The 57,671-nt window shown below is 52.8% G+C and carries 55 protein-coding genes (1 of these 55 running past the window's edge); 20 read left to right on the forward strand and 35 right to left on the reverse strand.

Features of this window, described 5'->3' with window-relative positions:
- The coding region (locus ABQ298_11620) for a hypothetical protein (GenBank protein MEQ9825022.1) at positions 1–475 on the forward strand (475 nt) is incomplete at its 5' end.
- Between the two features lie 58 nt (positions 476–533).
- Here ABQ298_11620 and ABQ298_11625 read toward each other — a convergent pair.
- On the reverse strand, positions 534–4,466 hold the full coding sequence (locus ABQ298_11625; GenBank protein MEQ9825023.1) for a vitamin B12 dependent-methionine synthase activation domain-containing protein: 3,933 nt from the start codon (positions 4,464–4,466) through the stop codon (positions 534–536).
- Positions 4,467–4,606: 140 nt separating this feature from the next.
- On the opposite strand from ABQ298_11625, the gene ABQ298_11630 reads away from it, so the two are divergent.
- Together ABQ298_11630 and ABQ298_11635 are read left to right on the forward strand one after the other, a co-directional pair.
- A complete protein-coding gene (locus ABQ298_11630) occupies positions 4,607–5,071 on the forward strand; it encodes a hypothetical protein (protein ID MEQ9825024.1) in 465 nt (154 codons plus the stop codon).
- Between the two features lie 352 nt (positions 5,072–5,423).
- Positions 5,424–5,576: a hypothetical protein gene (locus tag ABQ298_11635; GenBank protein ID MEQ9825025.1), complete on the forward strand. Its 153-nt coding sequence runs from the start codon at positions 5,424–5,426 to the stop codon at positions 5,574–5,576.
- A 298-nt stretch (positions 5,577–5,874) separates the two neighbouring features.
- Here the strand turns inward: ABQ298_11635 and rfbD are convergent, their stop codons facing one another.
- From rfbD to ABQ298_11655, 4 genes are all read right to left on the reverse strand, one after another.
- Positions 5,875–6,753 carry a dTDP-4-dehydrorhamnose reductase gene (gene rfbD, locus ABQ298_11640; protein ID MEQ9825026.1) on the reverse strand — a complete coding sequence of 293 codons (879 nt, stop codon included), beginning with the start codon at positions 6,751–6,753 and terminating at the stop codon, positions 5,875–5,877.
- Complete coding sequence (gene rfbC / locus ABQ298_11645; protein MEQ9825027.1) at positions 6,750–7,316, reverse strand: dTDP-4-dehydrorhamnose 3,5-epimerase; 567 nt, start codon at positions 7,314–7,316, stop codon at positions 6,750–6,752. Before rfbC ends, rfbD begins: the two co-directional genes overlap by 4 nt.
- Before the next feature lie 130 nt (positions 7,317–7,446).
- Positions 7,447–8,265 (reverse strand): ABC transporter ATP-binding protein, encoded by an 819-nt coding sequence (locus ABQ298_11650; GenBank protein MEQ9825028.1) that lies wholly within the window; start codon positions 8,263–8,265, stop codon positions 7,447–7,449.
- Positions 8,262–9,113 (reverse strand): ABC transporter ATP-binding protein, encoded by an 852-nt coding sequence (locus ABQ298_11655; protein MEQ9825029.1) that lies wholly within the window; start codon positions 9,111–9,113, stop codon positions 8,262–8,264. Before ABQ298_11655 ends, ABQ298_11650 begins: the two co-directional genes overlap by 4 nt.
- A 144-nt stretch (positions 9,114–9,257) precedes the next feature.
- On the opposite strand from ABQ298_11655, the gene rfbB reads away from it, so the two are divergent.
- The 4 genes from rfbB to ABQ298_11675 all read left to right on the forward strand — a co-directional run bounded on the left by rfbB (position 9,258) and on the right by ABQ298_11675 (position 12,635).
- On the forward strand, positions 9,258–10,328 hold the full coding sequence (rfbB, locus tag ABQ298_11660; GenBank protein ID MEQ9825030.1) for a dTDP-glucose 4,6-dehydratase: 1,071 nt from the start codon (positions 9,258–9,260) through the stop codon (positions 10,326–10,328).
- A gap of 62 nt (positions 10,329–10,390) precedes the next feature.
- Complete coding sequence (locus ABQ298_11665) at positions 10,391–10,741, forward strand: four helix bundle protein (GenBank protein MEQ9825031.1); 351 nt, start codon at positions 10,391–10,393, stop codon at positions 10,739–10,741.
- 57 nt (positions 10,742–10,798) lie between these two features.
- Entirely contained in the window at positions 10,799–11,731 is a 933-nt protein-coding gene (rfbA, locus tag ABQ298_11670) for a glucose-1-phosphate thymidylyltransferase RfbA (protein ID MEQ9825032.1), read from the forward strand.
- Between the two features lie 34 nt (positions 11,732–11,765).
- A complete protein-coding gene (locus tag ABQ298_11675; GenBank protein MEQ9825033.1) occupies positions 11,766–12,635 on the forward strand; it encodes a glycosyltransferase family 2 protein in 870 nt (289 codons plus the stop codon).
- Positions 12,636–12,707: 72 nt separating this feature from the next.
- Here the strand turns inward: ABQ298_11675 and dprA are convergent, their stop codons facing one another.
- The 4 genes from dprA to ABQ298_11695 form a co-directional block, all read right to left on the reverse strand.
- Positions 12,708–13,889 (reverse strand): DNA-processing protein DprA, encoded by a 1,182-nt coding sequence (gene dprA, locus ABQ298_11680; protein ID MEQ9825034.1) that lies wholly within the window; start codon positions 13,887–13,889, stop codon positions 12,708–12,710.
- Positions 13,886–15,418 carry an NAD(P)H-hydrate dehydratase gene (locus ABQ298_11685; GenBank protein MEQ9825035.1) on the reverse strand — a complete coding sequence of 511 codons (1,533 nt, stop codon included), beginning with the start codon at positions 15,416–15,418 and terminating at the stop codon, positions 13,886–13,888. The genes dprA and ABQ298_11685 overlap by 4 nt, the downstream gene beginning before the upstream one ends.
- A gap of 26 nt (positions 15,419–15,444) precedes the next feature.
- Positions 15,445–16,200: a pyridoxine 5'-phosphate synthase gene (locus ABQ298_11690; GenBank protein MEQ9825036.1), complete on the reverse strand. Its 756-nt coding sequence runs from the start codon at positions 16,198–16,200 to the stop codon at positions 15,445–15,447.
- Positions 16,201–16,316: 116 nt separating this feature from the next.
- Positions 16,317–17,066 carry a ribonuclease HII gene (locus ABQ298_11695; protein ID MEQ9825037.1) on the reverse strand — a complete coding sequence of 250 codons (750 nt, stop codon included), beginning with the start codon at positions 17,064–17,066 and terminating at the stop codon, positions 16,317–16,319.
- A gap of 84 nt (positions 17,067–17,150) precedes the next feature.
- On the opposite strand from ABQ298_11695, the gene ABQ298_11700 reads away from it, so the two are divergent.
- Positions 17,151–17,960, forward strand: a complete 810-nt coding sequence (locus tag ABQ298_11700; protein MEQ9825038.1) for an FKBP-type peptidyl-prolyl cis-trans isomerase — start codon at positions 17,151–17,153, stop codon at positions 17,958–17,960.
- Between the two features lie 9 nt (positions 17,961–17,969).
- Here ABQ298_11700 and ABQ298_11705 read toward each other — a convergent pair whose 3' ends face one another.
- Positions 17,970–18,722, reverse strand: coding sequence for a hypothetical protein (locus ABQ298_11705; GenBank protein MEQ9825039.1), 753 nt, complete (start codon positions 18,720–18,722; stop codon positions 17,970–17,972).
- A gap of 37 nt (positions 18,723–18,759) precedes the next feature.
- Complete coding sequence (locus tag ABQ298_11710; GenBank protein MEQ9825040.1) at positions 18,760–19,659, reverse strand: flagellin; 900 nt, start codon at positions 19,657–19,659, stop codon at positions 18,760–18,762.
- Between the two features lie 398 nt (positions 19,660–20,057).
- Here ABQ298_11710 and serA point away from each other — a divergent pair, with 398 nt between their 5' ends.
- From serA to ABQ298_11730, 4 genes are read left to right on the forward strand one after another with little or no spacing between them, the layout of a single operon-like run.
- Positions 20,058–21,662, forward strand: a complete 1,605-nt coding sequence (gene serA / locus ABQ298_11715) for a phosphoglycerate dehydrogenase (protein MEQ9825041.1) — start codon at positions 20,058–20,060, stop codon at positions 21,660–21,662.
- Positions 21,663–21,671: 9 nt separating this feature from the next.
- The gene (gene plsY / locus ABQ298_11720; protein ID MEQ9825042.1) at positions 21,672–22,355 is read left to right on the forward strand and encodes a glycerol-3-phosphate 1-O-acyltransferase PlsY; all 684 of its coding nucleotides are present in this window, start codon (positions 21,672–21,674) and stop codon (positions 22,353–22,355) included.
- Positions 22,352–23,635 (forward strand): homoserine dehydrogenase, encoded by a 1,284-nt coding sequence (locus ABQ298_11725; GenBank protein ID MEQ9825043.1) that lies wholly within the window; start codon positions 22,352–22,354, stop codon positions 23,633–23,635. Before plsY ends, ABQ298_11725 begins: the two co-directional genes overlap by 4 nt.
- Positions 23,636–23,659: 24 nt before the next feature.
- Positions 23,660–24,565 (forward strand): uracil-DNA glycosylase, encoded by a 906-nt coding sequence (locus ABQ298_11730; protein ID MEQ9825044.1) that lies wholly within the window; start codon positions 23,660–23,662, stop codon positions 24,563–24,565.
- Between the two features lie 90 nt (positions 24,566–24,655).
- On the opposite strand, the gene ABQ298_11735 is transcribed toward ABQ298_11730, so the two are convergent.
- From ABQ298_11735 to flgB, 23 genes are all read right to left on the reverse strand, one after another.
- Positions 24,656–25,324, reverse strand: coding sequence for a zinc metallopeptidase (locus ABQ298_11735; GenBank protein MEQ9825045.1), 669 nt, complete (start codon positions 25,322–25,324; stop codon positions 24,656–24,658).
- Between the two features lie 108 nt (positions 25,325–25,432).
- Complete coding sequence (locus ABQ298_11740; GenBank protein MEQ9825046.1) at positions 25,433–25,936, reverse strand: histidine phosphatase family protein; 504 nt, start codon at positions 25,934–25,936, stop codon at positions 25,433–25,435.
- 165 nt (positions 25,937–26,101) lie between these two features.
- Complete coding sequence (locus tag ABQ298_11745) at positions 26,102–27,496, reverse strand: FAD-dependent oxidoreductase (protein MEQ9825047.1); 1,395 nt, start codon at positions 27,494–27,496, stop codon at positions 26,102–26,104.
- A gap of 186 nt (positions 27,497–27,682) precedes the next feature.
- Positions 27,683–29,701: a PAS domain S-box protein gene (locus ABQ298_11750; GenBank protein ID MEQ9825048.1), complete on the reverse strand. Its 2,019-nt coding sequence runs from the start codon at positions 29,699–29,701 to the stop codon at positions 27,683–27,685.
- A 178-nt stretch (positions 29,702–29,879) separates the two neighbouring features.
- Positions 29,880–30,824 carry a DNA glycosylase gene (locus ABQ298_11755; protein MEQ9825049.1) on the reverse strand — a complete coding sequence of 315 codons (945 nt, stop codon included), beginning with the start codon at positions 30,822–30,824 and terminating at the stop codon, positions 29,880–29,882.
- Complete coding sequence (locus tag ABQ298_11760) at positions 30,821–31,369, reverse strand: hypothetical protein (GenBank protein MEQ9825050.1); 549 nt, start codon at positions 31,367–31,369, stop codon at positions 30,821–30,823. Before ABQ298_11760 ends, ABQ298_11755 begins: the two co-directional genes overlap by 4 nt.
- 1 nt (position 31,370) lies before the next feature.
- Positions 31,371–33,395: an ATP-dependent helicase gene (locus ABQ298_11765; protein MEQ9825051.1), complete on the reverse strand. Its 2,025-nt coding sequence runs from the start codon at positions 33,393–33,395 to the stop codon at positions 31,371–31,373.
- A 48-nt stretch (positions 33,396–33,443) separates the two neighbouring features.
- Positions 33,444–33,926, reverse strand: a complete 483-nt coding sequence (locus ABQ298_11770; protein ID MEQ9825052.1) for a flagellar biosynthetic protein FliO — start codon at positions 33,924–33,926, stop codon at positions 33,444–33,446.
- 74 nt (positions 33,927–34,000) lie between these two features.
- Entirely contained in the window at positions 34,001–34,264 is a 264-nt protein-coding gene (fliN, locus tag ABQ298_11775; protein ID MEQ9825053.1) for a flagellar motor switch protein FliN, read from the reverse strand.
- A gap of 55 nt (positions 34,265–34,319) precedes the next feature.
- On the reverse strand, positions 34,320–35,318 hold the full coding sequence (locus tag ABQ298_11780; GenBank protein ID MEQ9825054.1) for a FliM/FliN family flagellar motor switch protein: 999 nt from the start codon (positions 35,316–35,318) through the stop codon (positions 34,320–34,322).
- A 59-nt stretch (positions 35,319–35,377) separates the two neighbouring features.
- On the reverse strand, positions 35,378–35,980 hold the full coding sequence (locus ABQ298_11785) for a flagellar basal body-associated FliL family protein (protein ID MEQ9825055.1): 603 nt from the start codon (positions 35,978–35,980) through the stop codon (positions 35,378–35,380).
- 191 nt (positions 35,981–36,171) lie between these two features.
- A complete protein-coding gene (locus ABQ298_11790; protein MEQ9825056.1) occupies positions 36,172–37,434 on the reverse strand; it encodes a flagellar hook-basal body complex protein in 1,263 nt (420 codons plus the stop codon).
- A 57-nt stretch (positions 37,435–37,491) separates the two neighbouring features.
- Positions 37,492–38,094 carry a flagellar hook capping FlgD N-terminal domain-containing protein gene (locus ABQ298_11795; protein ID MEQ9825057.1) on the reverse strand — a complete coding sequence of 201 codons (603 nt, stop codon included), beginning with the start codon at positions 38,092–38,094 and terminating at the stop codon, positions 37,492–37,494.
- 14 nt (positions 38,095–38,108) lie between these two features.
- The gene (locus ABQ298_11800) at positions 38,109–39,797 is read right to left on the reverse strand and encodes a hypothetical protein (protein ID MEQ9825058.1); all 1,689 of its coding nucleotides are present in this window, start codon (positions 39,795–39,797) and stop codon (positions 38,109–38,111) included.
- A 13-nt stretch (positions 39,798–39,810) separates the two neighbouring features.
- On the reverse strand, positions 39,811–40,401 hold the full coding sequence (locus ABQ298_11805) for a hypothetical protein (protein MEQ9825059.1): 591 nt from the start codon (positions 40,399–40,401) through the stop codon (positions 39,811–39,813).
- Between the two features lie 26 nt (positions 40,402–40,427).
- On the reverse strand, positions 40,428–40,886 hold the full coding sequence (locus ABQ298_11810; GenBank protein ID MEQ9825060.1) for a hypothetical protein: 459 nt from the start codon (positions 40,884–40,886) through the stop codon (positions 40,428–40,430).
- 7 nt (positions 40,887–40,893) lie between these two features.
- Entirely contained in the window at positions 40,894–42,183 is a 1,290-nt protein-coding gene (locus ABQ298_11815) for a FliI/YscN family ATPase (GenBank protein MEQ9825061.1), read from the reverse strand.
- Positions 42,184–42,233: 50 nt separating this feature from the next.
- On the reverse strand, positions 42,234–42,824 hold the full coding sequence (locus ABQ298_11820) for a FliH/SctL family protein (protein MEQ9825062.1): 591 nt from the start codon (positions 42,822–42,824) through the stop codon (positions 42,234–42,236).
- Positions 42,799–43,827, reverse strand: a complete 1,029-nt coding sequence (gene fliG, locus ABQ298_11825; GenBank protein MEQ9825063.1) for a flagellar motor switch protein FliG — start codon at positions 43,825–43,827, stop codon at positions 42,799–42,801. Before fliG ends, ABQ298_11820 begins: the two co-directional genes overlap by 26 nt.
- A gap of 34 nt (positions 43,828–43,861) precedes the next feature.
- A complete protein-coding gene (gene fliF, locus ABQ298_11830) occupies positions 43,862–45,448 on the reverse strand; it encodes a flagellar basal-body MS-ring/collar protein FliF (protein ID MEQ9825064.1) in 1,587 nt (528 codons plus the stop codon).
- 50 nt (positions 45,449–45,498) lie between these two features.
- On the reverse strand, positions 45,499–45,891 hold the full coding sequence (gene fliE / locus ABQ298_11835) for a flagellar hook-basal body complex protein FliE (protein MEQ9825065.1): 393 nt from the start codon (positions 45,889–45,891) through the stop codon (positions 45,499–45,501).
- A gap of 42 nt (positions 45,892–45,933) precedes the next feature.
- On the reverse strand, positions 45,934–46,356 hold the full coding sequence (gene flgC / locus ABQ298_11840) for a flagellar basal body rod protein FlgC (protein ID MEQ9825066.1): 423 nt from the start codon (positions 46,354–46,356) through the stop codon (positions 45,934–45,936).
- A gap of 37 nt (positions 46,357–46,393) precedes the next feature.
- Positions 46,394–46,783, reverse strand: coding sequence for a flagellar basal body rod protein FlgB (flgB, locus tag ABQ298_11845; protein ID MEQ9825067.1), 390 nt, complete (start codon positions 46,781–46,783; stop codon positions 46,394–46,396).
- Between the two features lie 211 nt (positions 46,784–46,994).
- Between flgB and ABQ298_11850 the strand changes: the two genes are divergently transcribed.
- From ABQ298_11850 to ABQ298_11885, 8 genes are all read left to right on the forward strand, one after another.
- Positions 46,995–48,953, forward strand: a complete 1,959-nt coding sequence (locus tag ABQ298_11850) for an ATP-binding protein (protein MEQ9825068.1) — start codon at positions 46,995–46,997, stop codon at positions 48,951–48,953.
- 29 nt (positions 48,954–48,982) lie between these two features.
- Positions 48,983–50,242: a response regulator gene (locus tag ABQ298_11855; protein ID MEQ9825069.1), complete on the forward strand. Its 1,260-nt coding sequence runs from the start codon at positions 48,983–48,985 to the stop codon at positions 50,240–50,242.
- Between the two features lie 525 nt (positions 50,243–50,767).
- Positions 50,768–51,256 carry a hypothetical protein gene (locus ABQ298_11860; protein ID MEQ9825070.1) on the forward strand — a complete coding sequence of 163 codons (489 nt, stop codon included), beginning with the start codon at positions 50,768–50,770 and terminating at the stop codon, positions 51,254–51,256.
- A 76-nt stretch (positions 51,257–51,332) separates the two neighbouring features.
- On the forward strand, positions 51,333–52,283 hold the full coding sequence (gene ribF / locus ABQ298_11865; protein ID MEQ9825071.1) for a riboflavin biosynthesis protein RibF: 951 nt from the start codon (positions 51,333–51,335) through the stop codon (positions 52,281–52,283).
- Positions 52,280–53,152 (forward strand): NAD-dependent epimerase/dehydratase family protein, encoded by an 873-nt coding sequence (locus tag ABQ298_11870; GenBank protein ID MEQ9825072.1) that lies wholly within the window; start codon positions 52,280–52,282, stop codon positions 53,150–53,152. Before ribF ends, ABQ298_11870 begins: the two co-directional genes overlap by 4 nt.
- A gap of 163 nt (positions 53,153–53,315) precedes the next feature.
- Complete coding sequence (locus ABQ298_11875; GenBank protein ID MEQ9825073.1) at positions 53,316–54,578, forward strand: glycosyltransferase family 4 protein; 1,263 nt, start codon at positions 53,316–53,318, stop codon at positions 54,576–54,578.
- Positions 54,575–54,901: a hypothetical protein gene (locus ABQ298_11880; protein ID MEQ9825074.1), complete on the forward strand. Its 327-nt coding sequence runs from the start codon at positions 54,575–54,577 to the stop codon at positions 54,899–54,901. The genes ABQ298_11875 and ABQ298_11880 overlap by 4 nt, the downstream gene beginning before the upstream one ends.
- A complete protein-coding gene (locus ABQ298_11885) occupies positions 54,898–56,316 on the forward strand; it encodes an alpha-amylase family glycosyl hydrolase (protein ID MEQ9825075.1) in 1,419 nt (472 codons plus the stop codon). Before ABQ298_11880 ends, ABQ298_11885 begins: the two co-directional genes overlap by 4 nt.
- Positions 56,317–56,344: 28 nt before the next feature.
- On the opposite strand, the gene ABQ298_11890 is transcribed toward ABQ298_11885, so the two are convergent.
- On the reverse strand, positions 56,345–57,671 hold the 3' portion of the coding sequence (locus tag ABQ298_11890; GenBank protein MEQ9825076.1) for a penicillin acylase family protein. The gene runs 1,061 nt beyond the window's last position; 1,327 of the gene's 2,388 nt are visible here — the last part of the coding sequence; the start codon falls outside the window, past its right edge; it ends in the stop codon at positions 56,345–56,347.

Raw genomic sequence — 57,671 nt, forward strand, 5'->3', positions numbered from 1 at the left:
CAAGGGTTCCGTACCACGGGACTGGCAGGAAGACCCTACCCTCACGGGTCGCTATTCCATCGCACTGCGCAACCGCTATGCTCCTGATCTGCTCATGACCTTCACGGTCTTCCGAAAAAGTGCGTTCGCACTCAGCTATGAAAGGAATGACCTCATTGCGTTTCTGGCGGGTCTGCGCCAACAATACTCTCATCGTCTGAAACTGAATGACATGCCGGCGGATTTCCGGGATTCGGGATTCAACGCACACCTGCTCGGCGGCGAAACGGTTCACTTTGACTACAGCATTGAACCCAGAGAGCAACAGGGACCCACCATTCGGAATCGAATCTATTGGGTGCTGATCGAGGATCACTGGGTCGAAATTGCACTGATTGGGCAGGAAGCACAGGTCGCTCCCGCCATTCCAGCCTTTGAGCGCTTCCTGCGCAATCTGTCGGTGGTTCAGAACGAAGCTGAAGCATTTGGGGAATAGCAAAATCGTGAGATTTTCGGTATTCCCCAATCTACTCCACGGCTCAACAACATCGAGTTTACGGGTTGTAGGCCAGATTGCTCTGTAGCCAGCGCTCCACCTCCTGCACACGCATGCCCTTGCGTTCAGCGTAGTCCTCCACCTGATCTTTCTGGATGCGACCCACCGGGAAATATGACGCATCAGGGTGCGAAAAATACAACCCGGATACCGATGCGGGTGGATTCATGGCAAATGAAGTTGTCAGAGTAACACCGGTGTGTGCCTCCGCATTGAGCAAATCCCAGATCAACTGCTTTTCCGTATGATCGGGTGATGAGGGGTAACCAGCGGCGGGACGAATGCCTTCGTATTTTTCCCGAATCAACCAATCGTTAAACGGGTGCACGGTTCCTTCAGCTGACGGAAAGCGCTCACCAAATTTGACCGACTCCTTCGCTCCGTATCCCCACTGATCACGAATCCATTTGTGGCAGTATTCGGCACTTGCTTCGGCAAAGCGGTCCGCAAGCGACTGAATCAGAATCGAAACATAGTCATCTCCCTTTTTCTTGAAATGGGCCGCATAGTCCTCCACCTCGCGTCCTGCAGTCACCACAAACGCTCCCATGTAGTCAATCAGCTCACTGGAGCGCGGAGCCACATAGTCTGAGAGCGAAAGGTAGGCTGCTCCAGAAGCCTCGTCGCCGATTTTCTCTTTCTGCTGACGCAGGAAGTGCAAGCGCGTGAGCACAGTATCCCGTTCAATATCACCATACAGTTCCACATCATCACCCACTGCATTGGCATGGAAGAGTCCACACACACCCCTGAGATGGATGCGGTCATTCTCGATGAGATCCTTCACCACCCGCAAGGCATCGCGGTAAAGCTCACGGGCCTGTGTTCCCTGCTTGGCGTGCTCGAGCAGTTTGGGAAATTTCCCACGCAGCTGCCATGCATGGAAAAAGGGCGACCAATCGATATAGTCGAGCACTGCTTCCGCATCGATTTGCTCAAGCACCTGAACGCCAGTGCGCTCGGGGACGCGAATAGAAGCAGCATTCCAATCGAGCTGTAGTGACTGGCTTCGCGCCTGTTCCAGAGTGATGTATTTCACCGATTTGTCACCACCCTCTTCAAATCGATTTCGGGCGGCTGCCTGCTGATCGCGCAATTCCTGAAGATACGTTTCCCGGTGATTGGCGCTGAGCAGTCGGTTGCAAACTTCGGTCACCAGTGATGCATCACCCACATGAACAACTGGCCCAGAATAGTTGGGCGCGATCTTGATCGCCGTATGCGCCTTGGACGTGGTAGCTCCACCGATGAGCAGTGGTGTTTTCATGCCCTTTTCCTCCATACTCCTCGCATTGCTGATCATTTCGTCCAGCGACGGAGTAATCAGGCCAGAAAGCCCAATAAAATCTGCCTTCTCTTCTACAGCCCTTTCCAGGATCTTGGGACAATCGACCATCACGCCCAAATCCACCACGCGGTAGCCATTGCAGGCGAGCACCACACCAACGATGTTTTTGCCAATGTCATGCACATCCCCTTTGACCGTTGCGATCACGAAGGTGCCAGCGTCACTGGATTTCTGCTTCTCTGCCTCCATGAACGGCTGTAGATACGCAACTGCCTTCTTCATCACGCGCGCACTCTTCACGACCTGTGGCAGAAACATTTTGCCTTCACCAAACAGAGCGCCGACCACCTTCATGCCATCCATGAGCGGTCCTTCAATCACATCCAACGGTTTCCCATATTTTACACGCGCCTCTTCGGCATCCGCTTCAATGTGCTGGGTGATACCCTTGACCAGCGCGTGGCTGATGCGCCCTTCCACATCCAAGGCACGCCAGTCGTCAGCTACCGTTGTTTCTGGAGCTGGTGCTTTTTTTTTTGTCGAACTGTCAGCAATGTCAGGCAAATTGCCAGCCTCTGAACGAACAAAGGCTTCGATTCCTGACGGGTCCTTGCTCTCCATCGCCTGCGCTGCGAGATCCCGCAGAAGCGTCATGCCTTTCAGCAAGGCCTGATTGATGCGATCCTCGAGACTGCCGCTACCCGCTGACGCGGATTCCGCACCCGTGGAAGCGGGTGCCAACACCTTGCCATCCTTGATGGCTTCGGCCAGTTCAATCAGCGCATCGGTTGCATCCGGTGATGTGTTCAACAGCACCGCTTCCACTTTCGATTTCAACTCGGGTGGAATGTCTTCATAGTTCATCAGCAGCCCCGGATTCACGATCGCCATGTCGAGTCCGGCAGCAGTTGCATGATGCAGAAAAGCCGCATGCATCGCCTCACGCACAGGGTTGTTCCCGCGGAATGAAAAGGATACGTTGGAAAGCCCGCCGCTGGTCCAGGCGCCGGGGCATAGTTCTTTCACCCGTCGCACTGCTCCGATGAAGTTGAGCGCATAGGCATTGTGCTCCTCCATACCAGTTGCGACCGTGAGAATATTCAGGTCAAAGATGATATCGTGTGGATCCATTCCGACCTCTTCTGTGAGGATGCGGTAAGATCGCTGGGCGATAGCGACCTTTCCATCCTCAGAATCCGCCTGTCCGTTTTCATCAAACGCCATCACGACCACTGCCGCCCCGTATCGCTGGATTAGTCGGGCCTGCTTCCGAAACACATCTTCACCCTCCTTCAGGCTGATCGAATTCACGATGCATTTGCCCTGCACATGCTTGAGGCCAGCTTCAATCACGGACCATTTCGAACTGTCAATCATCACCGGAACCCGGCAAATATCGGGTTCGGATGCAATCAAGCAAAGGAAGCGCTCCATGCAAGCTTCGCCATCGAGCATGCCTTCGTCAAAGTTCACATCGATGACGTGTGCCCCTTTCTCCACTTGCGAGCGGGCAATATCGAGTGCCCCATCAAAGTCGTCAGCCTTGATCAATTTCTTGAAACGCGGCGATCCTGTGACATTGGCGCGCTCCCCAACCTGAAGAAAAGTGCGTTCATCAGGATAAACATTCAGCGGTTCCAGCCCACTCAATCTCAGTGCAGGCCTCAGTTTTGGCAGTTTCCTGGCGGGGTATTGCCGACACTCGGCAACAATCTGTGCGATGTGCTCTGGCGTTGTGCCACAACAGCCGCCGACCATGTTCACCAAACCATCTCTGGCAAATGCACCTACGGCACTGCCCGTGTGTGCCGGAGTCTCATCATAACCCGTTTCGCTCAGAGGATTTGGCAAACCTGCATTCGGATACACATGCACATACGTATCCGCCACTTCTGCCAGTTTTTCGAGGAATGGTCGCATCAGATCCGCACCAAGGGCACAGTTCAATCCGACACAGGAGGGTTTGAAGTGGCGAATTGAATTCCAAAATGCTTCAACAGTCTGTCCAGACAGCGTTCGCCCTGATCGATCTGTGATCGTCACAGACACAACAACAGGCAGACGATACTCCAGGGAATCAAAGAGTTCCTCGATCGCCATTAGCGCCGCCTTGGCATTGAGCGTGTCAATAATCGTTTCTACCAGAAACAGATCTACTCCTCCTTGCAGCAACGCTTTCGCCTGCTCAAAAAATGCTGCCTTGAGATCATCGAAGCGTATGGCCCGATACTCGGGGCGGTTGACATCCGGCGAGATGGAAGCCGTCGCATTGGTCGGTCCGATCGAACCAGCGACAAACACGGGGCGCTTTTCTTTTGCTGCCACCTCATCCGCAATTCGACGAGCCAGGCGCGCACTGTCGAGATTGATGCGCTCAACCCAGTCCTGCAAACCGTAGTCTGCCTGAGCAATACTTGTTGCACTGAAGGTGTTGGTTTCGATCAGATCCGATCCCGCTTCGAGGAATCCACGATGGATCGCTTCTATCACATCCGGCCGGGTAACGCTCAACAAGTCATTGTTTCCCTTGAGGTTCTTCGTTGCATCCGCCAGATCCGCATTGCGGAAATCGGCTTCCTGCAAACGATGCCGCTGGATCATCGTTCCCATGGCACCGTCCAATACCACAATTCGTTCGGCCAACAAATCAATGAAGGCTTGCCCGGACTTCGTCAATGGTTTGCAACTGTAGAGAGACGCCATAACCGTTCACCCTAGCACACGTATCTGATCAGGCAACTTCTATTTAACCATCACATTATCACACATTTGCTCGATTTGTCATGAACCCGCTTCTCCAATCGCTGGCCGAAAAATTCCCACTCAGTCCCAACACCCATAACACATGGAACTCACTGATGAAACAGGGAATCGACCCGGGCTTTCTAGCTTCCTGGCTCGAGGAAGCCGCCACAGTCGAAGATCTGGAACTGCTGACTGAAGTCATCAGCCGCCTGCTCCAAAATGGCAAAAAAGCTGCCGACCTGAAGCGCTGGATCGATCATTCGCCCTACAGTGTTCGCGATTGGGCGGAGGCAGCACTCGTCTTTTTCAAACGCAAGGGAGACAGTGTTCCTGCAGAACAAACCGCCCATGCGTTTGGCTATCTGACCTGCTGCGCCGAAACTGGAAGCTACCTGCCCAATCTTGAGTCCTTTCGCGAAATTGTTGAACAGATGCTGAACTTCTACGGTTACGATGGTCGTGCCACAGATCATGGAAGCAGCTCCAACGGAACCCATTGCTGAGGCTTCGGTTTTTCAACAAAGTTCGTTCCATTTCTGCCGCAGAATCACAGCTACTCATACGCTTCTCACGGCAGTTTCTTTTGTTACCGTCAGATTACAACTTCCTCAAATCGACGTAAAAGCGCCCCTTCCTCACATTTGAGATTTCAGAGTTTTCAGAAGCTTCCGAAAACCAAAGAGCAAGTGGCTCCGAAAGTCGGAGCCCTGCAGGGTGTTTAGGGGGTTATTTCTCGGTATTCAGCATTGTGAATGCAATGGTGGATTGCCGAAAAATGCAATGTATCCTGTACGCTGTAAGCGGGAGTTCTGGCTTCGGAGATCCTATCTAGCTGAATCAACCAGAACATAAAGAATGAAATCCATTCACCACCTCCTCCTACTGCTTGCGATCCCAGTGATGGCAAGCGTTGCCACTGCGAGCGAAATCTTCACTGCTGAAGAAATTGCTGCAACAGTGGACATCCGTGAAATCGAAGCAAAACCACAACCCATTGATCAGCAGTAGCCCCTGGTCACTCCCGAACTCCGAAATCAGACGGGTCGCGTCTACGTCGCGTTCCTCGTTTCGGAAACGGGTGAAGTTACTGGACTGCGCTGTGTCAAAAGCACAAACAACCGGCTGAATTCAGCCGTAATGGATGCGGTGGCACGCTGGAAATTTGAACCAGCCAAAGTCGACGGTACTCCAGTGCCCGTGCGCGTGGTGCTTCCCATTCGCGTGGATTTCACGTGACGCGCGTCATGTGAGTTGGGCAGTGCGAAATTCCTGATTTCGCATCGGCCTTTTAACCTTCTGAAAGGCGCTATCTGGCGCCTTTCAGCGCATCCAGACAAACCTGCAGACTCTCTGCCCAGTGTGGGATTTCAAGTCCAAAGGTTGACTTGATTTTTCCCTTGTTCAGGACGCTGTAGTGCGGACGCTTGGCATCGGTCGGATAGTCCTTTGTTTCGATGGGCTTCACTTTGCAATTGATCGATTCTCGACGGAAGATTTCTACCGCAAAATCATACCAGCTGCAGACGCCTTCATTGGAGTAGTGATAGATCCCATACGCCTGCTCAACCCGTCCGGACTCGAGTATCAGAAGTATGTCGAGTATCGCTTTGGCAAGATCTCCCGCATAGGTTGGGGTTCCCACCTGATCGTAGATCACACCCAGTTCATCCCGTTCCATGCCGAGGCGTTTCATGGTCTTCACAAAGTTGTTTCCGTAGGCGGAATACAACCAGGAGGTGCGAATCACGATGCAGTGTTTACAGCTTTCCAATACGTGGCGCTCTCCTTCGAGCTTGGTTGAGCCATAGGCTGAGTCCGGGGAAGTGGGAACCTCTTCGGTGTATGGACGATGCGCTGTTCCGTCAAAGACGTAGTCCGTTGAGATATGAATGAGAGTAGCGCCCCGTTGTTGAGCTGCTTCCGCCAGATAACGAGGAGCGGTCGCATTGATCAACGTTGCAATATCCATATCGCCTTCTGCCCTGTCCACGGCCGTGTAGGCTGCACAATTGATCACGTAGTCGGGTGCAAACGTGTCCATCTCCGCAGCGAGTGCAGCCGGACTGGTAATATCCAAATCCTCCACATCGGTAAACTTGAAGGAAAAGGCGGGATAAGCGTCCTGGAGTGCGCGGAGTTCGCTGCCAAGCTGTCCGTTACCTCCGGTGATGAGGATTTGTTTCATGATGAAAACGGGAATGCGTCGTTAAAATTGGCCTGATGAAAGGAAGGCAGGAGCTGGTCCTTTTCGGAAACCTTAGCCTGGTCGCCTGGGATTTGCCAGTCGATACCCAGAAGCGGATCGTCAAAGCGAATCCCCCCTTCCGATGAAGGACTGTAGTAAGCATCACACTTGTACTGCACCACTGCGGTCGATGAAAGCACGGAAAAACCATGGGCAAACCCATGCGGTATCAGCAGTTGCCGCTTGTTTTCAGCACTGAGTTCCACCCCCACCCACTTTCCAAATGTCGGCGACCCCTTCCTTACATCAACAGCTACGTCATAGATGCTTCCTTCAACCGCTCGCACCAGCTTGGTCTGGGCATGCGGCGGAAGCTGGTAGTGCAGCCCTCGGATCACTCCGCAACTCGACTTCGATTGATTGTCCTGCACAAACGTGATGTCGATGCCGAGTTCAGCAAGTTTCTGAGCACTGTAGCTCTCAAAAAAATACCCCCTTGCGTCTTCGAAAACACGGGGTTCCAGGATGGCGACCCCGGGAAGGGCTGTGGAAATCAACTTCATGCGTCAGTTCGTTCGTCAGTGAACAGAAAACATCGGTTCAATCACCGAATCCACGATTTCTCAACCCCTTTTCAGTGCATCATGCGGATTTTCCCAACAACCGGAGAAACATCCTGTGGATTCTGCGATTTTAATGCGCGAGGCCTTGCAATTTGGGAACTGCATCCAACAGGCGTCGCGTGTAGGCATGTTGCGGATCGGCATAAATAGCCTCTGGGGTCCCCGACTCGACGATTCTGCCATGCTGCATCACCAACACCTGATCACTGATGTGTTCCACCACAGCCAGGTCGTGTCCGATGAACAGGTAGGTAAAGCCATGTTGCTCCTGCAAGTCCTGCAACAAATTGATGATCTGCGCTTGAACCGATACATCCAGTGCGCTCACAGCTTCGTCGCAAATGAGAATCTCTGGCTCGACGGTCATGGCGCGTGCGATGCCAAGGCGTTGACGCTGACCTCCACTGAACTGGTGCGGATAGCGCGTCAGCGAAGTTTCCGGCAGCCCCACCTGATCCAACAGCTCACGGGAGCGCGAACGTCGGCGTTCGGCATTCCATTCGGGGAAATGCAGTTTCATCGGCTCCTCCAACATTGCCGCTACGGTCATGCGCGGATTGAGTGAATGATAGGGATCCTGGAAAATCATTTGGATCTTTTTGCGTATTCCGGCAAAAGTCCGCTCGTTCAGTTTTCCGATGGAAACGCCCCGATAGATAAGACTTCCCTCAGTGATCGGAGCCAAACGCACCAGTGCACGCCCGATGGTGCTCTTGCCACTGCCGCTTTCACCCACCAGTCCAGTGGTCTTTCCCTCAATAAGCTTGAATGAGACCCCGTCAACGGCTTTCACCGTCTGCAGTTTCCCTTGACGGCGGGTGTTGTACCAAACCTTTAAATCACAGACTTCCAGCAATTCCGCTTCCATCACAGTCCTTCCTTGCATCATTCGCTCATCATGTTTGAGGTCACGAGTCGCCGCTGACGACTGCCCAACCGCGGAATACAGCGAATCAAGCCCTGGGTGTAGGGATGATTGGGCTGCTTCAACACCGTTCCAGTCTCCCCGGTTTCCACAAGATTGCCACGGTACATGACCAGCAGTCGGTCGGCAAACCCATCCACAATGCCAAAATTGTGGGTGATCAGCAGAACCGCCATTTCACTACGATCCTGCAGAGAGCGGATCAATTCCAATATCTGTGCCTGGATCGTCACATCCAGTGCAGTTGTGGGTTCGTCCGCCACGAGCAGTTTGGGGCGGCACGCAAGTGCCATCGCAATCATCACCCGCTGCTGCATGCCCCCGCTCATTTCATGCGGAAAAGAACGGTAGCGCTGCTCGGGATCGCGAATACCGACCTCACCCAGCGCACGGATGATCGCCTGCTTCACATCCCTCACTTCAGGCTGATGCAAGCGAATGGCTTCGCGAATTTGCTCACCGACGGTGTATTGCGGATGCAGCGAACTGGAAGGTTCCTGGAAAATATAGGCGACTCCACGTCCCCTGTGCGTGCGTAACTCCCTGGCATTGAGCGCCATCACATCGTTGCCATCCAGACGAATTTCTCCGGAGACCTCGCAGGTTGGCGCAGGAGGCAGCAAGCGCCCGAGCGAAAGCGCGGTCACGCTCTTGCCGCTGCCACTCTCTCCCACCAAGGCAACACGTTCTCCTGCACGGATGGAAAAGCTCACACCTTTCACCACCTCCTGAATCTGGCGGCGCTGGCGAAAACGGATGCGAAGGTTGCTCACATCCAGCAAGGGCAGTTGGTTCGGTTCCGAATCACTCACAGTGCCCAACACAATTCCGAACTTGGCACAAATGCAAGCATGCTCAGAGGATTCCCGAACGATCAGATTTCAGGATTGCGTTGCACACTCCGCACACCTAGACCAACATCAAACGTAAACGATAACCCAACTCCATTTCCATTGATGCGCATACTCGTTACTGGCGGTGCCGGATTCATCGGCTCAAACTTCGTTCGATTTCTACTTTCCGATGCCTCGACATCCCCGCAGGTGCACAAGCTGATCAATCTCGACAAGCTTACCTATGCAGGCAATCCGGAAAACCTCAGGGATGTCGCTGACGACCCACGCTATGAACTGGTGCAAGCAGGCATCGAAGACGCCGAATGCATCCACCGTCTTCTCATCGAAAACCACATCGATGCCGTTGTAAATTTCGCTGCAGAATCCCATGTGGATCGCTCCATCGACTCACCGGAACCGTTTTTCCAGACCAATGTCATCGGGACGCTTCGAATCGTCAACGAATGCATGCGATACTGGCGGGAACTCGACAGCCAGCAGAAGGCAGCTTTCCGTTTCCTTCACGTATCCACCGACGAAGTTTATGGGTCACTCAGTGAGACCGATCCCGCCTTCGAGGAAACCACACCTTTCGCCCCCAACAGCCCCTACTCTGCATCCAAGGCAGCAAGTGATCACATTGTGCGAGCTTATCACCACACCTTTGGTCTGCCTGTGATCACAACCAATTGCTCCAACAACTACGGTCCCTTCCAGTTTCCGGAGAAACTCATCCCGCTGATGATCCTTAATGCCTTGGAAGGGAAAAATTTGCCCATCTACGGAGATGGCATGAATGTGCGCGACTGGCTTTACGTTACCGATCACTGCACCGGTATCTGGACGGCCTTGATCAAGGGCCGTCTCGGAGAAACCTACAACATTGGGGGTAAAAACGAAAAAACCAACATCGAGATCGTCGACACCATCTGCTCCCTGCTCGACGCCAAGCGCCCACGTGCGGATGGCAAATCCTACGGAACTCAGAAGGTGTTTGTCAAAGATCGCCCCGGCCATGACCGTCGCTATGCCATCAACTGCTCGAAAATCGAATCTGAACTGGGCTGGACTCCTTCCGAAACCTTTGAAACCGGCATCGCCAAAACCATCGACTGGTATCTTGAAAATCAAGATTGGTGTGAGCAGATCACCAGCGGAAAATACCAGCGCCAGCGCCTTGGAGATGCGTAGATCTTGAGTCCAGAGTTAAAGTTGAAAGTTTTAAGAAAGCACCCTGAAATAGAAATTTTCTAATGGAAGGCTTTGAAAAACTGGAAGTCTGGAAACGATCAATCGGGCTTTCAGTAAAGGTCCATAGTACCTTTACGAGTTGCCGGGATTTCAGTTTTCGGGATCAAATCCAACGCTCTGCTGATTCTATATCCAATAACATTGCCGAAGGATCTGAACGCCTCAGTAAAGCTGAATTCAGAAATTTTCTCTCATATGCAAAAGGCTCGGCTGGCGAACTTCGTTCACAAACGCATCTCGCACAAAAACTGAACTATATTGATGCGGTAACAGCAACCCAATGGAATTCGGAACTTCTCGAAATTTCCCGAATGCTTTACGGACTTATCAAATCACTGGAAAACTCGAAATAATGAGGCTTTTTTTTCACGAACCCCAAAGCACTGAATCTTAGAACCCGCTTTACTCATATGACTTCAACTTCTGACTTCAACTCAAACTCGCGCGCCAAAGCGCGCCGTGGAATTATTCTTGCAGGCGGCTCGGGCACCCGACTTTATCCGCTGACCATCGCCGTCAGCAAGCAGCTCATGCCCGTGTATGACAAGCCCATGATCTATTATCCGATCTCCGTGCTGATGCTGGCCGGGATTCGCGAGATTCTGATCATTTCCACTCCGCACGATCTTCCTCATTTCAAAAAACTGCTTGGCGACGGAAGCTATCTCGGGGTTCAGTTCTCCTATGCGGAACAACCCTCTCCCGATGGGCTTGCCCAGGCTTTTCTCATTGGAAAGGAATTTCTCGATGGTGCACCGGGAACCCTGATCCTGGGAGACAACCTGTTCTACGGGCACGATTTCACAAAATTCCTGCAAAAAGGTAAGGTTCAGGAAGAAGGGGCCACCGTCTTCGGATATTATGTCGCCAATCCCAAAGAATATGGCGTCGTCGAATTCGATAAAACCGGCAAGGTGCTCTCGCTTGAGGAAAAACCGGCAAACCCAAAGTCGAACTACGCCGTTCCCGGACTCTACTTCTACGATGAACACGTCGTCGAATACGCCGAAAACCTCAAACCCAGCGCTCGCGGCGAGTTGGAGATCACCGACTTGAACCGTGTCTACCTCGAACAGGGAAAGCTGCGTGTAGAGCTGCTTGGCCGCGGGACAGCATGGCTCGATACTGGCAATCCCAATGCGCTGCTCGAAGCGGGTCAGTTTGTGCAAGCCATCGAAAGCCGTCAGGGGTTGAAAATCGCCTGCCTGGAAGAAATCGCATTCACGCAGGGATGGATCGATGAGGATCAACTCGAAAACCGTGCAGCACAGCTCGGAAAAACTCCCTACGCAAGCTATCTGCGAAGCATTGTCAACGTCTTGGCATCCCGGCGCTCCAGCTGATTGAATTTTCGCTCTCTGGATTTTTTTCCCACCCATGCCGGACCTCTCGATCATCACGGCACTTTACAATTGCCACGATCTCACAAGGGCCTTCGTTCAGTCGCTTCAGCAGTACACTGCAGCACACAACTGGGAACTGGTTCTGGTCAACGACGCCAGCACGGAATCCACAGCAGCCCTGGAGGCAGAATTTGCCGACGACTCGCGCATACGCTGGCTGCACAACACAACAAATCTCGGCTTTGCCGCAAGTAACAACCGAGGAGCTTCTGTTGCGAAGGCTCCCCTGCTTGCGTTTCTCAACAATGATCTGCTGCTCACGGAAAACTGGTTGCAGCCGATGCTGGATGCTTTTCACTCCAGCGAGAACGTGGGCATCGTTGGCAACATCCAGTTCAACCCAAACACCCGATTGATCGACCATGCAGGCGTGTTTTTCGGACTCGACGGCATGCCCCGCCAGGCCCGAAAGCATCGCAAGCTTGCCCCAACTGCGACCACAACTGAGTGGTACGCAGTCACCGCAGCGTGCATGTTAATCGAGAAAGCTCTATTTGAGCAGGCTGGTGGTTTCGATACAGCCTACCGGAACGGCTTTGAAGACATCGACCTGTGCGTTCGTCTCCGCCTGCAGGGGCGTAAGCACTACGTTGCCAATCAGAGTCGCATCTTTCACTGCGTCAGCTCATCTCCAGGGCGTCACCAGCACAACGACGCCAATGCGGAACGCTTTCGCAAGCAGTGGGCTTCCACCACTCAGGCCTGGGGAGAACGGGACTGGGCACCTGAATACTTACAGCGCTATGCCCGACAGTGGTGGCGCTTCAATTTCGGCAAGTGGAGGTTGGCGAGACGCATGCTGCGAAATGACCGTATGCGCCAGAGACTGCACTATCGTCCCTGATCATTCGAGGACCTCAGCGCCCGGATTGAAGAGGGACCGAGCTTCGCTCAGTTTAGTTAGGAATCACATCCCCTACTCCCGTAGGGCTACGGTACCGTCAAATTGGCGCACAATGTGTTTCTGCAGTTCGAGCATCATCAGGGAAGCATGGATGCGTGCCACATCACGCGATGTCAGATCCGACAATGCATCCACCGTCAACGCCCCTTCCCTGTTCAATACTTCACAGAGTTCGAGCAATTCCCCAGACAGCGTCTGCCAGCGTTTTTTCGTCTGACTGAACTCAGGTCGAGAATCCACATCTGCTCGTGCTGCTGTTTCACCATTTCCCGAATTCAAATCGTCAAACAGTTCTGTCTGCTGTACACGATATTGCAAATCATCGAGAATATCCTCAACCGATGTTGTCAACAAGGCTCCTTCCTTGATCAACCGGTGACATCCGCGACTGTTTGCCTGATCTATGCGGCCCGGAATCGCATAGACCTGGCGGTTCTGCTCCAGGGCAAAACGTGCCGTAATCATACTCCCACCATTCTCATCCGACTCCACGATCAGCACTCCCTGACATAGGCCCGATACGATCCGGTTTCGCATGGGAAAGGTCTGGCGATCCGCCCTCCTTCCAAAACAAAATTCCGAGAGGATGGCTCCATTGCGTTCAATCCGACGATACAGTTCCAGATTTTCCGGTGGATAGATGATGTCCAGTCCGTTTCCCAGCACCGCAATGGTATCCCCTCCTGCTTCCAGCGCACCTTCATGTGCTGCCGTATCCACTCCACGGGCCAAACCGCTCACAATACAAAACCCCATTGACGCCAGTCGCTGAGCAAACTGCCGGGCCACTCGCAACCCGTACAAACTTGCGTGGCGCGATCCGACAATCGCAATGGCTGGCTGTGATTCTGTTAAATGATAGTGTCCACACTGGTAAAGTCCGATGGGAGGATCATACAACTGGGACAAGATCGACGGATAATGCGGCTCATCGCAGGCAATAAAAACGGCATTCGCTTCATCGAGTTTCTGCAATTCCTTCGGGAGATCAAAAGATTGTTTCCACGAACGAATGGAATGGACCGCCTTTTCTCCAACCCCCTTGACTTGCATCAGTTCGGATGGACTGGCCTTGAGTATACGGCATGGATCCTGTCCAAATGCATCGAGCAGACGGCGAACCATGACAGGACCGATGTGTGAAATTGCGTTGAGGATGATCCAGGCGTAGCGAGGTTGATCAAGTGGATTCAATAGGAATTGAGGAGGTTGAGGATGTCAGTGGTGCAGACGTGCGTCTCTTCCTTTTGAGCAAAGAGCCGGTCCGCTGCTATGGCGTGGCAGGCAACCGCCTGGGCCACCCTGATACTCAATGCAACTTTTCCCGGCATTGCAACTTTTCCACCCACCAATCCTGCAAGAATGTCACCACTCCCACCTCGGGCGAGAATCGGATTGCCCCAGGGAAAATGCACAATCTCCCCATTTGCACAGAGACGGGTCACGGGTCCCTTCAACACGACCACAACATTCGGGAACTTCGCAGCGAAGTCGCGCAATTGTTCCGCATTCACATTGCCTGATTTTTCCAGTGCTGCGATTCGGCGGAATTCTCCCTCGTGCGGCGTAAGGACGAGTGAAGCCGAACGTGCCTGCAACCGTTGCATGCGTTCCCTCGACAAGGCATCTGCATCCATCACCAGTGGCACTTCAAAGCGATCAACCACTTCGTCCAGCAATGCCTGCGTTTCCTGACTTCTACCGCAGCCGGGTCCCATCACTACCCCAGTGATTCGGTCGCGCAGGCTCTCCAACATGCCAACTCCCTCCAGCGCCAGGTCTCCTTCCGGAGTCTCCGGCCAGGGAATCCACATGGCCTCAGGCATCTGCACTGCGCAGGGATGGATCAAAGACTCCGGAGCCAACACGGTCACCAATCCAACTCCTGATCGAAGAGCAGCCCGCACACACATGCACAGGGCACCGGGCATTCGGCGCGACCCTGCCACCACGAGCAGATGCCCAAAGCTGCGTTTGTCACAGTCTACCGGACGCAACGCTGCCAGAGAATGCATCAGCGCCGGTGCAACAACCCGAAGCTCGGAAGCTTCCTCAAGATCGTCAAAGAACCCGATATCCACGTAGCGGAGACGACCTGCATGCTTTAGATTCCCCGATTCAATGAGCGGGCTTTTCAAAATGCCAGTGGCGTATGTGAAATCCGCTCGCAATACCAACGATGAGGGGGCATCACTCATCCCGCTGGGCAAATCCACCGCGATGCGAACCCCCAAGTCCCTCGCATTCAGTCGCCGAATCGCATCGCCAAGCTCATCCGAAAACGGTGCGCGAAACTGCATGCCAAAGATTCCGTCAATGGAAAGGTCAAACCGAAGTTTTCCATCCCTGTTCAGTAAATCATCGAGCGAGCTTGTACGAACACGCGCATGCGAGCAGAGTTCTTTCCAGTGTACCGCAACCGTCCCCTTTAGCTGATCCGCCCCCAATACGGGAACAGCTGTAATCTTCAGGTTTGCGTGCCGTTCCAGCAGGGAAAGCCCGGCAATCATCGCATCACCAGCATTGTGTCCCTTGCCTAACAGAAGCAAACAATGACACTTATCGATCTGCAGTCGCACTCCCAAATCCTGCGACAGCTGCTGTGCCAGCCCCCTGCCCGCCCGTTTCATCGCAGCGTCCACCTTTTGTGGATCATCACCCAGCAGGCGATGTTCGAGCTCACGACTCTGTGAACAATTCAGGATTGCATGGTGCCACCGCATGATGATCGGAATGCCCGCTTTTCCTCTCAGCGGCTCATACGCTGCTTCATCTCTCTGACCGCTTCCTCCAGTCCATAGAAAACCGCACGTGAAAGGATCGAGTGTCCAATGTTCAGTTCGTAGAGGTGAGGAATCGTCAGAATGTGGGAAATGTTGACATAATTGATGCCGTGACCCGCATTCACAGTCAATCCGGCCCCACAGGCATACTCCGCCGCCTTTGTGAGCTTTTCGAGTTCAAGCTCGCCCTGGACATCGTAGAAATGATGGGCAAACGCACCCGTGTGCAACTCAACCATGTCCGCTTCAAGCTCCGCCGCACAATCGATTTGCTCCTTCTCGGGATCAATGAACAAACTCACCAGAATACCCTCCGCATTCATCGCACGAATAACATCCCTTACCCGTCGATAGTGTGTCACGATGTCCAATCCTCCTTCAGTCGTCACTTCCTCCCGATTTTCGGGAACCAGGCAGACACTGTCGGGATGTACCTCACAGGCAAATCGCGTCATCAATTCGGTGCACGCCATTTCCATATTCAGTCGTGTCTGGATGCTCTGTCGCAAGCGAACGACATCCTTGCGCTGAATGTGGCGTTGGTCCTCTCTCGGATGCACCGTAATTCCATCGGCGCCGGCCTTCTCCGCGAGATGTGCGGCGATCAGTGGGTCCGGCTCGACCATTCCTCCAGTCAACTGGCTTGCATCACGGTAACGGGCCTGACGCATCGTTGCCACGTGATCAATGTTGACGCCTAACAATATGGGTTCGCGTTTCATCTTTGACTACTCGACTGGGTATCAGCACTTGGCTGTTCGGTGTTTGAGAAACCACCAACTTATGCGCTTGTGCTGCGCGTTACAAAGTAAAAAATCAATTCCACTCCGCCTCGATTTCAAGTCATGCTTCCCCCACTGTTGAGAAGCTTTTTCAGAAAACTTCGCCGGTGAAAGGGACTGGTGCCACGGCTCAAAATTGCATCTCGGTGTTCGGAGGTTCCATATCCCATGTTTCGATCCCAGCCATACCATGGATACTGCCGATGGCACTGCAGCATCCAGGCATCCCTCTCGACCTTGGCCAGGATGGATGCCAGTGCAATGCACCACGAGCGACCGTCTCCCTTTACCCATGCTCGGTGCGCGATGGGGAAATCCTTGAGTGGCAATCCATCCACCCATACCTCAACCGGGCTGCCTGCGCAGTCGCCTGTAAGCTCAAAAAGAGACGCATCCGTTCGAGGCAGTTTCGGCTCCGATCCCGGCAACCGCTCCTGCACCGTGATCAGCGCGCGATACATCGCCATGCGCGTGGCTACCAGAATGTTCCATCGATCAATCTCTTCCACGCTGGCCGCACCCACTCCGATCTGAATATGAGCCCCAGGTCCCTTCAAACGCATCAGTTGCGTATGCAATTCCTGCCTTCTCGCAGCCGATAGTTGCTTGGAGTCCTTCACAACGCCCCATGTCTCTGAGCTGAACAAGGCATCGTCGCAGGCATCTCGATGCATTGCAACGGCAGCCGCAAAAACAGGACCTGCCAACGGTCCCCGGCCCGCTTCATCCACTCCGATGAGCCAGGTGCAGCCGGAAGCGTAACCCTGCCGGTCAAATGCACGATAGCTGTCCGAAACTGAATTCATTCCCAAGCGTCGACTTCCGGGTGAGTCCAGAATATGCTTGATGTTTGAACACTGCGTCGAGCATATAATCTGTAACCTAAACTTATGAAATATCCGAGTATTCTCACCCTACCCGTTCTTGCCAGTTTGGTCTTGATCGGGTGCAACGACTCCCAATCTTCTGATGAAACCACTTCATCGGGGACCAGTGTGTCCACATCACCTCAGGTCGAGGCATCTGCTCCCACCAGTGAAACACTGCAAACCTGCCAGACGCTTGGAACCTATTTTGCAGTTTCCACCAATCTGCACGAACTGGAGTTCACCGCCGAAGAAAAGGCAGCTATCGTCGAGGGATTCCGCAAGGGAATCGAGGGCGGTCAGTCAGCTAATTTCATGCAGGAGAGCGTCGGCGTTATCAGTGCATTTCTTCAGGAGCGCCACCAGCAGAAATCCGCAGTTGACAGCGAGCGAAACAAGGCAGCTGCCGCAGCGTTTGTAGAAGAACTCAAATCATCGGATGGCGTCTCCTTTACCAACAGCGGACTCGGTTATGAAATCCTCAAAGCCGGCGAGGGCGAACCCGCCAGTCTTCGTGATTCTGTCTCCGTGAACTACCGGGGCACCTTGATCGATGGTACGGTGTTTGATGAAGCAATGGACGAGGAAAGCCCGGTAACCTTCCCGCTCGCGGGTGTGATTCCCGGATTTTCTGAAGGACTTCAGCTGGTCGGCAAGGGCGGCGAAATCCGCCTCTACATTCCCAGCGAATTGGGGTATGGCGACAATCCCCGACCCGGCGGCCCCATTGAAGCAGGTTCGCTGCTCATCTTTGACATATCGGTGCAGGACATCCAACGAGCCAAACTTCCCACTGCTGAGGACTTGCCCGTTCCACCCGAACCGAGCGAATAAAACGCAGGTTCAGAGTGTTTCCAATGCCAGGTCGGTGACTGCGTCATCGACCTGCTTTTTGTACAGATACAATTGTTGCTGGAATTGCGATACCGTGCTTTGCAGTTTTTCTACCTCTGTGACAAAACGGTCCACCTCTCTCCCGCTCAGTTCGCAACCAACCTCACTGTCCTGAAGCTGCTGGGTGAACGATAGGGAGGGAATCCAGCAGACGGGATCCGTCTCGTCAGTACTCAATGCGTAGAGTCCGACCAAACGAGGGATACCCCCATCAACAGTCTCTCGAATCGCACCGATGCATATCCCCGTTGTGATGAGATTATGGTAGTGCTCCCCAGCCTGCACTTCGCACAACAGGTAGGGAATCCTCCAGCATCCTTCACTGCAACCCAGCAGATTGATGGAACCCAAAGCCGCCTCTGCGACCATGGCATCAGTTTGCTCCAGTAACGCATCCACATCATCCACAATGCTCGCGGTTGCCTGGGAATTGTGAGCGTCCTTCAATTCCAGAGCACGACAGCGCGCAGCATCCATCATGCAGGTGATTCCCTCTGATGCGTTCAGCGCAGTCTGCACGATCAGCTGAATCTGATTCAGCGCCAGTGATGCTGACAGTTGTTTACGGGACCAGTCGACTAGCTCTCCGCCCGTCGTTCCTCCCGAGCGGTTCCCGCCCGGAACGAGATTCCCACACTGCCATCGCACTTCCAGTTGCCCCGGTTGTGCGCTCAGCTGTAATGCGCCTGCTGGATTCATCATCGATGTTTGGACTGAATTCGATCTGCGATTTCGTTCATTAACCCAAGAGGCGGAGCACGGATTGCCGGGCCTGGGATGCCAGCGAGAGCGAGCTGATTCCAAGCTGCTGAGAGGTCTGCAATGCCAGAAGATTTGCACCTTCTTCGTTGAGATCCGCGATGGTCAGGTTGTCCGCTCCAATTTCAAACTCATTGACCATGTCCTTGGTGAACTCCTGCCGCAGCGTGATCACGTTGAGCTGATTCGCCAACTTTGCAGACTGCACCTTGAGTTGATCATCAAACAACTCCACCTGTGTAATGACCGTGCGCAGCACATCCCGAAAGTTCGCATCGCCCCAATCCATTTCCCAGGAATCTCCATCGATCCCGTGAGTCTGGACGTGCAGGCTCGTAAAGGTGTTGGTCGAACTCGAAAGTGACAGCGGTCCCTCTGCTTCTCCGTTTGCATCAAGCTCGGAAACAGGTCCGTAAATATTGAATCCTGTGATCACCAGTGTGGATTCATTGATTCGTTCGTTAAATTGAATCACGATATCCTGGTCATCCCCTGCCATGTCACTCGGATCTGAACGCTGGATGAGATTAACCCCCAGATAAGAGGTATCCGCAGCCACGGTCTGGATCTGGCGCATCACTTCATTGAATTGCACACCCAGATTCCGGCGTTCCTCCACCAATGCCTTATCACCGGCATCGTTGGCAATTGCTTTGGCTTGGTCCAACAGGGATCGAATCGTATTCAAACCCGTTTCCGCTGATTTGATAGTCTGAATCGCCTGACCCATTCCATCCAGACGCGCCTCTAATGAAGATGCCCTGTCCTGAAGACTCAGGGAGGCAAAATAGGCGGTCGGTCCGTCAATGGCGGAATTTACCTTCCGCCCAGTCGCAAGTCGCTCCTGGGTGCGACTCAGCAACTCGTTTGTCTTTTGCAAACTCAACAGGTTGGTTCGCATTCCAGATGATAAGGAGATATTGTCCATGACGTTCTGTTTAGTTCTGCGACCACCAAGCTTGAGGCATGCCAAAATCATAAAATCGATTGACCTGCATCCGGAAAAAGAGTTGAACAGGCAGATTTCGAACATCTTTAAATTGCTACAAATAAGCAGTTTAAGAAAAATTCAAACAATCGCCTGGATTCAATAAATCGCTTCAATCTTTCGCTTTTTTTGCTTCCGCATCGGGAAGAATATCGGTTACACCTCCCTTGCTGGAAAAAAATTCCTATCTGGAGAACGGCATTGACTCACTTGGCCTGCGTGATTGATCTCATTGCTTTACGCATTTGCAACGCAGCAAAAAAACACGTCACCGCATCAGGGTAACTGCCATGTTCCAAATACTTGTAGCCGATAAAATTGCAGAAACAGGAGTTGAATTCCTTCGAAACCAGAAGGAATTTGAGGTCATCGAAGCCTATGGTTCCACGAAGGAGGAAATCCTCAACATCGTTCCTTCGGTCTCCGCCATCGTCGTACGCAGTGAAACCCAAATCGACGCAGATGTCATTGCCGCAGCACCCCTGCTCAAGGCAGTCGGACGCGCGGGTGTCGGCGTGGACAACATCGATCTCGATGCAGCAACCGAACGCGGCATCGTGGTCGTCAATACTCCAGGTGGGAACACCATCGCAACTGCCGAACTCACCATGACTCACTTGCTCTGCAGTTCGCGTCCCATCGCGCAGGCGGACCGCTCCATGAAACAGGGGAACTGGGATCGGAAATCGCTTAAAGGAGTTGAGCTGAAGGACAAAACACTCGCAGTTTTGGGCCTGGGTCGCATCGGTGCAGAGGTTGCAGCCCGTGCCCAGGCATTTGGAATGACAGTCATTGCTTACGATCCCTTCCTCACCGAAGCAAGGGCCAAGGCCATCAATGTGGAGAAAGTGGATCTGGATGAGGTATGGGCGCGTGCGGACTACATCACGGTGCACATGCCTTTGACGGACAAAACCCGCAACATGGTCAACCGCGATGCATTCGCAAAAATGAAGCAGGGTGTGAGGCTGGTCAACTGCGCACGCGGGGGCCTCATTCACGAGCAGGATCTGATCGATGCGATTGAAAGCGGAAAGGTGAGTGCAGCTGGCCTCGACGTCTTCGAGGAAGAACCCCTGCCCGCAGACCATCCCTTTCGCAAATGCGCCAATTTGGTGCTCACCCCGCACCTCGGTGCCTCAACAGAAGAAGCGCAATACAATGTTGGCATCGAGATTGCCGAAGTCATTGCCCGCATTCTCAAGGAAGGGGTAATCAGTAACGCCGTCAATGTACCCTCGGTGGATGCCCACACCCTTCAGCAGCTTCGACCCTATTTCCGATTGGGTCAAATTCTTGGCACAACCGTGCAGCAGCTCACACCCGATACCATTCAGCGCCTGCAGATCACCTACTATGGACGTCTGGTCGAACTGGATACCATGCCCTTGAACCGCGCGATTCAGAAGGGCTATCTCCTGCAGATTTCCGGAGAGGAGATCAATGATGTCAATGCGGGTTATTACATGAAACGCCTGGGCATTGAGGGGCAGATCACAAAGTCGAGCAGTGATACTCCCTACAGTGAGTTGATCCAGATCGAAGCCATTCTCGAGGATGGCAGCTCCTTGAGTGTAGAGGGCACCGTCATGGGTCGCAATCTGGATCCCCGTATCGTTTCCATCAACGGTCGCGACCTTGAAGTAACGCCGCGCAATGTGCTCATGCTGGTCGAAAACAAGGACATGCCCGGCATGGTTGGCATGCTTGGAACCATCCTCGGAAAACATCAGGTCAACATCGCAAACATGACACTCAACCGTCGCGAGGCGGGTCAAAACGCTCTTGTCGTCTTTGAACTCGACCAATTTCCGAGTGATGAAGCGGTTGCCGAAATCACATCCAGTGACCGCATTGTCGATCTCAAGCTGGTCGACCTGACCCGCATTAAATAATGTGACACCATGAATCCGATTTTGTTGCTCTGCCTTTGTGCACTGGTGGGTTATCTGATTGGCTCTTTTTCGAGTGCGGTCCTTGTCGCAAAAGCCCATGGTGTTGACATCTTCACGGTTGGCAGTGGCAACCCCGGTGCAACCAATGTCAAGCGATCCATCGGTAAGGGTCCCGGAAACCTCGTGTTTTTCCTGGATTTGCTCAAGGGATTTGTCGTCGCATTGTGGCCTTTCATCCCGTCCCTTCACGCATGGACCTCCAGCTCGCTTCCACCCGTTGTCTTGAGTTTGGCGGGACTCACAGGTGCACTGGCCGGACACTCTTTTTCACTCTACATTCGTTTTCGTGGAGGAAAGGGAGTCGCCACGGCAATGGGCGGCTTGCTCGCGATCATGGCACCGGTTGTTCTGCTCGGCATGGTAATCTGGGTGCTGGTTTTCTACGCCTTTCGCTATGTGTCGCTCGCTTCCATCGCATTTGCAGCCAGTCTTCCCCTCTTCTGCTCTGTCTTCTGGTGGATGGACTGGCAGTTGCTGCGGTCGTATGGATGGATTGAATGCAGTATTGCTGCTGCCGTCTTCCTGCTGATACTTGTTCGTCACCAGAGCAATATAACCCGGTTGTTCAACGGCACTGAGCACAAATTTGAAAAGCAGCGCCATGCATCTGGCAAACGCTCCAACGCATCATGAAAACCATTCGCATCGGATTTCTCGGACTTGGCACAGTTGGTCAGGGAGTATGGGAACAATTGATATTGAAGTCCAAGGTTTGGAACGAAAAACTGGATGTGGATTTTGTGCCCGTCAAAGCTTCCGTTCGCAATCTGAGCAAGAGGCGGGATGTATCCATCCCTGAGCATGCACTGACCACGGATTCCATGAGCATCGTGGAAGATCCATCGATTGATGTGATCATCGAACTCATCGGTGGAATCCGCGATGCGAGAGAGCTGACACTCCGCGCCTTTGCAAACGGGAAATCCGTGATCACTGCAAACAAGGCATTGATCTGCGAACATGGCAGAGAGCTGCTTGAAGCCGCGCAGCTCGCAGGTGTGCAGTATCTTTACGAAGCCAGTGTCGCAGGCGGCATCCCTATCATCAAAGTCATTCAGGAAGCTTTCGTCGGAAACCGCATCCATTCCCTGCAGGGCATTCTCAACGGAACTTCCAATTACATCCTCACGCGCATGGAACGCGCATCGATCCCCTACCCTGACGCCTTGGCTGAGGCCAAAGCACTGGGATATGTGGAACAGGATGAATCCCTCGATCTTGATGGCTTTGACGCAGCCCACAAGCTCATCATCCTGGCCTACCTCTGCTACCAGCAATGGTTCTCTATCGATGATATTCATGTAGAGGGTATTCGAAATGTATCCTTACACGACATGCGGGCTGCAGCACGGCAGGGATACAAGATCAAGCTCATCGCTACCTTGCGAAGAATACCGGAACAGGACTGCATCGAATGCTCGGTCCGCCCTTCTCTGGTTCCCATGAGCAACAATCTGGCTGCGGTAGAAGATGCTTTTAACGGTGTCTGCATTCAGGGAGACATCGTCGGAACTTCCTTCCTTATCGGACGCGGTGCGGGTCGGGAACCCACTGCCAGTGCCGTCATCAGTGACATCGTGGATCTGGTTCGCAATCCCAAAGAACGCAAACTCATGGTTGCAGATCGAACCGCTTCTCTCGCGACTCCTGAAGCGATTCACCAGTCCTACTATCTTCGCATTGAGGTTGACGATGTGCGGGGTGTGCTGTCTGAGATCACTCAAATTCTCAGTCGAAACAACATCAGCATTTCAACCATTGACCAATCGCTTGATACCCGACGCGCTTCTGCCTCCATCACGCTGACCACACACGATTGCCGCGATCAGGATGTCAAACTCGCTTGTCAGGCCATTCTCAATCATAGTTTCGTAAAGGACGACATTGTGGTGTTTCCTATTCTTGAAATCTAAGATCAGGATGGGTTTACTTACCCCATGCGCGAACATCTCGACACCCTTCTTTCCGAACTGAAAAAACTCCGGCAGCAGGGTGTCTCCAGTCTCCTGATTGAACCAGACACGCTCTCCCTGCTCGAATCGAGCGTACAAGACATCGCGGCAAAATCTGCTACGCAGCCGCCCACAAGGGAAATATCTCCCACCCCCCCGCTTCAGGCTGACTCAAAACCGGAACAGTCGACTGACAAGTCCCACGATCCCGCTTCGAAAGCCAGGCAGAAGGATTTCCATGTCATCCCGGAGGTCGTATTGCCAGAAGGGGATAAAGCTTCACAGTGGAACTGGTTGCGCAAGCGTGTGCAGGAGTGTGAGGTCTGCAACCGCCACGTTCGCCCGGGCAAAAAAGTGGTTTTCGGTGTTGGCAATCTTGATGCCGATATCTTCTTCTGCGGAGAAGCTCCGGGTGAAGAGGAAGAAATTCAGGGAGAACCCTTTGTGGGACCTGCGGGACAGCTGCTCACCCGCATCATCCAGACAATGGGCCTGAGTCGGGAGCAAGTTTACATTGGAAACATCATGAATTGGCGCCCCGAGACGGATCAACCGTTCGGAAATCGCCCTCCCACTGAGCAGGAAATGGCCTTCTGTCTACCCTATCTCAAGGCACAGGTTGCCGTTGTGCGTCCGAAGGTCATCGTCGCCCTCGGTGCTACGGCCGTCAACGGTCTCTTAGGATACGATCCAAAGCGCTCCATCACCCGCAGTCACGGCCAGTGGCATGATTTTGAAGGCATCCCAACACTCATCAGTTTCCACCCGTCCTACATCCTTCGAAATGGGACCAATCGAGTGAAGCGTTTGATCTGGGAGGATATGCTTACTGTCATGCAGCGTCTCAGAATGCCCATCACTGAAAAACAGCAAAATTTCTTTAAATCCTAAATGGATCCCACACTGCAAGCAGCTTGCATCAACTCAACAAAAAGGCGGTGAAGATTTTCACCGCCTATTCGTTAAATTCCCGTTCTGCTGTTATTCGTCGCGCGTCAACATCAGCAGATAGAGCAGGTTTCCCAGTGAAGCCACAAAGGCCGCCACATAGGTGAGGCCCGCCGCATCCAGTGTGCGCCGCACACCCACCAGTTCCTCTTCGCCGACGAAGCCCAGCCCCGCGAGTTCCTTTTTGGCACGCGCGCTGGCGTCAAACTCCACGGGCAGCGTAATCAGTTGAAAAAGGGTCAGGATCAAATAAACCGCAACGCCAAGCTTGACCAGGCCCATGATGCCAAAGAGAAATCCTCCAATCATCACAAAAGGAAGCATCTGGCTGGCAATCTGAGTGACCGGCACCAGTGACATGCGCCACTGCAGTGCTTTGTATCCCACAGCATGCTGAATCGCATGACCCGCTTCATGTGCGGCAACCCCTAACGCGGCAAGGCTCGTGCCATAATAGTTATCCTTGCTCAGCGCAAGTTGCCGGGTCATGGGATTGTAGTGATCCGTAAGCTTGCCGCGAATGGCAACGATTTCCACGTCATCGATACCGAAGCGACGCATCACGTAGGCAGCAGCCTCCCGTCCGGTAATGCCGCTGCGTGAGGGTACCTGGGAATACTTGTTGTAAGTTCCCGATACCTTTGCCTGGGCCCAAAGCCCCAGCAATAGCGGAATGATGATCAATAGAATATACAGTCCCATAATTGTTGTTTCTCCTTAAACGGTGAATGCGAGTGTCTCCTGCAAGGGAAACCCTCCATTCAAAAAAACTATTTTTTCACGAATTTGATTGCAGGAATCGAGCAGATTTCAAGGTGATTCTGTAAGTTCCTTCGGCACCTGATAGAGGATTCGTTCTCCTACTCCATTCCTGAGCTTCAACCACGAATCGATGGCAAGCCTGATACCATAGACACTACAGGTTGGCAGGCTGTTCAGAACATCTCCGGTGAGTGCGTTCGCACAATCAGTTAATGTTGGATTATGCCCAATGACCATCACACTTTGCCAGCTGTCTGGAAACTCGCGCAGGATGGATTGCAACTGATGCACGTCTGCAAGGTAGATGCGTCGATCCAGCATCACTGAGGATTCGTCCTGGTCCAGCCCTCTCGCAATCAGACGCGCCGTCGTATTCGCCCGAATCGCCGAACTGCTGACAATCTGATCTGGAACAATCTGCTGTGCCCTCAGAAACGCAGCCATGCGAGGAGCATCGCTGCGTCCCCGTTCGTTCAACGGACGATCAAAATCTGAAGAGGCAGTCGAATCCCAGGCGGATTTCGCATGGCGGATGAGGTAGAGTGTTTTCACAGCAGATGGTGTATGGGTCTTGCTCGATGTTACCCTGCAAAAACTATTTCAATCCATACAAATTACAAGGGTTTGATATGCAATGATCATTGTCGACATCGTTTCTAGAGCGTGCGTTGCCTGCTTCAGCAACTTCAGGCCGAACCTGATGGTTTCTTCGCCGTTTCAGCCTGCGACACTCTCCTGCAGCTCTTCAATCGGATAAGTCCATATCTCAGACAGTGTGGGATGATACCACTGCACCTTCAACATGTCCTGTAGCGTCAGTCGGTTGCTCACTGCAACCGCAAGCGAGTGCATCAATTCGCCACCGTCACGTCCTACACACTCCGCCCCCAGAATGGTCCCGCTGGATCGTTCAGCGTACACCCTCACAAAACCGTAAAGTGCATCCATGATCAGCGATTTTCCATGATCGCCAAATGGGTAGATCGCTTCAAGGAAATCACATGACCTCATTTCAAGTTCTGCTCGTCCTAAACCTACAGCTGCGATCTGGGGGTCGGTAAAAACCACCCGTGTGAGTGAATCGTAGTCCACTTCCCGGACTTTTCCTCCAAGCGCATGATGCACAGCATTTTCCCCTTGCAGGATCGCAACATGAACAATTTCTGCAGGCCCGGCACAATCCCCAGCAGCATACACAGCCGGATTGGTGCTCTGCTGCATCATGTTTGTTTGGATGTGACCACTGGGCGAAATTTGAATATCCGCATTTTCAAGATCCAGGAATTCTGTATTGGGTTTTCTCCCCAGCGCATTCAGAACTGCCTGTCCGTGGGCAAGGTGTGTGATCCCCTGGTGCTGAAACTGGACCATCACAGAACCCTCAACCCGGCGAACCCAGTCCAATGCAGTATCCGTGAAGACGCGAATGCCTTCCGCCTGCATGGCCCGCTTGAGTACTGTGCCCGCTTCGACAGAAAACTCCTTTATCAAGTGAGCACTTCGCTGAATCAGGGTTACTTCAACACCAGCCCTGTTGAGAAATTGTGCCAGTTCACACGCAACAATGCCTCCACCCAGAACAACCATGGAAGCGGGGAACTCCTCAGCGGACAGGATGTCATCGCTGGTCAGATAACCAACTGTGTTCAATCCGCGAATATCCGGCGCGTCCACTCGTGAACCCGTTGCAATCACATACTTATCTGCCCACAATTCCGTTCCATCCGCCAGCTGAATGGTGAGATGATCCAGGAAGCGAGCGTTGCTGCGATAAAGAGTGAAACGTCCATCCTGCAGTTGACCTGCACGATAGCCTGCAAATCCACTGATCAGCTGACGTTTGCGCTCCTGCAAGGCAGCAACATCAACACGCACCCGATTTTGTTGAATACCCAGCCTTGTTCCTTTCTGTACACTGTGCACCAGCTCGGCAGTGTAAAGCAGGGTTTTCGATGGCATGCAGCCTTTGAGAATGCAAAGTCCGCCAAGTTCATCAGATCCGTCTACCACAGCAACTTTTTGAGTGTATTCCAAGGCAGTGCGAGCAGCTGCATACCCTGCACTCCCACCTCCGATGATAATGATGTCGTAGTGATTGTCTTCCGCTCCCATTCCTCAAACCTCCAGTAGATCAGGTAGTTATGATTGCCTCGCTTACTCCTGCATGCAAACCAAAACACGAATTCATTTGGGTCCAGTTGCGATTTTACGACAATAGCAAAAGTGCAGGCTCCGAACCCGCCCCAAAATCAAAAGTCCATCCCGACGAAAATCGAAAATCTCTGCATCTGTCCACATTCAGATAACAGGTGCGTGCTCCACACCGCTACCCAACGGCAGCTCCACCACAAACGTTGTGCCTTCTCCTTCACGCGTACGGAAGTGTAACTTGCCCCGGTGTTTGCGAACCACAATGTCATAAGTCATCGAAAGCCCCTGGCCTGTTCCTTTTCCCACTGCCTTAGTCGTGAAAAATGGATCAAACACACGCTCTGCCACCTTGGGATTCATTCCGCTGCCCGTATCCTCTACTTCGATCACGGCATGGTCTTGAGTTCGACGGGTGCGAATCACAATTTTGCCTTTTTCAAAGTCGCCTGCTTTCACCCGATCTTCGATGGCGTGTGCGGCATTGACAATGAGATTGAGGATGCTCTGCTTGAACGGACCAATGTCAACCGGAACCATACCCAAATCAGCATCCAGCTCCGTTTCCACATCTGAGACATACTTCCATTCGTTGCGTGCAACCGTGATGGTCGACTGAATGGCCTGATTCACATCTTCATGACTGATCTCCCCGGATCCCGGATGTGAGAAATCTTTCATGGCCTGCACAATATCCCTCACACGGTGCGCGCCTTCCAGCGATTGACTGATCGCAAGGGGAACTTCTTCCATCAGAAAACCAAGATCCAGCTTCTCGGCCAATTCCTTGAACTTTGACTCCAGTTTTTGGTGTTCTGGAATTGAAGAGTTTAGTTCTGACATCACGCCTTGATAGAAAGACATGAACTCGGAGGCCGATTCACTCAAAAACTGCAAATTGTCACTGATGAACTGAATCGGCGTATTGATCTCGTGTGCGATTCCCGCTGCCAATTGACCCACTGCCTCGAGTTTTTGGGCCTGACGCAGTTGCATTTCCATTTGATCCCGCTCCCGCTGCATATCGTAGCGTTTGCTTACATCTGTAATCAGACTCTGAAACAGAAACGAACCATTCTCTCTGGTTTCCCGGAGGTAAATTTGATCCTCAACCCAGCAATACCCACCACCCTTCCTGCGGATGCGGTAATCCATCGAAACATGCTTTTCACCCGAAGCAAACGCCGCTAGCGTCGCCGTACGCAATCCTTCCACATCATCGGGATGCACGATCTGAAGGAAACGCAGGTGGCGCGTCAAAAAATCTTCTTGCTCGTATCCAAACAGGGATACCGTTTTGGAACAGAAACTCACATCCCACGACCCGGTCGATTGCAACAGAAACGCGCACGAACTGCTATGGTTCACAATCTCCTGCAACTCATGAAGTTCATCGTTGATGCGCTTCTGATGGGAAATATCCATACCCGTCCCCACCACCCCAACGATTTTCCCGGACGAATCACGCAGCGGAACTTTGTTCGTGTTCAGCCAGATCATCGAACCTGAATCCTGAAATGCGCTCGACTCCTGCACGTTAACCTTGGGTCGACCCGTTGCGATGACTTCCTGCTCATCACAAAAGTATTTCATCGCATATTTGTGAGGGAAAAAATCAAAGTCGGATTTCCCAATCAACTCTTCGCTGCTTTTGCAACCCATGTAACCGGCAAGCACTTCGTTTGCCATGATGAACTTGCTATCCTCGTCTTTTGCGTAAATGAATGCGGGAAGAATATCGATTACGGTCCGCAAGAGACTGTGCTCCTCCTGAAGAACCGATTCCATCATTCGCTTTGAACTGACATCCACGATGGAGCCGACCAAAAATTCGGGCATTCGCTCGCTTGTTTCATGACGACGAACCGAGATTTCGAAAAACGACTGAGAACCCGATTCGTTTGTAGCCATGATCTCAAACTCGGCAGCGGGTTGAGAGGAGTCCCGTTCCCGCAATACGCGCAAAAGATCCGTTACAATCCCCTCCGGTAAGATTTGCTCGAGGGACTGTCCGACACATTCATCGACCTCAGCAACCCCGGAAAGGTGTGCAAATCTTGTATTTGCCGCCATCAACTTCAACTTTGCATCACACACAAAGACTGCTGCCGGAAGGCATTCGAGCAATGCATTCCAGACCGCTGAGGGGTCGGGCGTTATCGAGTTCATGATGGATTCGCCAATGTTCAGACTGACAATCTATCTATCGCCCAAAAAACAGGAAGGTTAAGGAAATCCGTCAATTCCATGATTCCCAACTGACAACTGTGCATACTGCCTTTCCTGCTCAATACATTGCACCAATCAGGCATGAATGCATGACTGACGGCGGCTCCAGAATGCACTTTCAGCTTTTCCGTCGTTTTGTCAGCTCCCGAACTTCGCGTTCATACGCAAAAATGAACTGCTGAGCAATGCCCGCGTATTCCCCAAAGTGCTGTTGCGCCCATTTCAGCACTTCATTCCGCTTTAGTCCCGACAATCCGTAGCGATGTTCCATTGCTTTCAGGATCCAGGTGTCCAATGGGAACGACTCATATCGCCCTCCACCATAGAGCAGGATGCAGTCGGCTACTTTCTCTCCGACTCCGGGCAGGCACATCAATTCCGCCCTTGCCTCTGCAAATGGCAGGGATTTCAGACGTCGAAAGAAATCAGGATCGGCAGCAATGTAACGCGCGCTGCCTTGGATGTAGTTGCAGCGATACCCGGTGCGGCATCGTCGCAGCACCTCCAGATCTGCCTGAGCCAGCACTTCCCATGATGGGTATTCCCACCAGCCTGGCTCCACTTCCTCTCCCAACTCCCGCGACAGGTTATGGAGCATCTGCCGGATCTGGGGAATCTGTTTGTTGGAACTGCACAGGAACGTCAGAATCACTTTCTCTACAGGTTGTCTGAGGATGCGCAGTCCCGGAAAGGACTCTACACAGCGCAGCAAGTAGCTGTCTTGCTCCAGTGGAAGTCCCTCAAGGTAGAGTTCATGCGGTTCGTTCAGGCGGAAAAAAACGCCAAGTGCATCGCGAACTTTCTGCCCTTTGTCGCGCCTCAAGCTTGAAAACTGCAAGCACCCATCTGAGGCAAGCCGCAATCTCACAAGCACACCGTCCAGAATACCAATCCAGATCGCAGTGCACTTCCCCTCTGGGTCGAGAGTCGCTTCCATTGCACGATCCCGCTCCCATTGAAAGGTCTGACCACCTTCGAGAAGTTCTTCAAGCACCCGTGAGCTGAGGCGAAATCCAGCATCAAGCGTTTCCCAGGTCAATGCATTTGCCTCCAGCTCTTTCATTCCAGGCTGGCTACACCTTGCCTTCCCCTGGATTCCTCCTGGGGCAACTCCCACAGGTAGCTTTTATACTCGGCAAGCTTTTCTCCATCTGCCTTGCCAACACGGATTCGCCAGGCAACGGGAAGCCCCCGTTCAGCCTGCTCGGAATCGGTGAGGCCTAGAAACACAACGTCCGTGGACTTGCGTATTTCGGGCAGTACAAAGTCTTGCCTGCGCAATCGGGAAGTGCCCGGTTGCAAAAACTCCAGTTCGAAAAGCGTTCCGGAGGGCAACTTCTCGATTTTCCGGTTGAGATAAACCACGAAGTAGATCCCTGCACGTTGTTCCGGGTCACTTCGCAAGATGACCCGCTTCCCAAAGTGCTCCCTCCCCGTAAAATACTCGGCAATGCGAAAAAATGCCTTCGCCTCCATCGATTGCACCCGCACTTTCTCAACCTTCAATCCCTCGTCGGCAATGCTCTCAGACGGACACAAGAGCAACAGGAAAGCACTGCACACAGCGGCAGCACAGCTTTGGCGCATCACTTGTCGAAATGTTGCCATACTACCGATAATATTGCTGCGCCATGGATACACTTTCAAAACAATCCTTCGGCAAAATTTGCACAAACCGACTGGGTTCCATGCGCACTGGAGGGCCGCCCTGAGTGGTCAGAATGGGATAGGAAAGGTAAAGCTCATCCATTGCCCGCGTCACCGCGACATAAAACAAGCGGCGCTCTTCTTCCACATCATCCGATTCAATCGCACGCTTGAGCGGCAACTGCCCATCCGCAAGGCCGATGACAAAGACCACCGGAAATTCCAGGCCTTTCGATTGATGAATCGTTGTCAGCCGCACGCAGTCCGTATCGGGATCAATGCTGCGGTTCGAAGTTTCACTGTTGAGCAGGATCAACTGAGCCAGCAGCTCTTCCATCGTATCAAAGCGTGCAGCAAACCCAATCAGGCTTTCCAAATCATCCATACGATTGGTCCAGTTCGGATAAACCTCACGAATAAAACCACTGTACCAACCCTCGACTGCGAGTTCGACCACGCGCTCTGGATGTCGGGTTTCCACTGCTTGCTGCACATCTTTTAAGGTCTGTACCAGAGAGGGCCATTGCTCTTTCGCAGGCTCTGGAACCCGCTTGAATACCTTGCTATGCAGCAGGGCGTCAACGAGTGAAATCGACTCCCGGGCAGCCAGTGCCTTGGCGTCGGCGAGCAGTTTGAGTGAAGTCCTAGCTCCCACTTTGGGCAACAATCCCGTAAATCGCATGAAGGCCGTTGCATCCTCTGGATTGCAGGCAAAACGAAGCTGTGCCACCAAATCCCGCACGTGGGCCTGCTCAAAAAACTTTACACCACTGGTGATCACAAACGGCAATCCACGGCGAGACAGCTCGATCTGCAAATCCATTGCATGAAAATGCGCGCGATACAGCACTGCAATATCACTGAAGGAACGCCCGCCTTCTTCCACAAGACGCAAAATCCGGGAAGCCACAAACTGCGCCTGCTGCCGCGTATCGACCGTTTGAACGAAATAAGGGTGCACGATGCTTTCGCGCCATGCCCGCAGTTCTTTTTTGAAGCCAAGTCCCGGGGGCTGCGTTTCGAGCACGTTGTTCGCAAAGCGCAAAATCTCCGGCGTGCTGCGATAGTTCGTTTCAATTTTGTAGATCTGCGTCCCCGGGTGGCGCTCCGCAAAGGAGAGAATGTTGTCAATATTTGCGCCTCGCCAGGTGTAGATACATTGCGCATCGTCCCCCACCGCCATGATGCGATGGTGCGCGCCCATGAGATCAATGATGCGGGATTGCAGGATATTGGTGTCCTGATACTCGTCCACGAGCAGATGACGGAAACGGTTTGCATAGTAGTTTGCTGCCTCCGTATCGCTCTCCATTACCTTGAGCCAATACTCAAGAAGATCGTCGTAGTCACAAACTTGCTGTTCCAACTTTCGGGCTTGATAGAGCTTTGCAAACTGTGCAATGCGGCCAGACAACTCCGCAAAATAGGGATACTTGTCGGCGAGCACATCATCGATATTCTGCATGGTGTTGCGCGCGTAGCTCAGCATGTTTGCGATCACTTTTGCACGCGGATAATCTTTCACTTTCAAAAACTCCTTGTCGGTGTCTTTGATGGTCTCGGTGAGAAGGGCTTCTGCATCGGTCTCGTCGATGATGTTAAAGGAACGGCTGAGTCCCACACTTTCCCCGAACGTTCGCAAGACACGCTGACCGATGTGGTGAAATGTGCCTCCCCAGAATTGCTTCGGAGGAATACCTGTCAGCGATTCCACTCGCTCCAGCATTTCCCGTGCTGCCTTATTCGTAAAGGTCAGCAACAGGATTTCCCCCGGAAGAACCCCCTGACGCAACAGCCAGGCAACCCGATAGGTCAGCGTGCGTGTTTTTCCGGAACCCGCTCCCGCCAACACCAGTGCGGGACCATCGGGCGAAGTCACCGCATCGTATTGCTCGTCATTCAGTGTCGCCCGAAAATCAATCGACTCGAGCACAGCGCGATCCGCAGAAAATGGTGTTGAAAAATCCACTGCTTCCATCAGTGGCATGCACGGGAAAAAATCAAACCCAAACCGGTTTCAGACCCAGATTTCACTTCACTGCGTCTGCGATTCCTTCACATCAAGCTCAGGCTCTGGAGTCTCCAGATAGCACAGGTGATTGATCACTCCCGGAGCCACGCCCAGTAGCATGCGCTGCTCTCCATATTCCACCACCACCAGAAATTGCCGATTCCCGAGTGCCTTCGTTTCCCGAATGCGAAGGTCCTTTGAAACCCCGAATTGTCGGATGGAATTGCCACCGCGTTTGGTGTATATCCAAAATCCAGCCACCGCAGCCAGCATCACAAGAAAAAGTGCGAGCGACCCCATCAGCCCAGATCCCGATGGCTTTGCTTCAAACCAGGGTTCGGAACGTGCACGGGGCTGTAGCACGGCTCCATCCTGCTCCACCACTGGTGCAGTGACAATCTCTTCCCCAGATTCATTTCCCTCATCGCTCATGCCAAATGGCACCATTACAGAGGTAAAGAGCAGCAGGCAGGTAAGCAGTTTAGAAAGTTGGCAGACTTGATTCATGGATTGCTGACAGGGTGACAGGGATATTCGGGATGATTTCGATGCATTTCGCAAGGACTTCACCCCAACTCTGCTCACAATAACAAATCCCGGTCATCCGTGACAATCTCCGTCACTTTGATTCCGAAATTATCATCCACGACTACCACTTCACCGTAGGCAACCAACTTGTCGTTGACATACAATCCGACGGGGTCCGTTGCCTGCTGCTTGAGCTGCAGTACCGTGCCAGGCGTCAGCTCCATCAGCTCCTTCATGGGAAGAAAGCACGACCCCAGCTTCACACTGAGCTGCACTTTCACATCCATGACCATGTTCAAATTGTCTTCGTTTAACATCCTCTTTGCTCCTGTTCAGATTAGAATTCCGGCGAGACTGCAGATCGCGCCTGTGTTATCGGATAAACTCCTTCAGTTCAACAGCGACCCGTCCATTCTGAATCCCGATCTCCCCGCGAAACTTTTCAACTCCCTCAAATTTCACTTCCGTGTGCTCAATGATATCAGGAGACAGTTCAATAACGTCGCCGACTTTGAGGGAAATCACCTCTGAAACACGTAATTTTTCAAGTGTCCATTCTGCGGTCGTATGTACCCCGATTTTGCTGAAACTCTCATACCAGCGCGCTTCTTTGGCAGATGAACCCGCATTCTGGGCACTGTGCTTGTGCTTCGATTCCATGCGCTTGATCAGCATTTCGATCGAATAGTATGGAAGTGCCAACTGAATGCTCTCCGAGCAATCCCCGAGCATGGTCTCCATCGTCAGAACGAGCATGATCGCATCGTGCGGCGAGGTCTGCAGGAAACGTCCATTGGTCTCCTTTCCGATCAGATAGGCATTCATCTCGGGAGCATCCTCCCACTGGGCACACCATTCACTGAGGATGATCTGAATCACCTCATCCACCATCGTCATTTCGATTTCTGTGAGATAGCGCTCGTCTTTGATCGAATGCCCCTTGCCACCCAGCATGCGATCCACCACGGTCATGGCCAGGCGTGGATTGGTCGCCATGATGCCAATTCCCTCAAGCGGGTCGACCTTGAACATGTTGATGTAGGTTGGATTGGGAATCGTCTCTACAAACTGCAGATAAGGCGTGGTCGTCAGCTGGGACATCTTGATTTCCACATCCATCTTGAGATACATCGACAAGCGTGCACTCAGGTAGCGAATGAAGTCCTCATGGCTGATGCGCACATGGCGCAGTTCATACTCCGTCAGAAAGATCGGGTTGCGGAAATCATAGGCCTCCACATAGAGGTTAGGCACATCATCGATGCGCTTGCCCTCCCAGGAATAGACAACGTCCTGCTGTTCACTCGCAGCCTGTGCAAGTAAGGCATCGATACCGCCCTGACTAAGAAGAATATCGTCTTCGTCTCCCATGCTTGAACCTTCCGCAAATGCTAAAAATCAATCCTTTGGGTAACCCAGTGCATTCGGCATCACTGCATCACGAACTCCGAAAAATAAAGCCCTTCCACAATCCGGCTCTTCAACACAGAATCATAGGCTGCCATCAATTTGCTACGCACTTCATTTTTTACCCCCGAACTCTGCAAGTCGAGCGAGCTGAGCGATGAAAGCACCGTAATGGTCGCATCAATCAGTTTCACCCGATTTGCGTCAATAATGGTGGCAAAATCACTGCGGCTTCCCTCCAGAACAAAACTCACTTTCACGTAGCGGTTCATGGAAGAACCCGAAAGATTGGCTATGATATTTTCAAACTCATAAGTTGTTCCCGATGGACCCTTCGGCACAGCAGCTGCACCATGCCCGCCTCCATGAGCGTCATTGCTCGCGGCACTGTGGCCTTGAGCACCCGAGTCAACTCCACCTTGGCCTGTCGCCTCAAACTGCAGTTCTCCACCACCCGCCTGAATCACCGATTCTGTGACGGCAGTCTGGATCTGTGGAATAAAGATGAACTTTGTCAGCACAAAGGACAGTACCGGCATCAATACCAGCACTGCAATGGCTGGGATCAGTGGACTTCCCCCACTACCGGAGCCTGGAGTGATTTCTTCAATTTGTTCGTTGGCCATATCGGTATCCTTTCTAGATGAGAAAGTGGGCTTCGTCAAAATCTACAGGAGTGTCTGATTAATCGCCGGGCAACTCCTATCATAAAGTTACCCGGCTGATCCTATCCTATATATCCTATCACTCTAATGACTGCGGATAAACCGCAGTAGTAGATTTGTGACTCAGTTAATCGGCATTCCTTTTAAAAGATTTAGCGTTTTAAGTTAATTACTTCCTGCAAAATGGTGTCAGCAGTCGTAATGATGCGCGAGCCTGCCTGGAAGGCGCGCTGCGTCGAGATCAGCTCGGCAAATTGTTCAGTCAAATCCACATTCGAAAGCTCGAGAGCTCCCTGCTTCAATTTACCCAACCCGCGTTCTCCAGGAACTCCGTTTTCGACAACGATCCCGGCTACCTGTGCGCCGGAGTAAAGGTTATCCCCTTCACGCACCAACGCCTGCGGATCCGCAACATCCGTCAACAGAATTTGCCCGACTGTAAAGAAGTCTCCCGTTTCCAGAAGCAACTGTACCTGGCCATCACTGTTGATCGCATAGGATGCAATTCCCGGAAACTGCTCCCCAAAGGCATCGGCTCCAAACGGTCCTCCACCTCCGAGCACGTCATCAGTCTGGTCATTGATCACCAGTCCATTGGCGTTATCATACTGCGGTAGCTCGATCTTGACATCACCAAAGTTGGCCGGGGCAGCCGATGCCGCCATCGTGAAGTTGATGTCGCTTCCCGGAGGAGCTTCAAAAATCACGCTTGCAGTGGTGTAACCCTGTCCGGCATTGGTCATTGTGATGCCCGTGATTTCCCCCGCAGCATTGACAATTGCTGTGGCGCGCGCTCCAAACCCATCTCCTCGGATGGTCACCTCAGGCGGATTATTCGGATCGTATCCCGTCCCGATCGGACCAAATGCGATCTCATCGTTCACATCGCCAACAATTTGAGTTCCCACAATGTTCAGAGCGGGAACCGCCTGCGCCGGTGCGAGTTCACCATCACCAAGCCGGGTTCCCGTCACGATAAAGGTCGCTCCTCCACCGTTCAGTCCCTGGACCCGCAATCCACCCTGGGTGACCAGATATCCCGCATTATCCACGCGCAAATTTCCAGCCCGGGTAATGTAGGTCGAACCATCCGTCGGATCCTTTACCTGGAGGTATCCCGCTCCGGAGATCGCAATATCCGAAGGAATGCCTGTATCGGTCACATTGCCCTGGGTGAAAATCCCTTGCGTTGTCTGGACTCCAACCCCCGTTCCGACTTGGTTTGCGGTCGAACTCGCCCCCGATCCCGCCGCAGAACGCTGCAGGATGTTATTGAAGGATTCCCCATACTCGATGCGGCTTCCCTTGTATCCAACCGTGCTGGAATTGGCGATGTTACTCCCCAATACTTCCAAGCCCTTGGAGAAACTGCGCAGTGCTGCAACACCGGCGCCCAATGATCCTGATACTGGCATGATCTATTCCTTTCGTTCTTTTAAATACAGTTTTGAAATTTGCTGTTGTTCCCGTCCTTAAGCTCCACCGGTCACCACGTTCAGGGTGGAGGCGACGGCATTACCGACGCTGCTCAGCACTCCCGAGCGATCTTCCACTGCGGTGACAAGATCCATGGGAAAGATTTCGTCATTCACCACCAGCCCCACCAGTTGCTCAGTGGTACCGTCCAGGTTGAGCTTTTCAATCAGCTCGACCCGTTCTACCGTACCAGTGAACTTGCCTTTGATGGGGTCATCGATCGTCACATCCTTGCCCAGGTAGGACTGTCCAGTCAGGCGCAACTGCAGTTCCTTGTTATCGACCATGCCCTTACTCAGGGAACCCATGGTCTCCAGCATGGAACGGTTGAGGTTGCCTTGTTCAGACATGAAGCTTTCAAAATTGCTCGCGAGCGAGCTGATCGCATCCACCGATGAAAAACTGCTCATCGAAGCAATAAAATCCATATCACTCATCGGACTCATCGGATCCTGATTCTGGAGCTGCACCGTGAGCAGTTGAAGGAAATCCGCTTGTCCCAATTGTGTGGACTTCTTCGCTACGGGACTCGACCCCGAAGGCGATTCTCCTGCAGCCTGGGAAAGCAGATTCTGTTGATTGGTAACGGCGACTGGCATGGCTTTCCTTCGGTTTAGGCGTATGAATGAACCGGACCACTGCGGCCGGTTGCTGCTGTAGTGGATTCCGCTCTCACGGACTGCTGCTCCTGGAGCACGGATTGACTCTCTTTCCCTTGCACAGGATTACCATCCAAGCGAACCCCGTTGCTTTCCTCTGATGAGGAATGTGAAATCTTGACAAACTCTGGATCGCGCAGTGTCACTCCGCGGCGGGTTGCCTGCCTTCGAATGTCTGACCAGTCTTCCTTCAACTGATCGAGAATTCGAGACTCCCCTTCAAAAACGGTCACCACTGCACCGCCATCGATTCGGATATCCACGGATATTCCTTCGGCTTCCTCACCCAGCGATACCTTGACGCGATTCTTGCCACTGTCGCGCATGCGTTCGATGTGGTTGACAATCTGATTGAGCACCCGGGCCGAGAGCATGGATGCCGCATTGCGATCCACCAATTCGGTTTGCTGTGCCGACTGACTCACCGACTTCACTTCCTGAGTGCTTTCAATCCACTGCCGCATTTGCTCGCCACCACGGGAGTTCCCGCCCGCATCGGATTGTCCCCCCATGCCCGATTGCCCCTGATGCGTCAGTCCAGCTCCATCAGAACGCGATTGAACTGCCGACGCACGATTCTGCGTACCTTGCTCCGTTTCAGCTTTCAAAAAGCCTTTTTCGGAGAGGGCAAAATCGGCGGATTTCGGTTCGCTATTCATTTTATGCACAGGCATTGCACTCTGCTGAGCAACCTTAATGCCAAATTCAGGATCTCCGCTTCGGCTTCGTGCTTCCCCCGGCATGCCCAAGGATTTCAGCGCATTTTTTGCTCCCATCAACTGAGAGTCGGATTCTGACATCAGCGATGCACGGGTAGTTTTTGCCGGGCGATTCGTGCCTTTTGACTCTGGCAATGGCATAACTTCACCATCACCTGTGCTTTTTACCTTGGCATCTACACTCGCCTGCAGGGCTTTGCTCTCGCCCACTGCAGCTTTACCCTTGGCAGCGACTCCCTTATCGCTCCCATCCAATTTGGCCTGTGAACCTAACGAAAGACTGCGTTTTTCCAAAACCGACTGCATGTCACCTTTTTTCATGCTGGCTGCGGCCCCCTGCTCGCCTGCCGCATGCTCTCCCTTGGTCGCTTTGCCTTCAGTTGTCGCTTTGCCTGCATCTCCGGTCTTCGCCGCAAGGCGCAGGTGCATGGTCGAACTCAGTTTTCCCTGCTGCTCTTGCTTGCCAGCTGCACCGGCCTTTCCGTTCCCTGAATCTCGAGCTGCATTCTCTGCCCCCACATGGGAGGACTGGCCATGCTCTGTCTCACCCTTGGCCTTCCCCTCTTCGTTGGACAGGCGTTCAGACTTGCTTTCCTTCGACTGTTCCCGGGTGCTTGATTCCGAACGCGTCTGTTCACCCTGATCACGGGAATTTCCAACGTGTTCTGCCGATACCTCCGAGTCGTCCATTGGTTCATGTTCGCGATCCGAAATCTCGGATTCGCGCTCTGTCTTTGCTTCGCGTTCGACAATGTCCGAGCCGCTGCGGCTGGACGCATCATCCTGACGAAACCGTTCAAAAATCGATTCAAACTGCCCATAATTCCCCTCGGAATGAGCAGGTGTGCGCTGATACGGAGCATGCAGCTCCCTGAAGTCCAATGCGGATGCACTGGAACGCGATTCTATACTCCCATGATTCATGACAGAAATCCGATCAGTTCTTTTCTTTATAATGTAACCGCAGCTCTTCTGAGAGTTTGGCTGCTCGACGAATCGAAGCAGGATCTTCTGCACCATTCTTGGCGAGTTCTTCTAAAATAAGGGCCACCACATCCGCTTTCATCAGCGATACGATTTTGACAACGAGCGCATCATCCATCTCCTCAAATATCGCAACTGCCGCTGCAGGGGTCATACTGGAGTAGCTGTTTGCCAAGGTCCGCAAGTTGGCAATTTCGTTGTTTCTTACAATCAGGATTTGGTCACTCAGGGCCTTGTGGCGCCGTTCAATTTCAGCCTTGAGCTGCTCCAGCTCTTCGCGCTCAACAGCAAGGTGCGCTTCCAGATTTTCCAGAGAAGTCTCACGCTGCTCCAGCAGCTGCTCACGCTCTTTCAGTTCCGCCACATAGCGATCAATTTCTTCAGTTTTGAAATACCAGTCGTGGGCATCCGAACGGCTTTCGAGGATTTCATCGATACCCATTTTGACCTCAACTTCCGGCTTTTTGATCCGGGGAATTTGCCATTCATGCGTCATCAGTGCCCCAAGATAACCAGCGAGGTGCAGGAAAAGCGCGAGCACCATGAGTACCCATGAAGATCGCAATAGTTTCATGCCCCAGTGCCCCCTGTGGATAGCGCTCTGCGCGCGTTAAACAAATCATCCTGTAACTGTTGTTCCTTGAGCAATTCCTGTTGCAGGTGCTCGGTCCGCTGCCGATTCTTGAGCTTGAGCAGCAATTCATGATTGCGATTCGCTTCCAGATAGCGGGAACGCTCTTTCAGTTCATGCTGGGTCGCTACGCGCAACTCCTGTTCAAGAGCCTTCAGGTGTTGCTGCGCGTCAGCCATGAACATCAGAAATCCCTGCTGAGTCGCACCTCGAAAACTCTGCTTTTGTTCCGCCATCATCTGCTCGTTCATCTGCTCCAGATTTCGCAAATGCGCCTCGATCTTTCCCTCAACCGTACGCCGTGAAGCAATCGCACGCGAATACCGCTGCTCCGCCTCGTTGAGCAATCGCTGCCGAAGGATCAGCACACTTTTTAACCTGAAATCAAAACGCTTCATGCATCACCTACTTCAGAATACTCCTCAGTTGCGCAAAACTGTCGCTGCGAGCGATTGACTCGGCAGAATTCTGTTTGAGAAAAGTCATGAGATTCGGAAACTTCGCAATGGCTCGGTCAATTTTCGGGTTACTCCGCGGTGTGTAGGCCCCAATGTTGATCAAGTCTTCATTTTTACGATAGAGTGCAAGCAAGTCTCGTGCCTCTCCAATCAAATTCAATTCCTCCTCTGAACAAATATCGCGAACCAGTCGACTCACACTCTCGAGCACATCGATGGCCGGAAAATGATTTGCAGTGGCCAGCGTGCGATCCAGAACCAGGTGACCATCCAAAATACCACGAACCGCATCGGATACAGGTTCATTCATGTCATCTCCTTCTACCAGAACAGTATAGAACGCAGTGATAGATCCGTTTTCTCCCATTCCACTGCGCTCAAGCAGGCGCGGAAGCAGTGAAAATACAGATGGAGTGTAACCACGCGTTGCCGGTGGTTCACCAACGGCAAGTCCAATTTCCCGCTGTGCCATGGCCAGTCGGGTCACGGAATCCATCAGAAACAACACATTTTTTCCCCCGTCCCGGAAGTACTCTGCAATGCGGATGGCAAGTTTTGCCGCCCGGATGCGCATGGTGGCTGACTGATCGGAGGTCGAGATGATCACCACACTCTTGCGCATGCCTTCCTCACCAAGATCTTTTTCAATAAACTCCCGAAGCTCACGCCCGCGTTCACCCACCAATGCGATCACATTGACATCCGAACTTCCACCCCGCGCCAGCATGCCGAGTAAAGTGGACTTTCCAACGCCACTGCCTGCAAAAATGCCCAGTCGCTGTCCTACCCCTACTGGCACAAAAGTATCGAGTGCCTTCACTCCAGTCTCAAAAACGTCCTGAATGCGCTGTCGTTTCAAGGGATTGATCGCTCCACCCGACTGAAATGCCTCGTAGTCTGCTTTCAGATGCTCATGCGTATCCAGCGGATTGCCAAGTCCATCCAGAATTCGCCCGAGCAACTGTTTCCCCACCGGGATGCGCAATCCTCTCGGTGATGCAACCACCTGACAACCTGGATGGATGCCTGACACTTCCTCCAGCGGCATGAGCAAGACGCGGTTCCCGCGAAATCCGACCACCTCGGCCATGAAGTCCTGTCGATGCCGGTCTGAGGAAATCTCACAAACCTGTCCCAATGGCACATCCGGCCCCTCACTCTCGATTACCAATCCCGTCACATCGAGAACACGCCCTACTTTTTCAACAGCGTGAAAACGACCGATGTTGCGGTTCATCTTCTCAAAATTGTCACGCACAGACCAATCCATCACTCAACATCCCCTTTCTAGGATCGAAGCTGATCCTCAATGTGTTTGAGTTTGGTCGCGACCCGCCCATCGATTGCACCGAATTTGCTGACGACGCGACAATCCGCCGAATCCAGCTGCGGATCTGCGCGAAACACACAGTGCGGGAAGCGATGCTCCGCATCCTCCAGATAGGACTGCAGCAATTCCAAATCTTTCTCACACAAAAAAACTTCGATTTCTCCACGATTGCCCGGTAAATCACTGATGATCTCCTGCACGATGCGTTGAACCATTTCACCGTCGATTTCGACTTCGGCCAGGACGCGCCGCGCAATGTGGGTCACCAATACCGGGATCTCCTCAAAGACCTCCCTGAGGCATTGATCAACCTTCAGGTCCATCTGCTCCAGTGTCTCACCCAGCAGTTGCTGCACTTCGGTACGCTGCTGCAAAATCTGATTATTGTAGGACTGAGTGGCCTCCTCCCTGCCCTTTGCGTAGGCTTCATCCACCTGCCGCTGACAATCCGAAGCATCCACCCGAGGTGCACCATGGTAGGTCAGTTGGATCGATTTGAGCGAAGCACCAAATGCAATGTTTTTATACGACAACACGGTCTGATCCATCCTGATCGATTGTGATTTCGCCCTCTTCCTCGAGCTTGCGCACGACCTGAATGATCTTGTCCTGCGCTGCTTCGACTTCCTTCAACCGCACGGGTCCAAGCATCTCCATTTCTTCCAGCAACGTTTCTGCCGCCCGTTTGGAGATGGAGTGCATCATGGCGTCGCGCAGTGCGGGGTTTGCCGATTTCAGCGCAATCGTCAGGTCGCCCATGTCGATTTCGCGAGCCACCCGCTGCAGATCGGTTCCCTGCAGACGAAGCAAATCTTCGAAGCTGAACATCTTCTTGCGCACCGCGCTGCCCACCGTCGGGTTTTTCTCCTCGAGTCGGGTCAGAATGCTCTTGCTCGTCTCCTTGTCCAGAGAGTTGAGCAGATCTGCAACCCGGCGCACGCCCCCGCTCTGATTGAAGGTTTGCTGTTCATCCCGATCAATATTGCGCGCCAGCGTGCGAACCACCTTGTTCACCAATTCCAGAGCTGTGGATTCCATCGAGCCAATGCGCTCCACCACTTCCTCCCTGACTTCCTGGCTGAGCATCTTTACCAGCAGCGAAGCCTTGCTGATATGAAGGTATGACATGATGAAGGCGATCGTCTGTGGCTGTTCGTTCTTCAGCAGATTATAAATTTGCCGGGGTTCGAGTTGTCCAATCTCTTCGATGATCTGGACCGAGCTACCCACTGGCGCCACCCTGCCAAGGATGCTCGATGCCTTGAAATCACCTTTGGCCATTTCAAGCGTTTTCTGGGCATACGGAGCACCTCCCAGGGTTGCAATCGAACTCTGACTGACGATCCCGTAAAAATCCTCAATTACCTTTTTCTTGATCTCATAGTCAATGATCTCAAAATGGGACATTTCCTTGACCAGCACCTCCACATCAGGATCTCCGAAATGTTTCAGAATTTCCGATGCAACCTCCGGACCAATCACGATCAGGAAGAGCGCAAGCTTCTGAAGCTTTCCGAGCTTGTCATACTCAATATTGGGAAGGGCGTCCATTGTCACGGCTTCAAATGGGTTTTAAAGGTTACCATTATTGATCAGGAAACGCCCAGTTCTTGAGCGCCGAGCTGATCTTGTCGGGGTTTTGCTTGATTAGCTCATTCAGCAGTTCCGGGGAAATCGTCGGCGTCACATCCTTTGCTTTCGACAGTGCTCCGTCAATGCCACCGTTCATACCGTCATCTGACGGAAAAACCTCCATGCGATCCCCTGAAGACGCAGCCCCGCGAATCATGCGGAAAAAAATCAGCAACATCACGATCGACACTACGATGGCAAGCACCCCTCGCATGCTGTCCATGAACACAGGCAGGCTGAACGAACGATCTCCCCCCATTCCCTCACCAAAGGCATTGGAAGCAAAAGGCATTTCCTGAATTGTCACTTTGCGCTGCAGTTCGGCATCGTTCTCATAAGTGATTCCAAGTGCGTTTACCACCATCATGCGGATGGCATTCAATTCCGCTTCATCCCGCGATTGCGGTTCCATCACTCCCTGTCCGTTACTCACAACTGGTGTGGCCACAAAAACCGAAGCCGTCAGGTCGCTGATCTGACCGGGGTTTTTCACCGTTTCAATCGTGGTACGGTTGATCTCGAAGGTGCGATCCGTCGTCTTCCGTGTTTCATTGGTATTGCTCAATACATTATCCCGCTCGGGGTTCTGCGTTCCTCCGGCGACATTGGATTCCTCCCCTGCCACTCTTGGTCGCGAACTTTCGGTACTGACGACCTGATTCTCCTGGCTGTTTTCCCGCCGAGCCACCTGGCTGTCAGGATCAAACTGCTCCTCGATGAGAGTCTGCATGTCCATGTTCAATCCCACAGAAACCCGGACCACCACATTCTCCGCACCCAGCACCCGCGCCAACATGCTTTCGACTTTTCCGGTGTAGTAGTCTTCCAACCCCTTGCGATACTTGATCTGGCTGGAAGTCATGCCCATGTTTCCGTCGTCCTTCAGCGCCGCCGAGAGCACATTCCCCCGGTTGTCCACGACCGCAACATCATTGACGTTCATTCCCTCCACAGCATTGCTGACGAGTGAACGAATTGAATCCACTGCCTCCAGTGGAAGAGTTTTACCACCGGTATCCACAAAAACAGACGCTGTCGGCTTTTTCTCCGACCCTGTCAACAGAAGTTCATTTTCTGGTATCACAATCATCACACGCGAGGATCGCACCCCGTTGAGTTGATTTATCGTCCGGGAAAGCTCGCCCTGAACTGCACGCACAAAATTTGTGTGCTGAACGAAGCTGCTGATTCCAAAACTGCCGGAATCAAAGATCTCATAACCAACGCCTCCGCCAGTCGGAATCCCCTCCGAGGCCAAACGCATGCGCAGGGAGTGTACTTCACTGGCCGACACATAAATGGAGGAGCCACCGTTGCGGATTTCGTATTTCGCGCCCGCTGCTTCAATGGATTGCGTCACTTCCGCCATTTCCTTGGGGTCCATTCCTCCATACAGCAACTGTAGCCTCGGTCGGCTTGCCCATACCATCAGTGCAATGCATACCCCCACTATGGCAAACACCGCCAGTGCAAGTGACACTTTCTGGTTTGTACCCAGTTCCCGCCAAAGTCTTCTCAATTGCTCCAAAATATCTCCCATGCTTCCAGCCTTTCTACACCTTCATAATCTCAATCCCTGAACGATTCCGCCTACACCTGCATGCGCATGATCTGCTGGTAAGACTCCATCAGCTTATTGCGAACTTCCACCATCAGAGTGAAGGCCACACTGGCCTCCTGCATGGCCACCATGCTCTGGTGCAGGTTGTCCACCTCTCCGGTCATCACCCGCCGAAGCTCTTGCGCTGAACTCTTTCCCTTACCATCCACTTCCTGAACGAGATCTCCAATCAACTTCCCAAAAGTCACTCGGCCCGAGGGTTCTGTCGCACTGCCGGGCTGGATCATCGTCGCCTGATCCACTCCAGAGCTGCCTTCGAGGCGTTGGAGTTGCTGCGTCTGGCGCGCTCGCAGCTGCTCCATTTGCTGGGAGATTTGATTGCTGCTGATCAATGTTGAGCTGGATTCGATACCTGAGATCATGGCAAGAATGGGTTATGGGATAGATTCAACGTCGAGCCACCATCATGCGTTGATGGACATGGCTTGCTTTGCGAGTTGGCGCGAGGTTTTCATGACGGCGAGATTCGCCTCATAGCTGCGCGATGATGCAATCATGTCCACCATCTCCATTGCAGTCTCCACGTTGGGAAGCGCGACGAATCCCGATTCATCCGCATGGGGATGGTCCGGATTGTAGATGCGTTTAAATTCCGACAAATCGTCAAATACCCCCGACACCCGGACTCCCTGCAGATGGGATGCAGGATCGGAAGGTTCCAGTCCTGTACTGCGGTTGAGCACCGACTCAAAAGCAACGAGCTGTCGTCGATAAGGTTCCCCTGAGGCAGTTTGTGTTGTGTTTGCATTGGCAATATTCTGCGCGATGATCTGCATGCGCAGCTTTTCTGCATTCAGTGCGCTCGCCGTGAGCTGGGAACCGGGCATGATGTCCATATCGTTATCCTCTCAATTGTTAAAGGGTTCAGGTGTTGCTCACGTTTCCGGTAATCGCACTCTTGATGCGTCCGAACGATTTGCTCATGTAGCGGGTCAAAAATTCGTATTCGAGTGAATTCCGGTTCATCGCCAGCATCTCGTTTTCGATCTGCACATTGTTTCCGTCCGGCCTTACTGCTGCAGTCTCCGTATCCACTTCCAGACGATGTTTGAAGTCTTGGAGACCCTGTATATCCCCACTTCGCAACATCGTCTGCAGCTCTGCTTCAAAGCTCTTGTCGAGATCGATGCGTTTGTAACCCGGGGTCTCGACATTCGCAAGATTGGACGCAATGGCCTGATGCTTGAGCAGGCTCTTATCCATCAGAGTCTGAGCCATCTGATAAACTTCCCTGTTGTACAACGCTTCGATCATGCCGCAACACAAGCAACCTCTGTGCCACACAAGACAACACATGCGTTACCAACTCACTTCCAAAGAGTTGCAAATCCAAACATCACAAATTATTTTCGCTCAAGCACCCTACTAGGAATTTTTTTCACCCCTTCATCTCTTTTCGTTCGATATGATTTGAATGCAGCCGCAATTTCAGGTCTATTAACTCTCTCACCCAATCCTTCCCGGCATGACACAACCCCACCGACATATCACCAACAGTTGCCCGGTTGTGATCGACCGCGCAGGCAACATCGTCGAATTCCAGGATACCCTGGTGGATGTGCTCAACCTGCCCAGACAACAGATCACCGGGCAGTCGATGGATGCAATACTCAACCGTCTGCATCCGGGTTGGGGCCAGCGCTGGACCGATCACATTGCTCAGGGAAACTTTCGATTCGTTCTCGATTCGCTCTCATCCACTCACCCGGTAACTGCTCCGTTTCATCTGGAATTTCAGATTCTCGTTCACCAGGAGCACCTCTTTGCGACTATTTCCCGCATCGAAACCACTGATGATGGGTTTGAGGGGTCGATCAAGGATCTTCTCGAAGATCCCGCCCGCATCTCCCAGCTTTTCCTGCGCCTGCAGCGCTCCGAATCCAGACTGGAGAGTTACATGCACCATTTCCCGGGCGTCTTTTTTTATCAGCGCACGGATTTTTCCTTTCAGTACATCTCCCCCAATTTTGAACGGCTGCTCGATTTCGAACCGGATCGTCTGCTGCGAAGTGGCTCCCAGTTCCTGGGCATGATTTTTGATCAGGACCGGGATTTTTTCGTCAGTGAACTGCGAAAGCACTCCACACTGGGACGCTCGTTCACCCTGCAGTATCGCATGCGCAAACCCGCAGACCAGTCGGTGATCTACCTCACTGACGTACGTTCTCCCGTCTATTCTGCATCGGGCATGCTCCTGGGATATGAGGGAGTCTGGCTCGACACCACCCGTCAGATCATCGCTGAGCGCAAACTGACCAGCACCGCGTGGAAGGAAAACCTCGCCATGCTCACTGCGGGCCTGGTGCACGATTTCAGTAACATCATGGCTGGTATCTACGCGCTCAGTGAACTTTACCACGCTTCCATGAGCGAAGGTGATTCCATGTATGAAGGACTCGGGCAAATCAAGAAAAGCTCCATGGAAGCCCGCAAACTGGTACGCCGTATCATCGACATCAACCGCGAAGAGGCAGGTCAGAAAAATTACCACGATCCCAAAAAACTCATCTACGAGCAGTTGGATCTGTTGAAAATCATTTTTCCGCGCGGCACCCAGATCGACCTCGACCTCTGCGGTGATGAAATTCCAGTGTACATCGATGATGTCGAGTTCCGGCAAATCCTGCTCAACCTGGCCATGAACTCCAAGGACGCGCTAACCAATGGCAAGGGCCAGATCCTCATCCAGACCCGTCGCGTCCACTCGGGAGAATCACTCTTTGACAACGCTCAGCGCGGAAGCCGCAGCGCACCGAAAACCGGGATTTTGATTTCGTTCAGGGACAATGGGAGCGGCATCCCCAAGCTCTACCGCGACCGCATCTTCAATTCTTTCTTCACCACCAAAGAGATTCACAAGGGTTCTGGCTTCGGTCTCTACAACATTCGACGCATCCTTCAGTCTGCCGATGGCATGATCGATTTTGAAACCGAAGAAGGAAATGGCACTGTCTTCCATCTCTACCTGCCCGAAGCAGACTTCACGGAGCAAAGCACTTCGGCTGAGCACGATCTCCACCTTACTTTTCTCCCCGTTGAGCAGCGTCCACTCATTGTGATCTATTGTCACGAGGATGCCTCGCAATTTGATTTGGTCACCATGCTTCGCTCCAAAAACTGGGAGGTGATTGTCTTCAGCGAACCCGCAAAAATGAAGACTTACCTCAAGGAAACCCGCCGCTTTCCAAATCTCTGTTTGTTCATTGATTCGGAGATGGATTCCAGGGTACCCGACCTTTGTAACACATTCAAATCCATCCATCCGGATACCCTTTTTGCGCTCTATGCAAGGGGAAGGAATCCCGATGAGATCCCACACACCCACTCAAAGGAAATGGCCTTGATCTGCGACAGCAATATGGATCCCAGGAAAATTGTGGAAAGCCTTGAGAAACTGATCCGTTCGCCGTTAACCATAAGATAAAACACACTTGATCCCGGCTACTCATTCCCATGCCCACCGACGATTTTCCCATCCTGATCATTGACGACGAAGAAATTGTGCTGCTCGCCATCTCCGAATCCCTGAAACCCGAGGGATATCACATCGTCACAACGACCAAACCGGAAGAGGGAATCGAGCTGCTCAAGCAACAATCGTTTTCCGTCATCATCTCGGATCACCACATGCCCGGCATGACCGGCTTGGAGTTTTTTGCTGAGGCAAACAAGATCCAACCCATGGCCAGCCGCATCCTGATCACCGGGGTGCTCACGCTCAAGGTTGTCGTCGATGCCATTAACAAGGGTGAAATCTTCCGCTTTATCGCCAAACCCTGGATCCGGGAGGAACTGCTCGCCACCGTCAAAAATGCGATCCATCGCTATGAACTGATGTCGCAGAACTACCGCTTGCAACAGCAGACCCAAAACAGCAACGCAGACCTCGCCAAGCGCAATGAAGAACTCGAATCGAGGGTAAAGGAACTGGAAACCCGGCTGAAGCGCGAAAACAGCTCTCAAGCCCATGGCGATGCAAACCTGCGCAATGCCCTCGAATTGACACTGCGCATCGTGCATCACATCGACGCCGATATCGGGCGTGAGTGTCAGCAGGTCGTCAACGCCGTGGATGCCATGCTCAGTTCCGGACGTCTCCCGTCCCCCATCATCCCGACACTTCGCGTCGCCGCCTACCTCAGTCCGCTCGGAAAACTCAACATCGACCGCACTCGCCTGCGCGAGTTTCAGGAGAACGCCGATGAATTGCATTCCGACGAACTCGAGTATTTTCACAATATCCCCGTCTACTCCCAGCTACACGCTGCACAGTTCGAAAATTTCCCCGATCTGTCGCGCACCGTTCGCGCCAGCCACGAGCGCATCGATGGTCGCGGCTATCCCGATGGACTAGAGCGGGACCAGATTCCTCTCGCTGCCCGCTATCTGGCGGTTGCTGTCTATTATGCGGAGAGTCAGCTCTCCACCGAGCATACACTCGAAAACATCCGTCGCATGAGCGGCAGCGCATTCGACCCCTCCGTCGTCAATCTGTTTCTTGACGCCAATGCCCACCTCAAGCTCGACAAAAAGGTCCACTCGCTCAAGGTTTCACAGCTCAAGCCGGGCATGGTAATCGGCGAAGACCTTCGCTACCCCTCCGGTGCCGTTCTCCTGCCCAAGGGTTCCACTTTGAGTGATGCCACGATTCGCTTGCTTCAGCAATCCAGACGCATCAACCTGCCAACGGATTCGGTGCTCGTCTACCGCTGAACCCTTTCCGACACTGTCAGTCGCAGCAACAGCTGGAACCGCAAAAAAAGGCGTGTGCCATGTTCGCTGCATGACACACGCCCTACTATTGATTCTTGCTATAGTCGTCGCAAAAGATTCTGACAACCGAAGACAAAACAAAGTCATGCAAAGATCGGAACATTTGAAACTTCATTCGCTCACAGCTCATCTTTTTACATTTCTTGCAGAACTTTCTGACACTTTTTACAATTCAACTCGCAATCCCTTCACTGGCATTGCAAATTGCATTCCCGATACCCCAGTTTTCTCACGCAGCCAATAACCTGTGAGGCGACAAAAACATTCCAACAAGCACAACTCTGCTCCATTCGACAAAAGTCTCGCTCTTTGTTTTCCCTCCGGTAGCATGGCCCCTTACGCATCGAGATCACACTCGTTGATCGCACCGCTTGACTGCATGAAACCGAATTTTCTCACGACCATCCCATCGACAGTACCTTGCATTTTGCAGCAGATGCCGTTTTCTAACCGATTAGCGTGAGCATGGATAAGGACAAAGCATGGATCGGCGTGGACCTCGACGGTACACTAGCCTATCACAACAAGTTTCGTGGCCCCGATTACATCGGTAAACCCATCCCCATCATGCTGTACCGGGTACGCAAGTGGATCGAAAAGGGTTATCGCGTTAAAATCGTAACTGCCCGTGCCTCCGACCCCGAAGCCATTCCTGCCGTTGAAGCCTGGCTGAAAAAACATGGTCTCGGCGACTTGGAGGTCACCAATCAGAAGGACTACGACATGGTCGAACTCTGGGATGACCGCGCCGTACGTGTCATGGCCAATACAGGCAATCCAGTCATCTACCCTTCTGTGCTCGGGTTGCCACGTGCACCCCTGGTTGAATTTGACGAGGTTTATCTCAAAAACCACAAATCCAAACGCACGCCCGCCTATGTGCGCGGAGAAAAACTCACTCCAAAACAGCGACCCAACTGGTTTCAGCGCCTGTTTCGCAAACGATCAAAATAGCCTCCTGACTTATCACCTCTTGCCTCTTGGTGAGTGATCGCGTTGCATGCAGTATGCCGCTAGCATCCCCAATTTCATGATCGTCGTAAATGCTATTGAATCCATGCCGCAGATGGATCGCCCCATCCATCTCGCCATTGGCATGTTTGACGGAGTCCACATCGGTCATCAATCTGTGATCGAAGCCTGCATCAACACGGCTCGAAACTCGGGAGGCATCGCTGCAGTGCTCACTTTCTGGCCTCACCCGAGCAAAGTACTGCGCCCCGAAGCTGCCGTCCCCCAAATCATGCCGCTCGAGTCCAAACTCTGGACGCTCGAGCGCAAACACATCGACTGCACCGTCGTACAGTCTTTCGAGGATTCTTTTGCAGAATTGAAAGCACCGGATTTTCTTTCGTACCTCAAACAACACATGCCAGCGCTCAGTACCTTGTTTGTGGGTGAAAATTTCCGCTTTGGAAAAGGACGGGCCGGAGATGTCAACCTGCTTCGCAAGTGTGCCAAGGTTGAGGGTGTGCATGTCGTCAGCATGGAACAATGCCGCTACGATGGCGAGCCCATCAGTTCCACCCGCATTCGCAATTTGCTGCAGGAAGAACGCTTCAACGAGATTCGTTTCCTGCTCGGGCACCCCTACACGGTACGCGGCAAAACCACCCCCGGCCGCAAGGTCGGGCGTTCGATCGGATTTCCCACACTCAACATCGACTGGGCACCGGAGTTGAAACCACCCTATGGCGTCTATGCCGTTCGACTCTACCGCTGCTCACCGGGCAGCGAGTGTCCCGTTGCACCTTCGTTGCCCGGGGTAGCAAACTATGGGATCCGTCCCACCTATGACGTCGGCACTGATCCGGTTCTCGAAGTTCACCTGCTCAATCCGGCGCAGATCGACTACGGCACACAGGTTGCAGTGGAGTGGATGGAATACCTGCGACCGGAGAAGAAATTTGAGGATGCCGAGGCGCTCGTCGCCCAGATTCACGAAGACGTGCAGCGTGCACGCAACGCCCTTCGCCTGTGACAAACGAGCATTCCCACACTCCCGCTCTGCTCATCCTTGGCTGCGGTTATCTCGGTCGTGAAGTGGTCCACCTCGCACTGAAAGCGGGATTTGCCGTCGATACGCTGACTCGCAATACCCAAACCGCTGCTGACCTGAAACAGGCAGGGGTGCGTCACTCCCTGCAGGCAGAGCTTCACGATAGTTTCTGGCACTCTGCAATCGATCCGGCAACCTATCAGGCAATCTACATCACCGTTGGTTCCTCCGAAAGCACACCGGAGGGGTATCGCAAGTCCTACCTTGACGGCCTACAGTCCGTAATCACCTGGGCACAGGACTGCTCGACCCATTTGATCTATACCAGCAGCATTTCAGTCTACGGATCATCGAAGGGTCAATGGATTGACGAGTCCACGCTGCCCAAGCCCCGCGATTGGCGCGGTCACACCTTGCTCGAGTCTGAGCAACTGCTTTTAAACAGCCACGCCCAGCACAGCACCATCCTTCGACTGGGAGGAATCTACGGCCCCGGGCGTGATCGCTTCCTTCGCAGTGGCAAGGCTTCAAGCTCCCCCGCCTACTACCTCAATCTCATTCATGTGAGCGATGCGGCCAATGCGCTGTTGCGGGTTGCGCAGTTTTCAACACAAGCAAAGGGAATCTACAATCTCACTGACAATCATCCCTTTTTTCGTCAGGATCTTGATGCATTCGTCCTGGAGCATGGACTCGTCACCACGGAGCAGAGTCCACAATCTGTGGGACACCGACGCAAATCTCCTGCCAATCGACGCATCCGTTCAACCCAAATTCAGGAGTTGCTGTCCTGGCAGCCGCAATACCGCTCCGTATTTGCCTTTCTTCGTCCAGACGTTTCCGATGCGTGAATGAGCGGCTTTCCACTCTGCTCACGATTCTTCAAGCTGGGTTTGCCCCCCAACCCTGCCCCCTGCAATCGGTATCCCCCGGGATTTTCAGAATCAGGTTGAAGCCATGCTCAACGTGCCTAAGGTTTTCACTACCTTTGCCATTGCACGGAACGCTTGCATCATGCCGAAAAACATTGGATTCATTTCTACCCGATTTGCCGGTACCGACGGAGTCTCACTCGAAAGCGCCAAATGGGCCGAAATCCTATGGGATGACCGCCACGTCAGCTTCTGGTACAGTGGACAGGGTGATCGCGACCCTTCCATCAGTCACTGTGTTCCCGAGGCCTTCTTCGGGCATCCCGAAAATGCATGGATCAATGAACGCATCTGGGGACGGACAAGGAGAGACCGCCAACTCTCCCAACGCATCTACGACTATGCACAATACCTCAAAAGCACGCTCTACGATTTTCGTGAAACCTTCGCGCTCAACATCGTCATTCCCCAAAACATTCTGGCCATTCCCATGCACGTGCCACTCGGCATTGCAATGACGGAATTTCTCGCCGAAACACAGATTCCTGCCATCGCCCACCACCACGATTTTTACTGGGAACGCACCCGATTCTCAGTCGGGGCCATCAAGGACTACCTCGACATGGCATTCCCCTGTGTCCTGCCCAACATGCGGCATGTGGTCATCAATCAGGCCGCACAGGAGCAGCTCTCCCTGCGCAAGGGTGTACCCGCAACCCTCGTGCCCAATGTCTTTGATTTTGAGAATCCACCACCCGGGATTGACGATTACTCGCGCAACCTGCGTGAGGAAATCGGCCTGACCCCCGATGACATTTTCATACTCCAACCCACCCGCATCGTTCCCCGCAAGGGCATCGAACACGCCATCAAGCTTGTCGGTGCACTCCACAATCCCCGTTGCAAGCTCGTGATTTCACATGAGGCGGGTGATGAGGGTCTCGAATATCGCAATCAGCTCGTTCAACTGGCCAAAGATGAAAAAGTGGAACTCATTTTCATCGATCATCTCATCAGTGAGGTGCGTCAGACCGATATCGACGGAAATAAAAAATACACTCTCTGGGATCTCTATCCCCACGCCGATCTCGTGACCTACCCAAGTACCTACGAGGGCTTTGGTAACGCTTTGCTGGAAGCGATCTATTTTAAAATTCCAGTCGTTATCAACCGCTATTCCATTTTCATTCAGGATATTGAACCCAAGGGATTCAATCTCTGTGTGATGGATGGTTTTGTTACGGATGCAGTCGTGCGCAAGGTCAATCAGGCACTCTTCGATGCCGATGCACGAAAGTCCATGGTGGATCACAACTACAAGGTGGCAAAGCGTCACTACTCCTATGCCCTTGTGCGCCGCCTGCTGCGCACTACCCTGAGCACCCTTACCGGAGTCGGATCATGATCAAACCCGTATCACGCTACGAAATCAACCGCATCAAGCGTCGCTTCATCACCCTCTACGGAGAACGTGCCTCCGAGCGTCTCATTGAGCGTTTTATCCAGTTGATCGGACGCTACGGAGTCGGACTGCAACCCGAACCTCTTGTGACGCGATGGAGCGAAAAGGACGCCATCCTTATCAGCTACGGTGACAGTATTCTCGAAAACGATGTGCCCCCGCTCCAGGCTTTGAAACGGTTCTGTGACCGATACCTCAAACGCCGCTTCAGCTGCGTTCACATCCTTCCCTTCTACCCTGGTCTTCGGATGACGGATTTTCCGTGATCGACTACCGTCAGGTCCATGAGGAACTTGGGGACTGGGATGATGTGCAATCCCTGGGAGAGCATTTCGATCTGATGTTTGATCTCGTGCTGAACCATTGCTCCGCTCGAAGTGCGTGGTTTCAGGATTTTATCGACGGAATACAACCTGCCCGCCACTACTTTCTCGAGATTGACCCCAAAACCGACCTCACCGCCGTTGTTCGACCCCGCACATCTCCCGTGCTGACTCCTTTCAAGACGCGCGACGGAGAGGCACATGTCTGGACAACCTTCAGTGCGGATCAGGTTGATCTCAACTGGCAAAATCCGGACTTGCTGTTCGAGTTTCTCGACATCCTGTTCCTCTACCTTTCGAAAGGAGTGCACTACCTGCGCTTCGATGCGGTGGCCTTTCTCTGGAAAGAAATCGGAACGCGATGCATTCACCTTCCCCAAACCCACGAGATCGTTAAACTGCTCAGGGATATCCTTGAAATCGTGGCACCACGTGCCGTGATCATTACCGAAACCAACGTACCACAATCCGAAAACTACAGCTACTTCGGCGATGGTGATGAAGCCCACATGGTCTATCAGTTCAGCCTGCCTCCTCTGTTGCTTTACAGTCTGTTGTTTGGGGATTCCACCCATCTCACTCAATGGGCGCTGCGCATCCCGAAATTACCTAGCGGCTGCACCTTTTTTAATTTTGCAGCCAGTCATGACGGCATCGGATTGCGTCCAACCGAGGGCATGCTCAGCTCGGACGAACGCAAACGGTTGATTGAGGTCGTGGAATCCAAGGGAGGAAAGGTTTCCTGGAAATCCAACCCCGATGGCAGCCAGAGTCCCTACGAGATGAACATCACCTATTATTCAGCCTTGAGTGATGATTCAGCCGATCAGGGAATCGCCCGCTTTCTCTGTTCCCAATCCATTGTTCTCGTGCTCAAGGGCATCCCGGGTATCTATATTCACAGTTTGCTTGGAACGCAAAATGATACCGAATTGTTTGAACAAACCGGTCAGAACCGCTCGATCCATCGAAAAAAATGGAACCGGGATCAACTCAATCAACACCTCGCAGACGCACACGATCCTCAATCCAAAATCTTTCGCCGCATGCTTGAAATGCTCAAAGTGCGCTCGCGAGTTACAGCCTTTCACCCCGACGCCAAGCAGATCGTATACGATCTCGGTAAGTCCGTTTTTGGCCTCGAACGTCAGTCCTCAGACGGTTCTGAGAGGGTGCTCTGTCTGCACAATCTTACCGAGCAGTTGGTCAACCTTCCCGATATTGCCGCAGAGGATTCTTCGTTTAGCCGGGGTTCCGTTTTTGTTGATCTGCTCACAAACCAGAATTTCCGGGCAAAATCAGGTAAATTCTCCCTCAAACCCTATCAGGTCGTCTGGCTGAGAATGCCTTCTTCATGAGCTGCAGTCTTGCCTGCACGAGCCACTCTCAAGGATACAGCTGCAGCACGTCAATCGTTTCTCCAGGCAACAGCGGTGCCGCTGAATCGCTCACCCAGAGCGGATGATGATCCCGGTAGTGAGGCGAGAGAAAGTGCCCGCTCTGCCCACCTGGCATGGTGAATCTTGCCTTTTCTTCCTGACCAGGACTCACGACCATTCGCAACGATGGTCCATGTGATCGCGTTTGCGCATTGGGGCTGTATCGGTCTCCGTCCATCGGGGTTTTCGTCATATTCAGCCATCCTCCCAACAAGGGAATTCCACTGGCCAATGGATGCTGCATGCGCAGCTCATTGAGTCTGCCGTGAGTTGCCTTTTCGAGGGAGCCATAGCTTGCTTCAAGTTGCTTCACAACAGTCCGCATCACATCCACCAGCTCTGCATCCCAATCTTCAAAGTCCTCATTGACCAAATGTTCAGGTTGCTCCGAAACCAATAACCAAAGTGCTTCATCAATGCTCAGGTCAGTTACCCGAAATTGCGGATCCAGTGCCTTGAGCGGAGCCAGAATACGGTCAAACACACACTTGCGCGTCTGTTCATAAAAACCTCGAACCAACGCATATGCCGAACTGTCGATCGATGCCTCCCCACTCCACTCGCGAAGCACGGGTTCCACCGATGCGCGCAATGCCTCTGGCATTTTCGGGATCAACATCTCAGCAAGCTCATACCACCGCTCCAGGTGTGCCGCTGAGTTGCTCAGCTGCAGTTCGTGCATGTCTCTCTCGTCCGCAGAATGCATGCGCTCCAATGCCTGCTTGATGATCCATCCTCTCGCCTGGTCCGAAGCCCTTCCATCTCCAAGCTTGGCAAAGGCTTCGCCGCCCACTGCACGATTGTTCGCATTCCACACGCGTCCCTTTGGCGGATTGATGATCGAAGGATAGGCATCGGCAGGCAGGCGACCTTTCCACTTCCATTTGGAATCATTCGAAGACTGCGGAAGAAACCCATCATAGCCTTCCCGCTCCGGAATCCACCCAACGGCAGTCCAACCAATGGAGCCATGATGGTCTGCTGCAATCAGGTTTTGCACTGGCATGTTTTGACGTTGTGCAATCGCAAAAAGTTCCTCAACAGAGTCCGCACTATCCACATCCTTCATCGCCAGATTGAAATTATCCGGCATCAATCCCGACCAGAGCAATGCATAGGGATTACCGGAACTATCACGACCGACGAGCGGACCATAGTCCGTCATGAATACTTCCTGGATTTCATCGCTGCCATCGCGCATTCGGATCCGCTCTTCAATCCTTCGAATCGCGCTGCTTCCCTTTGGGGTCAAATAAGAGTTTTCCTGTTCCGGA

The sequence above is a fragment of the Puniceicoccaceae bacterium genome (genome assembly GCA_040224245.1).
Lineage (GTDB): Bacteria > Verrucomicrobiota > Verrucomicrobiia > Opitutales > JAFGAQ01 > JAKSBQ01.

What these genes read in the sequence shown, in the direction of transcription:
- ABQ298_11630 (MEQ9825024.1), top strand. Translation starts at nt 4,607, where the DNA reads ATGAACCCGCTTCTCCAATCGCTGGCCGAAAAATTCCCACTCAGTCCC.
- ABQ298_11635 (MEQ9825025.1), top strand. Translation starts at nt 5,424, where the DNA reads ATGAAATCCATTCACCACCTCCTCCTACTGCTTGCGATCCCAGTGATG.
- rfbD (MEQ9825026.1), bottom strand. Translation starts at nt 6,753, where the DNA reads ATGAAACAAATCCTCATCACCGGAGGTAACGGACAGCTTGGCAGCGAA.
- rfbC (MEQ9825027.1), bottom strand. Translation starts at nt 7,316, where the DNA reads ATGAAGTTGATTTCCACAGCCCTTCCCGGGGTCGCCATCCTGGAACCC.
- ABQ298_11650 (MEQ9825028.1), bottom strand. Translation starts at nt 8,265, where the DNA reads ATGATGCAAGGAAGGACTGTGATGGAAGCGGAATTGCTGGAAGTCTGT.
- rfbB (MEQ9825030.1), top strand. Translation starts at nt 9,258, where the DNA reads ATGCGCATACTCGTTACTGGCGGTGCCGGATTCATCGGCTCAAACTTC.
- ABQ298_11665 (MEQ9825031.1), top strand. Translation starts at nt 10,391, where the DNA reads ATGGAAGGCTTTGAAAAACTGGAAGTCTGGAAACGATCAATCGGGCTT.
- rfbA (MEQ9825032.1), top strand. Translation starts at nt 10,799, where the DNA reads ATGACTTCAACTTCTGACTTCAACTCAAACTCGCGCGCCAAAGCGCGC.
- ABQ298_11675 (MEQ9825033.1), top strand. Translation starts at nt 11,766, where the DNA reads ATGCCGGACCTCTCGATCATCACGGCACTTTACAATTGCCACGATCTC.
- ABQ298_11685 (MEQ9825035.1), bottom strand. Translation starts at nt 15,418, where the DNA reads ATGCGGTGGCACCATGCAATCCTGAATTGTTCACAGAGTCGTGAGCTC.
- ABQ298_11690 (MEQ9825036.1), bottom strand. Translation starts at nt 16,200, where the DNA reads ATGAAACGCGAACCCATATTGTTAGGCGTCAACATTGATCACGTGGCA.
- ABQ298_11695 (MEQ9825037.1), bottom strand. Translation starts at nt 17,066, where the DNA reads ATGAATTCAGTTTCGGACAGCTATCGTGCATTTGACCGGCAGGGTTAC.
- ABQ298_11700 (MEQ9825038.1), top strand. Translation starts at nt 17,151, where the DNA reads ATGAAATATCCGAGTATTCTCACCCTACCCGTTCTTGCCAGTTTGGTC.
- ABQ298_11705 (MEQ9825039.1), bottom strand. Translation starts at nt 18,722, where the DNA reads ATGATGAATCCAGCAGGCGCATTACAGCTGAGCGCACAACCGGGGCAA.
- serA (MEQ9825041.1), top strand. Translation starts at nt 20,058, where the DNA reads ATGTTCCAAATACTTGTAGCCGATAAAATTGCAGAAACAGGAGTTGAA.
- plsY (MEQ9825042.1), top strand. Translation starts at nt 21,672, where the DNA reads ATGAATCCGATTTTGTTGCTCTGCCTTTGTGCACTGGTGGGTTATCTG.
- ABQ298_11725 (MEQ9825043.1), top strand. Translation starts at nt 22,352, where the DNA reads ATGAAAACCATTCGCATCGGATTTCTCGGACTTGGCACAGTTGGTCAG.
- ABQ298_11730 (MEQ9825044.1), top strand. Translation starts at nt 23,660, where the DNA reads ATGCGCGAACATCTCGACACCCTTCTTTCCGAACTGAAAAAACTCCGG.
- ABQ298_11735 (MEQ9825045.1), bottom strand. Translation starts at nt 25,324, where the DNA reads ATGGGACTGTATATTCTATTGATCATCATTCCGCTATTGCTGGGGCTT.
- ABQ298_11745 (MEQ9825047.1), bottom strand. Translation starts at nt 27,496, where the DNA reads ATGGGAGCGGAAGACAATCACTACGACATCATTATCATCGGAGGTGGG.
- ABQ298_11750 (MEQ9825048.1), bottom strand. Translation starts at nt 29,701, where the DNA reads ATGAACTCGATAACGCCCGACCCCTCAGCGGTCTGGAATGCATTGCTC.
- ABQ298_11755 (MEQ9825049.1), bottom strand. Translation starts at nt 30,824, where the DNA reads ATGAAAGAGCTGGAGGCAAATGCATTGACCTGGGAAACGCTTGATGCT.
- ABQ298_11760 (MEQ9825050.1), bottom strand. Translation starts at nt 31,369, where the DNA reads ATGGCAACATTTCGACAAGTGATGCGCCAAAGCTGTGCTGCCGCTGTG.
- ABQ298_11765 (MEQ9825051.1), bottom strand. Translation starts at nt 33,395, where the DNA reads ATGCCACTGATGGAAGCAGTGGATTTTTCAACACCATTTTCTGCGGAT.
- ABQ298_11770 (MEQ9825052.1), bottom strand. Translation starts at nt 33,926, where the DNA reads ATGAATCAAGTCTGCCAACTTTCTAAACTGCTTACCTGCCTGCTGCTC.
- fliN (MEQ9825053.1), bottom strand. Translation starts at nt 34,264, where the DNA reads ATGTTAAACGAAGACAATTTGAACATGGTCATGGATGTGAAAGTGCAG.
- ABQ298_11780 (MEQ9825054.1), bottom strand. Translation starts at nt 35,318, where the DNA reads ATGGGAGACGAAGACGATATTCTTCTTAGTCAGGGCGGTATCGATGCC.
- ABQ298_11785 (MEQ9825055.1), bottom strand. Translation starts at nt 35,980, where the DNA reads ATGGCCAACGAACAAATTGAAGAAATCACTCCAGGCTCCGGTAGTGGG.
- ABQ298_11790 (MEQ9825056.1), bottom strand. Translation starts at nt 37,434, where the DNA reads ATGCCAGTATCAGGATCATTGGGCGCCGGTGTTGCAGCACTGCGCAGT.
- ABQ298_11795 (MEQ9825057.1), bottom strand. Translation starts at nt 38,094, where the DNA reads ATGCCAGTCGCCGTTACCAATCAACAGAATCTGCTTTCCCAGGCTGCA.
- ABQ298_11800 (MEQ9825058.1), bottom strand. Translation starts at nt 39,797, where the DNA reads ATGAATCATGGGAGTATAGAATCGCGTTCCAGTGCATCCGCATTGGAC.
- ABQ298_11805 (MEQ9825059.1), bottom strand. Translation starts at nt 40,401, where the DNA reads ATGGTGCTCGCGCTTTTCCTGCACCTCGCTGGTTATCTTGGGGCACTG.
- ABQ298_11810 (MEQ9825060.1), bottom strand. Translation starts at nt 40,886, where the DNA reads ATGAAGCGTTTTGATTTCAGGTTAAAAAGTGTGCTGATCCTTCGGCAG.
- ABQ298_11815 (MEQ9825061.1), bottom strand. Translation starts at nt 42,183, where the DNA reads ATGAACCGCAACATCGGTCGTTTTCACGCTGTTGAAAAAGTAGGGCGT.
- ABQ298_11820 (MEQ9825062.1), bottom strand. Translation starts at nt 42,824, where the DNA reads ATGGATCAGACCGTGTTGTCGTATAAAAACATTGCATTTGGTGCTTCG.
- fliG (MEQ9825063.1), bottom strand. Translation starts at nt 43,827, where the DNA reads ATGGACGCCCTTCCCAATATTGAGTATGACAAGCTCGGAAAGCTTCAG.
- fliF (MEQ9825064.1), bottom strand. Translation starts at nt 45,448, where the DNA reads ATGGGAGATATTTTGGAGCAATTGAGAAGACTTTGGCGGGAACTGGGT.
- fliE (MEQ9825065.1), bottom strand. Translation starts at nt 45,891, where the DNA reads ATGATCTCAGGTATCGAATCCAGCTCAACATTGATCAGCAGCAATCAA.
- flgC (MEQ9825066.1), bottom strand. Translation starts at nt 46,356, where the DNA reads ATGCCCGGTTCCCAGCTCACGGCGAGCGCACTGAATGCAGAAAAGCTG.
- flgB (MEQ9825067.1), bottom strand. Translation starts at nt 46,783, where the DNA reads ATGATCGAAGCGTTGTACAACAGGGAAGTTTATCAGATGGCTCAGACT.
- ABQ298_11850 (MEQ9825068.1), top strand. Translation starts at nt 46,995, where the DNA reads ATGACACAACCCCACCGACATATCACCAACAGTTGCCCGGTTGTGATC.
- ABQ298_11855 (MEQ9825069.1), top strand. Translation starts at nt 48,983, where the DNA reads ATGCCCACCGACGATTTTCCCATCCTGATCATTGACGACGAAGAAATT.
- ABQ298_11860 (MEQ9825070.1), top strand. Translation starts at nt 50,768, where the DNA reads ATGGATAAGGACAAAGCATGGATCGGCGTGGACCTCGACGGTACACTA.
- ribF (MEQ9825071.1), top strand. Translation starts at nt 51,333, where the DNA reads ATGATCGTCGTAAATGCTATTGAATCCATGCCGCAGATGGATCGCCCC.
- ABQ298_11875 (MEQ9825073.1), top strand. Translation starts at nt 53,316, where the DNA reads ATGCCGAAAAACATTGGATTCATTTCTACCCGATTTGCCGGTACCGAC.
- ABQ298_11880 (MEQ9825074.1), top strand. Translation starts at nt 54,575, where the DNA reads ATGATCAAACCCGTATCACGCTACGAAATCAACCGCATCAAGCGTCGC.